Source organism: Streptomyces sp. NPDC047079, from assembly GCF_040643755.1.
Lineage (GTDB): Bacteria > Actinomycetota > Actinomycetes > Streptomycetales > Streptomycetaceae > Streptomyces.
In genome coordinates this window covers 297182-354852 of record NZ_JBEYUZ010000002.1, presented here as the reverse complement: position 1 = coordinate 354852, position 57671 = coordinate 297182, and the positions used below count along the sequence as shown (strand labels likewise).

46 protein-coding genes and 1 riboswitch (2 of these 47 running past the window's edge) are annotated in these 57671 nt (G+C 71.9%); of the genes, 28 read left to right on the top strand and 18 right to left on the bottom strand.

From position 1 onward, the window contains the following. The 3 genes in view from rimI to ABZ823_RS04080 are tightly spaced (each overlapping or abutting the next) and all read left to right on the top strand, a layout consistent with a single transcriptional unit that may run on beyond the window. A protein-coding gene (gene rimI / locus ABZ823_RS04090; protein WP_361653419.1) for a ribosomal protein S18-alanine N-acetyltransferase crosses the window boundary here: on the top strand, positions 1-45 show its 3' portion. Its footprint begins 486 nt before the window's first position; only the last 45 of its 531 coding nucleotides appear in the window; its start codon lies beyond the left edge, outside the window; the stop codon is at positions 43-45. Further along, a complete protein-coding gene (tsaD, locus tag ABZ823_RS04085) occupies positions 38-1135 on the top strand; it encodes a tRNA (adenosine(37)-N6)-threonylcarbamoyltransferase complex transferase subunit TsaD (protein WP_361653417.1) in 1098 nt (365 codons plus the stop codon). Before rimI ends, tsaD begins: the two co-directional genes overlap by 8 nt. Next, positions 1132-1389 (top strand): hypothetical protein, encoded by a 258-nt coding sequence (locus tag ABZ823_RS04080; RefSeq protein WP_361653415.1) that lies wholly within the window; start codon positions 1132-1134, stop codon positions 1387-1389. Before tsaD ends, ABZ823_RS04080 begins: the two co-directional genes overlap by 4 nt. An 18-nt stretch (positions 1390-1407) precedes the next feature. On the opposite strand, the gene ABZ823_RS04075 is transcribed toward ABZ823_RS04080, so the two are convergent. After that, complete coding sequence (locus tag ABZ823_RS04075; RefSeq protein ID WP_361653413.1) at positions 1408-2580, bottom strand: methyltransferase domain-containing protein; 1173 nt, start codon at positions 2578-2580, stop codon at positions 1408-1410. A 144-nt stretch (positions 2581-2724) separates the two neighbouring features. On the opposite strand from ABZ823_RS04075, the gene ABZ823_RS04070 reads away from it, so the two are divergent. The 4 genes from ABZ823_RS04070 (at position 2725) to groL (ending at position 5968) form a co-directional block, all read left to right on the top strand. Continuing rightward, on the top strand, positions 2725-2856 hold the full coding sequence (locus ABZ823_RS04070; protein WP_361653411.1) for a hypothetical protein: 132 nt from the start codon (positions 2725-2727) through the stop codon (positions 2854-2856). Positions 2857-2891: 35 nt separating this feature from the next. Then, the gene (locus ABZ823_RS04065; protein WP_361653681.1) at positions 2892-3671 is read left to right on the top strand and encodes a polysaccharide deacetylase family protein; all 780 of its coding nucleotides are present in this window, start codon (positions 2892-2894) and stop codon (positions 3669-3671) included. A gap of 215 nt (positions 3672-3886) precedes the next feature. Beyond that, positions 3887-4195, top strand: coding sequence for a co-chaperone GroES (gene groES, locus ABZ823_RS04060; RefSeq protein WP_071364926.1), 309 nt, complete (start codon positions 3887-3889; stop codon positions 4193-4195). A 147-nt stretch (positions 4196-4342) separates the two neighbouring features. Then, positions 4343-5968 (top strand): chaperonin GroEL, encoded by a 1626-nt coding sequence (gene groL, locus ABZ823_RS04055; protein WP_361653408.1) that lies wholly within the window; start codon positions 4343-4345, stop codon positions 5966-5968. A gap of 167 nt (positions 5969-6135) precedes the next feature. Here groL and ABZ823_RS04050 read toward each other — a convergent pair whose 3' ends face one another. From ABZ823_RS04050 to ABZ823_RS04040, 3 genes are all read right to left on the bottom strand, one after another. Next, positions 6136-6843, bottom strand: coding sequence for an ester cyclase (locus ABZ823_RS04050; protein WP_361653406.1), 708 nt, complete (start codon positions 6841-6843; stop codon positions 6136-6138). Positions 6844-6918: 75 nt separating this feature from the next. Then, the gene (locus tag ABZ823_RS04045; RefSeq protein ID WP_361653404.1) at positions 6919-7692 is read right to left on the bottom strand and encodes an SDR family oxidoreductase; all 774 of its coding nucleotides are present in this window, start codon (positions 7690-7692) and stop codon (positions 6919-6921) included. 88 nt (positions 7693-7780) lie between these two features. Continuing rightward, positions 7781-8455 (bottom strand): MOSC domain-containing protein, encoded by a 675-nt coding sequence (locus tag ABZ823_RS04040; RefSeq protein ID WP_361653402.1) that lies wholly within the window; start codon positions 8453-8455, stop codon positions 7781-7783. An 80-nt stretch (positions 8456-8535) separates the two neighbouring features. On the opposite strand from ABZ823_RS04040, the gene ABZ823_RS04035 reads away from it, so the two are divergent. Next, positions 8536-9432, top strand: coding sequence for a LysR family transcriptional regulator (locus tag ABZ823_RS04035; protein WP_361653400.1), 897 nt, complete (start codon positions 8536-8538; stop codon positions 9430-9432). A gap of 113 nt (positions 9433-9545) precedes the next feature. Here the strand turns inward: ABZ823_RS04035 and ABZ823_RS04030 are convergent, their stop codons facing one another. After that, a complete protein-coding gene (locus tag ABZ823_RS04030) occupies positions 9546-9878 on the bottom strand; it encodes a WhiB family transcriptional regulator (RefSeq protein ID WP_361653398.1) in 333 nt (110 codons plus the stop codon). Positions 9879-10257: 379 nt separating this feature from the next. Here ABZ823_RS04030 and ABZ823_RS04025 point away from each other — a divergent pair, with 379 nt between their 5' ends. The 4 genes from ABZ823_RS04025 (at position 10258) to ABZ823_RS04010 (ending at position 14772) form a co-directional block, all read left to right on the top strand. Further along, the gene (locus ABZ823_RS04025; RefSeq protein ID WP_003948568.1) at positions 10258-10869 is read left to right on the top strand and encodes a response regulator transcription factor; all 612 of its coding nucleotides are present in this window, start codon (positions 10258-10260) and stop codon (positions 10867-10869) included. 304 nt (positions 10870-11173) lie between these two features. Then, positions 11174-11749 carry a sigma-70 family RNA polymerase sigma factor gene (locus ABZ823_RS04020; protein ID WP_030571403.1) on the top strand — a complete coding sequence of 192 codons (576 nt, stop codon included), beginning with the start codon at positions 11174-11176 and terminating at the stop codon, positions 11747-11749. 275 nt (positions 11750-12024) lie between these two features. Beyond that, positions 12025-13530: an IMP dehydrogenase gene (gene guaB / locus ABZ823_RS04015; RefSeq protein ID WP_361653395.1), complete on the top strand. Its 1506-nt coding sequence runs from the start codon at positions 12025-12027 to the stop codon at positions 13528-13530. Between the two features lie 117 nt (positions 13531-13647). Next, positions 13648-14772 carry a GuaB3 family IMP dehydrogenase-related protein gene (locus ABZ823_RS04010; protein ID WP_361653393.1) on the top strand — a complete coding sequence of 375 codons (1125 nt, stop codon included), beginning with the start codon at positions 13648-13650 and terminating at the stop codon, positions 14770-14772. Between the two features lie 331 nt (positions 14773-15103). Here ABZ823_RS04010 and ABZ823_RS04005 read toward each other — a convergent pair whose 3' ends face one another. Then, positions 15104-16312 carry a nucleotide sugar dehydrogenase gene (locus ABZ823_RS04005; RefSeq protein ID WP_361653391.1) on the bottom strand — a complete coding sequence of 403 codons (1209 nt, stop codon included), beginning with the start codon at positions 16310-16312 and terminating at the stop codon, positions 15104-15106. A gap of 267 nt (positions 16313-16579) precedes the next feature. Between ABZ823_RS04005 and ABZ823_RS04000 the strand changes: the two genes are divergently transcribed. From ABZ823_RS04000 to ABZ823_RS03970, 7 genes are all read left to right on the top strand, one after another. Then, complete coding sequence (locus ABZ823_RS04000) at positions 16580-18286, top strand: glycerol-3-phosphate dehydrogenase/oxidase (protein ID WP_361653389.1); 1707 nt, start codon at positions 16580-16582, stop codon at positions 18284-18286. 537 nt (positions 18287-18823) lie between these two features. Continuing rightward, complete coding sequence (locus ABZ823_RS03995; RefSeq protein ID WP_361653387.1) at positions 18824-20920, top strand: serine/threonine-protein kinase; 2097 nt, start codon at positions 18824-18826, stop codon at positions 20918-20920. A 171-nt stretch (positions 20921-21091) separates the two neighbouring features. Next, positions 21092-23731, top strand: a complete 2640-nt coding sequence (locus tag ABZ823_RS03990) for a protein kinase (protein ID WP_361653385.1) — start codon at positions 21092-21094, stop codon at positions 23729-23731. Positions 23732-23942: 211 nt separating this feature from the next. Then, the gene (locus ABZ823_RS03985) at positions 23943-25556 is read left to right on the top strand and encodes a serine/threonine-protein kinase (protein WP_361653679.1); all 1614 of its coding nucleotides are present in this window, start codon (positions 23943-23945) and stop codon (positions 25554-25556) included. Between the two features lie 325 nt (positions 25557-25881). Beyond that, positions 25882-27552 (top strand): serine/threonine-protein kinase, encoded by a 1671-nt coding sequence (locus ABZ823_RS03980; RefSeq protein ID WP_361653383.1) that lies wholly within the window; start codon positions 25882-25884, stop codon positions 27550-27552. A 405-nt stretch (positions 27553-27957) separates the two neighbouring features. Then, positions 27958-29598 carry a succinic semialdehyde dehydrogenase gene (locus ABZ823_RS03975; protein WP_361653381.1) on the top strand — a complete coding sequence of 547 codons (1641 nt, stop codon included), beginning with the start codon at positions 27958-27960 and terminating at the stop codon, positions 29596-29598. A 127-nt stretch (positions 29599-29725) separates the two neighbouring features. After that, entirely contained in the window at positions 29726-31567 is a 1842-nt protein-coding gene (locus tag ABZ823_RS03970) for a GMC family oxidoreductase (protein WP_361653379.1), read from the top strand. A gap of 110 nt (positions 31568-31677) precedes the next feature. Here the strand turns inward: ABZ823_RS03970 and ABZ823_RS03965 are convergent, their stop codons facing one another. Both ABZ823_RS03965 and ABZ823_RS03960 read right to left on the bottom strand, forming a co-directional pair. Continuing rightward, a complete protein-coding gene (locus tag ABZ823_RS03965; protein ID WP_361653377.1) occupies positions 31678-32715 on the bottom strand; it encodes an LPXTG cell wall anchor domain-containing protein in 1038 nt (345 codons plus the stop codon). 1013 nt (positions 32716-33728) lie between these two features. Beyond that, positions 33729-33962, bottom strand: a complete 234-nt coding sequence (locus tag ABZ823_RS03960) for a chorismate mutase (protein WP_361653677.1) — start codon at positions 33960-33962, stop codon at positions 33729-33731. Positions 33963-34455: 493 nt separating this feature from the next. On the opposite strand from ABZ823_RS03960, the gene guaA reads away from it, so the two are divergent. Next, positions 34456-36045 carry a glutamine-hydrolyzing GMP synthase gene (gene guaA, locus ABZ823_RS03955; protein ID WP_361653375.1) on the top strand — a complete coding sequence of 530 codons (1590 nt, stop codon included), beginning with the start codon at positions 34456-34458 and terminating at the stop codon, positions 36043-36045. A 114-nt stretch (positions 36046-36159) separates the two neighbouring features. Here guaA and ABZ823_RS03950 read toward each other — a convergent pair whose 3' ends face one another. Then, entirely contained in the window at positions 36160-36633 is a 474-nt protein-coding gene (locus ABZ823_RS03950) for a pyridoxamine 5'-phosphate oxidase family protein (protein ID WP_361653373.1), read from the bottom strand. A 138-nt stretch (positions 36634-36771) separates the two neighbouring features. Here ABZ823_RS03950 and ABZ823_RS03945 point away from each other — a divergent pair, with 138 nt between their 5' ends. The 3 genes from ABZ823_RS03945 (at position 36772) to ABZ823_RS03935 (ending at position 39858) form a co-directional block, all read left to right on the top strand. Next, positions 36772-37566, top strand: a complete 795-nt coding sequence (locus ABZ823_RS03945; RefSeq protein WP_361653371.1) for a class II aldolase/adducin family protein — start codon at positions 36772-36774, stop codon at positions 37564-37566. A gap of 222 nt (positions 37567-37788) precedes the next feature. After that, complete coding sequence (locus ABZ823_RS03940) at positions 37789-39078, top strand: hypothetical protein (protein ID WP_361653675.1); 1290 nt, start codon at positions 37789-37791, stop codon at positions 39076-39078. Positions 39079-39333: 255 nt separating this feature from the next. Next, positions 39334-39858: a DoxX family protein gene (locus ABZ823_RS03935; protein ID WP_361653369.1), complete on the top strand. Its 525-nt coding sequence runs from the start codon at positions 39334-39336 to the stop codon at positions 39856-39858. Positions 39859-40044: 186 nt separating this feature from the next. On the opposite strand, the gene ABZ823_RS03930 is transcribed toward ABZ823_RS03935, so the two are convergent. Continuing rightward, on the bottom strand, positions 40045-40287 hold the full coding sequence (locus ABZ823_RS03930) for a hypothetical protein (protein ID WP_361653367.1): 243 nt from the start codon (positions 40285-40287) through the stop codon (positions 40045-40047). Then, the gene (locus tag ABZ823_RS03925) at positions 40274-41875 is read right to left on the bottom strand and encodes a PspC domain-containing protein (RefSeq protein WP_361653365.1); all 1602 of its coding nucleotides are present in this window, start codon (positions 41873-41875) and stop codon (positions 40274-40276) included. The genes ABZ823_RS03930 and ABZ823_RS03925 overlap by 14 nt, the downstream gene beginning before the upstream one ends. A gap of 177 nt (positions 41876-42052) precedes the next feature. Here ABZ823_RS03925 and ABZ823_RS03920 point away from each other — a divergent pair, with 177 nt between their 5' ends. Next, the gene (locus ABZ823_RS03920) at positions 42053-43345 is read left to right on the top strand and encodes a PspC domain-containing protein (protein ID WP_361653363.1); all 1293 of its coding nucleotides are present in this window, start codon (positions 42053-42055) and stop codon (positions 43343-43345) included. After that, the gene (locus tag ABZ823_RS03915; RefSeq protein ID WP_361653361.1) at positions 43342-44067 is read left to right on the top strand and encodes a response regulator transcription factor; all 726 of its coding nucleotides are present in this window, start codon (positions 43342-43344) and stop codon (positions 44065-44067) included. The genes ABZ823_RS03920 and ABZ823_RS03915 overlap by 4 nt, the downstream gene beginning before the upstream one ends. Positions 44068-44102: 35 nt before the next feature. Here the strand turns inward: ABZ823_RS03915 and ABZ823_RS03910 are convergent, their stop codons facing one another. Beyond that, positions 44103-45170, bottom strand: coding sequence for an NlpC/P60 family protein (locus ABZ823_RS03910; protein ID WP_361653359.1), 1068 nt, complete (start codon positions 45168-45170; stop codon positions 44103-44105). Positions 45171-45599: 429 nt separating this feature from the next. On the opposite strand from ABZ823_RS03910, the gene ABZ823_RS03905 reads away from it, so the two are divergent. Then, the gene (locus ABZ823_RS03905) at positions 45600-45953 is read left to right on the top strand and encodes a hypothetical protein (RefSeq protein ID WP_361653357.1); all 354 of its coding nucleotides are present in this window, start codon (positions 45600-45602) and stop codon (positions 45951-45953) included. On the opposite strand, the gene ABZ823_RS03900 is transcribed toward ABZ823_RS03905, so the two are convergent. Together ABZ823_RS03900 and ABZ823_RS03895 are read right to left on the bottom strand one after the other, a co-directional pair. Continuing rightward, positions 45931-46899: a hypothetical protein gene (locus ABZ823_RS03900; RefSeq protein ID WP_361653355.1), complete on the bottom strand. Its 969-nt coding sequence runs from the start codon at positions 46897-46899 to the stop codon at positions 45931-45933. The genes ABZ823_RS03905 and ABZ823_RS03900 overlap by 23 nt on opposite strands. Before the next feature lie 104 nt (positions 46900-47003). Continuing rightward, entirely contained in the window at positions 47004-48209 is a 1206-nt protein-coding gene (locus ABZ823_RS03895; protein WP_361653353.1) for an NlpC/P60 family protein, read from the bottom strand. A gap of 8 nt (positions 48210-48217) precedes the next feature. After that, a riboswitch (cyclic di-AMP (ydaO/yuaA leader) is annotated at positions 48218-48385 on the bottom strand. A 247-nt stretch (positions 48386-48632) separates the two neighbouring features. Here ABZ823_RS03895 and pcrA point away from each other — a divergent pair. Continuing rightward, complete coding sequence (pcrA, locus tag ABZ823_RS03890) at positions 48633-51149, top strand: DNA helicase PcrA (RefSeq protein WP_361653351.1); 2517 nt, start codon at positions 48633-48635, stop codon at positions 51147-51149. 97 nt (positions 51150-51246) lie between these two features. On the opposite strand, the gene ABZ823_RS03885 is transcribed toward pcrA, so the two are convergent. After that, positions 51247-52851 carry a M23 family metallopeptidase gene (locus ABZ823_RS03885; protein ID WP_361653349.1) on the bottom strand — a complete coding sequence of 535 codons (1605 nt, stop codon included), beginning with the start codon at positions 52849-52851 and terminating at the stop codon, positions 51247-51249. 210 nt (positions 52852-53061) lie between these two features. Beyond that, complete coding sequence (locus tag ABZ823_RS03880; protein WP_361653347.1) at positions 53062-53922, bottom strand: alpha/beta fold hydrolase; 861 nt, start codon at positions 53920-53922, stop codon at positions 53062-53064. Between the two features lie 611 nt (positions 53923-54533). Between ABZ823_RS03880 and ABZ823_RS03875 the strand changes: the two genes are divergently transcribed. Next, positions 54534-54950 (top strand): cobalamin B12-binding domain-containing protein, encoded by a 417-nt coding sequence (locus ABZ823_RS03875; protein ID WP_234513354.1) that lies wholly within the window; start codon positions 54534-54536, stop codon positions 54948-54950. Positions 54951-55118: 168 nt separating this feature from the next. Here ABZ823_RS03875 and ABZ823_RS03870 read toward each other — a convergent pair whose 3' ends face one another. Next, positions 55119-56735: a DUF5691 domain-containing protein gene (locus ABZ823_RS03870; RefSeq protein WP_361653344.1), complete on the bottom strand. Its 1617-nt coding sequence runs from the start codon at positions 56733-56735 to the stop codon at positions 55119-55121. Positions 56736-56776: 41 nt separating this feature from the next. Further along, a protein-coding gene (locus tag ABZ823_RS03865; RefSeq protein WP_361653342.1) for an SWIM zinc finger family protein crosses the window boundary here: on the bottom strand, positions 56777-57671 show its 3' portion. Its footprint extends 464 nt past the window's final position; the window shows 895 of its 1359 coding nt (coding positions 465-1359); the start codon falls outside the window, past its right edge — the gene reads right to left on this strand; the stop codon is at positions 56777-56779.

The window sequence follows — 57671 nt, the reverse complement described above, 5'->3', positions numbered from 1 at the left end:
GCCGCGGGCCTCCCATCAGTACGAGGAACCGAGAACAATGGCTGACGAACCCCTGGTCCTGGGGATCGAGACTTCCTGCGACGAGACCGGAGTCGGCATCGTCCGCGGTACCACCCTCCTCGCCGACGCCATCGCCTCCAGCGTCGACGAGCACGCGCGCTTCGGCGGCGTGGTCCCGGAGGTCGCCTCCCGCGCACACCTGGAGGCGATGGTGCCGACCATCGACCGGGCGCTGAAGGAGGCGGGGGTGAGCGCCAGGGACCTGGACGGCATCGCCGTCACCGCCGGGCCCGGACTCGCCGGCGCGCTGCTGGTCGGCGTGTCGGCGGCGAAGGCCTACGCGTATGCCCTGGGCAAGCCGCTGTACGGGGTGAACCACCTCGCCTCCCACATCTGCGTGGACCAGCTGGAGCACGGCGCGCTGCCGGAGCCGACGATGGCGCTGCTGGTGAGCGGCGGGCACTCCTCGCTGCTGCTCTCCACCGACATCACCTCCGACGTGCGGCCCATGGGCGCGACCATCGACGACGCGGCGGGCGAGGCCTTCGACAAGATCGCCCGGGTGCTGGACCTCGGCTTCCCCGGCGGCCCGGTCATCGACCGGTACGCCACGGAGGGCGACCCGGAGGCGATCGCGTTCCCGCGCGGGCTCACCGGGCCGCGCGACGCCGCGTACGACTTCTCCTTCTCCGGTCTGAAGACGGCCGTGGCCCGCTGGATCGAGGCCAAGCGCGCGGCGGGCGAGGAGGTGCCGGTGCGTGACGTGGCGGCGTCCTTCCAGGAAGCGGTGGTGGACGTGCTGACCCGCAAGGCGGTGCGGGCCTGCAAGGACGAGGGTGTCGACCATCTGATGATCGGCGGCGGTGTGGCGGCCAACTCCCGGCTGCGCGCCCTGGCCCGGGAGCGCTGCGAGGCGGCCGGGATCCGGCTGCGAGTGCCCCGGCCCAAGCTGTGCACCGACAACGGCGCGATGGTCGCGGCACTGGGCGCGGAGATGGTCTCCCGCGGGCGGGCCGCCTCGGACTGGGACCTGTCGGCGGACTCGTCGCTGCCGGTGACGGACCCCCATGTGCCCGGCCAGGGCCACGGCCACGACCATGTCCACGAGATCAGCAAGGAGAACCTGTACTCGTGACGGTCGCGCTGATGTGGGAGGCCCGGGCGGTGGCCGGGCGGGGCGAGGACCTGCTGGCCTGGGCGCGGGCTCAGGAGCTGACGCCCCCTCCGCTGCGGCGCGAGACCTTCCGGGCGCCCCAGGACCGGGTCCTCGTCATCACCTGGTGGGACGCGGACCTTTCCGCGGATCTTCCCGAACTCCCCGAGCCGGACGGTGAGTCGGTGACCCGGGCGGTGCACCGCTGGCGTTTCGAGGCGGTGGACGGCGGCTGAACCGGGCGCCGGCGTCCCTCAGACCGGGTGGCCCAGCAGCATCGTCGGTGCTCCCGCCACCCGGGTCAGGAACACGGTCACCGCGTAGGGTCCGTGCGGTTTGGGCAGGACCTTGCGGCGCAGTTCCTCCGGCTCGACCGCCGAGCCGCGCTTCTTCACGGTGAGTACCCCGACCTCCCGCTCGCGCAGCAGGGCCTTCAGCTTCTTCACGTTGAAGGGGAGGTGGTCGGTGATCTCGTAGGCGGTGGCGTAGGGGGAGTCGCGGCGCTCGTCCGAGGTCACGTACGCGATCGTCCCGTCGATCAGCCCGCCGTCCAGTTCCTCGGCCACCTCCGCCACCAGATGGGCGCGGATCGCGGCGCCGTCGGGTTCGTAGAGGTAGCGGCCGAGCGGACGCACCGCGGGATCGGGCAGGCCGCGGCCGAGCAGTTCCCGCGGACCGGGCAGCAGCGTGGCCCGGACGAGCCCGGGCCGGGTGCCGAACCACAGCACCGCCTCCTTCACGTCCCCGCCGTCCGAGATCCACTCGGCCTCCGCCTCGGCGGGCACCGCCTCGTGCGGGATGCCGGGCGCGACCTTGAGCGCGGCGTGCGGCGCCTTGAGCGCCGTGGCCACGGCCCAGGACAGCGGGGGTGAGTAGGCCTCCGGGTCGAAGATGCGGCCGCGCCCGCCGCGCCGTGCCGGATCCACGAACACCGCGTCGTACGCCGAGACGTCGACGCGTGTGACATCGGCCTCGCGCACCTCGATCAGCGCGGACAGGCCGAGCGCCTCGGCGTTCTCCCGCGCCACCGCCGCGGTCAACGGGTCGCGGTCCACGGCCAGCACCCGGATGCCGGCCCGCGCGAGTGCGATCGCGTCGCCGCCGATGCCACAGCACAGATCGGCGACGGAGGTCACGCCGAGCGCCCGCAGCCGCTCCGCCCGGTGGGCGGCGACCGTCGTCCTGGTCGACTGCTCGACGCCGTTCGGCGTGAAGAACATCCGCCGCGCGTCCTCGGCCCCGAACTTCGCCGCCGCCCGCTCGCGCAGCCGCGCCTGGGTGAGGGCCGCCGAGACCAGTTCGGCGGGGTGCTCGCGGCGCAGCCGGGTGGCGACGGCCAGTTCCTCGGCCGGGGCGGTGCCGTGCACCTCGTCGAGAAGGGCGCGGCCCTCGGGGCTGAGCAGGGAGTCGAGGGAGAGGTCGTTCACGGGGCCATTGTCGGCCAGTCGGTGGATGGCGTGCGTCCGGCCGCGGTGTCGGCCCGCCGGGGCAGTCGGCGGCTGCAAGGATCCGACAGCATGCAGCTCGTACGACAAAATGACCGAAAGTGTGCGAACGGTTTCAAGAGGCGCGTGAGGTGCCCCGGTGCACGGTACGCGCGGCGCACGGCGGCCACCCCCGCGGCCCGCACGGTCCTCGCCGTCACCGCTCTCGCGTCCGGCTGCGGGGGCTGCGCCGTGGCGCGCCTGGAGGACCACCTGTGAGGGGACGGCCGTGGGGAGGGCGTCGCGTGCGGGCGATGCTCGCCGGAGCACTCGTCGCCGCGTTGCTGTCCGGCTGCGCGCAGTCCGTCGACCCCATCGAACGGCTCGGCAAGAAGGCGGCGCAGCGGGTCCACCGCGCGCACGCACCCCATGAACGTGCCTACCGGCGCTGGGGCCTCGCCGCCCCGCTCGCGCCCGCACCCCGCCCGACCCGCCCCCCGGGCCGGGGGGACGAGGGCCTGCCGCTGGTGCTCGACCGTGTCCCCACCCACGACAAGGTCGTCTTCCTGACCTACGACGAGGGCGCCGAGAACGACCCCCGGTTTGTCGACATGGTCCGTGAACTGCGGCTTCCGGTCAGTGTGTTCCTCACTGACACCGCCGTGGGGCCGGGCTACGCGCGCGTCGCGCGGCTGCGGGCCGCCGGTGCGGTCATCCAGAACCACACCCTGGACCGCGCCACGCTGCGCGGCCGCCCGTACGCGGAGCAGCGTGCCGAGATCTGCGGCCAGCGCGACCGGCTGAAAGCACGGCTGGGCGTGCTGCCCTGGCTGCTGCGGCCCCCGTACGGCAGATACGACCGGACGACGCTGCGGGCCGCGGCCGACTGCGGCATCAAGGCGCTGATCCTGTGGCGCCCCGGCTCGAGCCCCGACAGCCGCCACGGCTGGGGCGCGGCACCCCACGCGGGGGACATCGTGCGGCCCCACGAAGCGAGCCGGCCCCTTGCCTCCCTGACCGCCGAGACGACCCGTCTCCTGCGCCGTATCCAGGCGAGGGGATTCACGGTGGGGCGCCTGGAGGACTACCTGTAGGCCGGAGCCGGGCACCCCGCTTTCGCGCCGCGCCGCCACGCGTTGGCACTCCGCTTGACCGAGTGCTAATCGCGGTCATAGTCTCGGCTCTGGCACTCGCCACCGGAGAGTGCCAAAGAAGCGACGGGCAGGTCCGGCACCCGCGACGACGGATCGACCTGGTCGCCACCTCAGACAGTTAACCCCGCGAGATCTCCGAAGGGGGAGGTCGGATCGTGACGACCGCCAGCTCCAAGGTTGCCATCAAGCCGCTCGAGGACCGCATCGTGGTCCAGCCGCTGGACGCCGAGCAGACCACGGCCTCTGGCCTGGTCATTCCGGACACCGCGAAGGAGAAGCCCCAGGAGGGCGTCGTCCTCGCCGTGGGCCCGGGCCGCATCGAGGACGGCAAGCGCGTCGAGCTTGACGTCAAGGTCGGCGACGTCGTGCTGTACAGCAAGTACGGCGGCACCGAGGTGAAGTACAACAACGAGGAATACCTCGTTCTCTCGGCTCGCGACGTGCTCGCGATCATCGAGAAGTAATTCACCGAAGCAGACTGCTTTGAGCTGCGCCCCTGGCCCCGCGAGCATTGATCAGCCGGGCGCCGGGGGCGCGGTTCGTTCTTCACCGCGGTGGCGGCCGCTCCGGGAGGGCGGCCGAGCATTGCAACGAGAGGACTGAAACGCTCCATGGCGAAGATCCTGAAATTCGACGAGGACGCCCGTCGCGCCCTCGAGCGCGGCGTCAACAAGCTTGCCGACACGGTCAAGGTGACGATCGGCCCCAAGGGCCGCAACGTCGTCATCGACAAGAAGTTCGGCGCCCCGACCATCACCAACGACGGCGTCACCATCGCCCGTGAGGTGGAGGTCGAGGACCCGTACGAGAACCTCGGCGCCCAGCTGGTGAAGGAGGTGGCGACCAAGACCAACGACGTCGCGGGTGACGGCACCACCACCGCCACCGTGCTTGCCCAGGCGCTGGTGCGCGAGGGTCTGAAGAACGTCGCCGCGGGTGCCTCCCCGGCCGCCCTGAAGAAGGGCATCGACGCGGCCGTCGCCGCGGTCTCCGAGGACCTGCTGGCCACCGCCCGCCCGATCGACGAGAAGTCCGACATCGCCGCCGTCGCCGCGCTGTCCGCCCAGGACCAGCAGGTCGGCGAGCTCATCGCCGAGGCGATGGACAAGGTCGGCAAGGACGGTGTCATCACCGTCGAGGAGTCCAACACCTTCGGTCTGGAGCTCGACTTCACCGAGGGCATGGCCTTCGACAAGGGCTACCTGTCGCCGTACTTCGTGACGGACCAGGAGCGCATGGAGGCCGTTCTCGACGAGCCGTACATCCTCATCAACCAGGGCAAGATCTCCGCGATCGCGGACCTGCTGCCGCTGCTGGAGAAGATCATCCAGTCGGGCTCCTCCAAGCCGCTGCTGATCATCGCCGAGGACGTCGAGGGCGAGGCCCTGTCCACCCTCGTCGTGAACAAGATCCGCGGCACCTTCAACGCCGTCGCCGTCAAGGCCCCCGGCTTCGGTGACCGCCGCAAGGCGATGCTCCAGGACATCGCGGTCCTCACCGGCGCCACGGTCGTCTCCGAGGAGGTCGGCCTCAAGCTCGACCAGGTCGGCCTGGACGTGCTGGGCACCGCCCGCCGCGTGACCGTCACCAAGGACGACACGACCATCGTCGACGGCGGCGGCAAGTCCGAGGACGTCGCGGCCCGCATCGCCCAGATCAAGGCCGAGATCGAGACCACGGACTCCGACTGGGACCGCGAGAAGCTCCAGGAGCGCCTCGCGAAGCTGGCCGGCGGCGTGTGCGTGATCAAGGTCGGTGCCGCCACCGAGGTGGAGCTGAAGGAGAAGAAGCACCGCCTGGAGGACGCCATCTCCGCGACCCGCGCCGCGGTCGAGGAGGGCATCGTCTCCGGTGGTGGCTCCGCGCTGGTGCACGCCGCCAAGGTGCTCGAGGGCGGCCTCGGCAAGCAGGGCGACGAGGCCACCGGTGTGGCCATCGTCCGCCGCGCGGTCGTCGAGCCGCTGCGCTGGATCGCCGAGAACGCGGGCCTGGAGGGCTACGTCATCGCCTCCAAGGTCGCCGAGCTGGAGAAGGGCCAGGGCTACAACGCCGCCACCGGCGAGTACGGCGACCTGATCAAGGCCGGCGTCATCGACCCGGTCAAGGTCACCCGCTCCGCCCTGGAGAACGCCGCCTCCATCGCCTCCCTGCTGCTGACGACCGAGACCCTGGTCGTCGAGAAGAAGGAAGAGGAGGAGCCGGCCGCCGCGGGTCACGGCCACGGCCACGCCCACTGACGGCCGGTCCTGCCGAGCCGACCGAGGCCCGGCGCCCCCGGAGACGGGGCGCCGGGCCTCGGCGCGTTCCGCCGGCCGCCACTCGACGGCCGGGAGGTTCAGCGCTCCAACCCGCCACTCGACGGCCGGGAGTCTCAGCGCTCCAGCGCGCCGCTCCACCGGGAGCCTCAGCGCTCCAGCGCGTCGAGTGCGCCGAGCTGCTCCATCAGCCCCAGCTGGTCGTACTGCTGCCAGATCTCGGCGATCTTCGTGTCCGGCCCGAACCGGAACAGGGTCATCCCGGTCATGGTGACCTGCCGTCCGGTGGGGGCGATCCCGAGGAACTCGCCCTTGTGGGCGGCGGTCCAGGTCCACCGTGCGCAGACCCGCTCGCCCTGCGCGATCAGGTCCTCGAGTGTGAAGGCCGAGTCGAAGGCGTCCCGCCACATCCGGTACTCGCGCCGGATCGCGTCCAGGCCGATGGTGTCCTGCGGGTTGACGGGATCGTGGCTGTGGCAGTCCTCCGTCATCAGGTCGTTGAGCGGCGGCAGTTCGCCCGGGGCGGAGAGCGTGTCGAAGAAGCGCCGCACGGCATCCGTGCACAGCCGCTCGTCCCGCACCACGTCGAGATCGATGAAGACGGGCATCTCGTCGCAGAGGGCGACCATGTCCCGGAGGATCCTGCCGGTCTCGGGCAGGTTCGAGTTCCGCATCGCCTCCTCGTACGACGGGAACTCCACGAGCTCGACGAAGTGCGACCCGTCGGACCGGTCCCTGCCGACCAGGCTGTGCGTGGCCGTCCGTTTCCCCTTGGTCTGCTCGACCCACGCGTCGAACAGTCGGTTCATCTCCTCGAACCGGTCGGTCCTGCACTCGATGAGCTGTACGAAGGTCATGACGTCGCCTCCGGCCCTCTGTGTCCGGTTTGTCCAGTCATTTTCGCACTGGAGCTGCGACGCCACCTCCGCCCGTCACTGCGGGCCGTACTTGCGCCCCGTCCTGGAGCTGATCCCACCGAGCAGTGCGCGCGGCGTCACCTTCACCACACCCATCAGCGCCTTGTACCGCAGGTCCGGAATGGACAGCGTCTTGCCCCGCGTCAGGTCCGCGAGCGCCGAGGCGACCAGTTTGTCGGCGTCCAGCCACATCCAGCCCGGGATGTTGTCCGTGCCCATCCCGGCCCGCTGGTGGAACTCCGTGCGCACAAAGCCCGGAGCCAGCGCCATCAGCCGTACGCCCGACCCCGCCAGGTCCCGCGCCGCGCCCTGCGTGAACTGCACGACCCACGCCTTGGACGCGCCGTAGGTGCCACGTGGCACGAACGCGGCGACCGAGGCCACGTTCACGATCCCGCCGCGACCGCGGGTGCGCATCGCCTCCGCCGCCGAACTCGTCAGCCGCAGCACGGCCTCGCAGTGCACCTTCAGCATCCGCAGCTCGTCGGCCATCGGCACGTCGAGATAACGGCCCTTGTTCCCGAAGCCCGCGTTGTTGACCAGCAGGTCGACCGGGTTCTTCAGGTCGGACAGACGCGCGGCCACCGCCTCGATGCCCTCGTCGGTGGCCAGGTCCGCGGTCAGCACCTCCGCCTCGATGCCGTGGCGGTCGTGCAACTCCGTCGCCTGCTCGCGCAGCCGCTTGGGGTCGCGTGCCACCAGGACGAGGTCATGGCCGTCGGCGGCGAGCCGCCGTGCGAACGCGGCGCCGATGCCCGCGGTCGATCCCGTAATCAGAGCCGTTGTCATGTGCCAACGATAGTGACCCGCACTGACCGAGTCCGCCCGTCGGACCGGGTATTTCACCGGCTCCGCCGCCAACGTCCGAACCAGCGTGTCAGTTCTCCGCCGCGTACTTCCGCGCGTACTCCCGCGCCGTCCGTGCGATCTCCGCATGGAGGGCGTCGCCCGCCGCCAACAGACCGGGCAGCAGGTGCCGTTCCGTCGTCGACGCACGGAACTGGAGGGCGACCGTGATCTCGTGGACGGGCCGGTGCACGATCTCCACGGTGTCGCCGACCCCTATCTCACCCGGTGCGATCACCCGCAGATACGCGCCGGGGGCGCCCTGCCGCGTGAACCGCCTGACCCAGCCGCGCTCGCCCAGGTGCTCCTGGAAGGTGCGGCACGGAATCCGCCCCGAGGTGACCTCCAGCACCACCTCGGGCCCGATGCGCCAGCGCTCGCCGATCCGCGCGCCGGACACGTCGAGCCCCTCCGTGGTGAGGTTCTCGCCGAACGAGCCGTTCGGCAGCCGACGGCCCAGCTCCCGCTCCCAGGCGTCCAGATCCTCCCGGGCGAACGCATACACCGCCTGGTCGTCACCGCCGTGGTGCCGCAGGTCGCACACCGTGTCCCCGGCCACTCCGCTCGCGCCGACGCCCTTGGGACCGGGGGCCGCCACCCGGACGGGCCCGTCCACGGGCCGCTTGTCGATGCCGGTCAGACCCTCGGGCTGGTCGGTGTAGTCGACGGCCTTGGGCCGGCCGAGGTTGACAGAGAGAACCTTCATGCCCGCACGGTAGGGGACGGGTGGTCAAAGCGTCGACACAGTATGTGCTGCCGTACCCAAGATGCGCTTATGCTCACAACGTGATCGAGGCCCGTCATCTCCGAGTGCTGCGCGCCGTCGCCGCCACCGGATCCTTCTCGGCGGCCGGGCGCGAACTGGGCTGCACCCAGCCCGCCGTGAGCCAGCAGATGAAGGCGCTGGAGGCTTCCGTCGGCACTCCCCTGCTGATCCGCACCGGCCGTGAGATGCGCCTGACGCAGGCCGGCGAGGCGCTGGTGCGGCATGCGTCGGGCATCCTCGCCGGGCTGACCGCCGCCGAGGAGGAGGTCGCCGCCATCTCGGGGCTGAGGGCCGGCCGGGTCCGTCTCGTCTCCTTCCCGAGCGGCAGCTCCACGCTCGTCCCCACCGCGCTCGCCGCCCTGCGGGCCGCACACCCCGGGACCCGGGTCTCGCTGGAGGAGGCCGAGCCGCCCGAGTCCGTGGAGAAACTGCGCGCGGGCGACTGCGATGTCGCTCTCGCCTTCCGCTACGAGGGCGCGGCGGGCGCGGAGGAGTGGGACGACCTGTTCGTACGGCCCCTGCTCACCGACCGGCTGGTGGCCCTCGTCCCGGACAGGCACCGGCTGGTCCGCGCGGAGACCGTCGCCATCGGCGAACTGGCCGGCGATCCGTGGATCGCGGGCTGTCCGCGCTGCCGGGGGCAACTCGTAGAGGTGTGCGAGAGCGCCGGTTTCACGCCGCGTATCGACTTCGCGACGGACGACTATCCGGCGGTGGTCGGTCTGGTGGGCGCCGGGCTCGGCGTGGCCGTGCTGCCGCAGCTCGCGATCGAGTCCGTACGCCCGAGGGGCGCGCGCCCGGTGGCGCTGGAACCCGCGGTGCGGCGGGAGATCGTCGCCCTGACCCTGCCGGATCTGGCGCAGGTGCCGGCGGTGGCGGCGACGCTGGAAGAACTGGGGCGGGCGGCCGTGCGCTAGCCCGCTGCGCGACGGGAGCCGCACGGGGTGCGGCCCGGCGGTACCCCGAGAAGACCCGGCAGTACCCCAAAAATGGGCACGCGCGTGCGTGCCCGTCGTGCAAAAACGTTCCTTCAGTTGTTCGAGGCGGTGGAGCCCCCGCTGGAGGTGGATGCCGGCACCAGCCGGTTCCGCGCCCGTCCCATGAGCTCTTCGCGCTCGTCCTCGGTCAGTCCGCCCCATACGCCGTACGGCTCGCGCACCGCCAGCGCGTGGGCCGCACACTCGGCGCGTACGGGGCACCTCATGCAGACCTCTTTGGCCGAGTTCTCACGAGCGCTCCGGGCCGCTCCGCGTTCTCCTTCCGGATGGAAGAAGAGCGAGCTGTCGACCCCACGGCAGGCCGCATGGAGCTGCCAGTCCCACAGGTCCGCGTTCGGACCGGGAAGGCGGGAGAAATCTGCCATTGCGTGTCCCCTTGTTGCCGTTCTGGGCGGATACCTGCCCCCGACCGTACATCGACGATCTAAGGATATGAAAATATGACTCATTGCGAATCTAGCCCCAGACACCAGCGAACAGGAAGAAAAGCGGCTAAATGGGGCATAGGTTGTGATGAAAGTTCGAGGGTCCGCCGCGCGTGTATGCACCGTGTCCGCGCCCTCACGTACAGTGCCGAAGACGACTTGCTGCACCGTAACTCTTTCGAGTGACCATCGTTGAGAGTGCGGAGGCGGTTGAAACAACAAGCGCTCGGGCAGGCGTCCGAGGGCGTCGACCGCTCAGGTGACGATTCGTACCAGCCTGGAGGCTCAAGGTGACGCGCATCAGCTGCGGAGGGCGGTCATGACATCCGTCCTCGTCTGCGACGACTCCCCGCTTGCCCGAGAGGCGCTCCGCCGCGCGGTCGCGACCGTGCCCGGTGTCGAGCGCGTGACGACGGCGGCCAACGGCGAGGAAGTCCTCCGCCGCTGGGGGGCCGACCGTTCGGACCTGATTCTGATGGACGTACGCATGCCCGGTCTGGGCGGCGTCGAGACCGTGCGGCGGCTGCTGTCCGCCGACCCCGGTGCGCGCATCATCATGCTCACCGTCGCGGAGGACCTGGACGGGGTGGCGCTCGCGGTCGCCGCCGGCGCGCGCGGCTATCTGCACAAGGACGCCTCGCGCGCGGAACTGCGGGCGACCGTCACGCAGGCCCTCGCGGACCCGACCTGGCGGCTCGCCCCGCGGCGGCTGCGCTCGGCCGAGATGGGCGCCGCGCCCACGCTCACCGCGCGTGAGATCCAGGTCCTGGAGGGCATGAGCCACGGCCGCTCGAACGCGGAGATCGGCCGTGAGCTGTTCCTCTCCGAGGACACGGTCAAGACGCACGCCCGCCGGCTGTTCAAGAAGCTCGGCGCTTCCGACCGTGCGCACGCCGTGGCGCTCGGCTTCCGATGGGGCCTGGTCCGCTAAGTGGACCATCGCGGGGGTGCGCAGATCCCCGCCTGCCGCATGGCGGGCGGGGCGCGGCGACCCCAGGGAAGTCCGGGCACCCGCGCTCCCCTGGAGCCGCCCGGCGACGGGGTCCGCCGGATGCCCGCTGCTCGTTTCGCCGCGGATGCCGCATCCTTGAGGTGTGGAGTTCCTCGGGGACGAGTCGGTCGAGCGGAAGGGGAGGGCGCAGGTAATGGGTTCCGGCGCACCTGCTCATAACGCTTCGGTGCACAACTACGGACGCGGTGCCACGGATCGGACGACGCCAAGGCACCATGGACCGATGCGCGACGACGAGACAACGGTGATCGGTGCGCTCGTCCATCGTGCCGTCGACGGCGACGAGCAGGCGACCCATGACCTGCTCGCCCGCGTTCACCCGCTGGCCCTGCGCTACTGCCGTACGCGGCTGTCCCGGCTGCCGGGCGACGCGCGGCACTTCGTCGAGGACCTGGCGCAGGAGGTCTGCGTGGCCGTGCTGCTCGCGCTGCCGCGCTACAAGGACACCGGACGCCCCTTCGAGGCGTTCGTCTTCGCGATCGCCGCGCACAAGGTCGCGGACCTGCAGCGCGCGGCGATGCGGCACCCCGGCTCGACTGCGGTCCCGTCGGACGAGATGCCCGAACGCCCGGACGACTCCCTGGGACCCGAAGAGCGGGCGCTGCTGAGCAGCGACGCCGAGTGGGCCAAGAAGCTGCTGGCCAACCTCCCCGAGAACCAGCGCGAACTGCTCCTGTTGCGGATCGCCGTGGGCTTGACCGCGGAGGAAACAGGTCAGATGTTGGGAATGTCACCGGGAGCGGTGAGGGTGGCGCAACACAGGGCGCTGAGCAGGCTGCGCGCGCTCGCCGAGCAGTAGCGGTCCTGCCGCCGGCCCCGCGCCGCGTCGTCGTGCCTCGGCCGCGTTTTCTTCACGGTCGCAACGCCGACCGGCCAAGACGGCGGAGTCGGGCGCTGCCGAGTCCGGTCGACCGGGTGCGCCGCACGGCCCGGCGGCCCGCGCCTGAACCGGCAGGCCGCCGATTCCGTACAAACCTACGAAGCCGAGCGTCGCTCCACACCGTGGAATGAGCGACCCGCGCTTCCCGTTAGCATGGACATCCGCACCGATCAAGGCCATTTGGGGAAGGTGTCATGACTGCCAACGTCGACGGAGTGCCCGAGAAATTCGCGACACTCGGGCTGACCTACGACGACGTGCTGCTGCTGCCGGGCGCATCCGAGGTGCTCCCCAACGCGGTCGACACCTCGTCCCGCATCTCCCGCAATGTCCGGGTCAACATCCCGCTGCTGTCGGCGGCGATGGACAAGGTGACCGAGTCCCGCATGGCGATCGCGATGGCGCGACTGGGCGGCGTCGGCGTGCTCCACCGCAACCTCTCCGTCGAGGACCAGGTCAACCAGGTCGACCTGGTGAAGCGGTCCGAGTCCGGCATGGTCACCGACCCGATCACGGTGCACCCCGAGGCCACGCTCGCCGAGGCGGACGCCCTGTGCGCCAAGTTCCGCATCAGCGGCGTCCCGGTCACTGACCCGGCCGGCAGGCTGCTGGGCATCGTCACCAACCGTGACATGGCCTTCGAGAGCGACCGTACGCGCCAGGTGCGCGAGGTCATGACCCCGATGCCGCTGGTCACCGGCAAGGTCGGCATCTCCGGGCCCGAGGCCATGGAGCTGCTGCGCAAGCACAAGATCGAGAAGCTGCCGTTGGTCGACGACGCGGGCGTCCTCAAGGGCCTGATCACGGTCAAGGACTTCGTCAAGGCCGAGAAGTACCCCAACGCCGCCAAGGACGCCGAGGGCCGCCTGCTCGTCGGTGCCGCCGTCGGTGCCAGCCCCGAGGCGCTGGAGCGCGCCCAGGCGCTCGCCGAGGCCGGCGTGGACTTCCTGGTCGTCGACACCTCGCACGGCCACAACAGCAACGCCCTCAGCTGGATGTCGAAGATCAAGTCCAGCGTGAACGTCGACGTGATCGGCGGCAACGTCGCCACCCGCGACGGCGCCCAGGCGCTCATCGACGCCGGTGTCGACGGCATCAAGGTGGGTGTCGGCCCGGGCTCGATCTGCACCACCCGCGTGGTCGCCGGCATCGGCGTCCCGCAGGTCACCGCCATCTACGAGGCCTCCCTCGCCGCCCGTCCGGCGGGCATCCCGCTGATCGGCGACGGCGGTCTGCAGTACTCCGGTGACATCGGCAAGGCGCTCGCCGCCGGTGCGGACACGGTCATGCTCGGCAGCCTGCTCGCAGGCTGCGAGGAGTCGCCGGGAGAGCTGCTCTTCATCAACGGCAAGCAGTTCAAGTCGTACCGCGGCATGGGCTCGCTGGGTGCCATGCAGTCCCGCGGTCAGGGCCGGTCGTACTCGAAGGACCGCTACTTCCAGGCCGAGGTCACCTCCGACGAGAAGCTCGTGCCCGAGGGCGTCGAGGGCCAGGTGCCCTACCGCGGCCCGCTGTCCAACGTGCTGCACCAGCTCGTCGGCGGCCTGCGCCAGACCATGGGCTATGTGGGCGCCGCCACCATCGAGGAGATGGAGTCCAAGGGCCGCTTCGTGCGGATCACCTCCGCGGGCCTCAAGGAGAGCCACCCGCACGACATCCAGATGACGGTCGAGGCGCCGAACTACAGCAGCAAGAAGTGACGCCCACGCCCGCGTGAAGGTCGTCGCAGGGCGGTCCCGGATGCTCCGGGACCGCCCTTGCCATGGGTGTCGGCGATACTGGAAGACGCTGAAACGCATCAGGGAAAGGCCACAGACGTGACTGAGATCGAGATCGGGCGCGGCAAGCGCGGCCGCCGGGCGTACGCCTTCGACGACATCGCCGTCGTCCCCAGCCGCCGTACGCGGGACCCGAAGGAGGTCTCGATCGCCTGGCAGATCGACGCCTACCGCTTCGAGCTGCCCTTCCTGGCCGCCCCCATGGACTCGGTCGTCTCCCCGGCCACCGCGATCCGCATCGGCGAGCTGGGCGGCCTGGGCGTGCTGAACCTCGAGGGCCTGTGGACGCGGCACGAGGACCCGCAGCCGCTCCTCGACGAGATCGCCGCCCTGCCGGCCGAGTCCGCCACCCGCCGCCTCCAGGAGATCTACGCGGCTCCCATCAAGGAGGAGCTGATCGGCCGGCGCATCAAGGAGGTGCGCGACTCGGGCGTGGTCACCGCGGCCGCGCTCTCCCCGCAGCGCACGGCCCAGTTCTCCAAGGCCGTGGTGGACGCGGGCGTGGACATCTTCGTCATCCGCGGTACGACGGTCTCGGCGGAGCACGTCTCCCACTCGCACGAGCCGCTGAACCTGAAGCAGTTCATCTACGAGCTCGACGTCCCCGTGATCGTCGGCGGCTGCGCCACCTACACCGCCGCCCTGCACCTGATGCGCACCGGCGCGGCCGGTGTCCTGGTCGGCTTCGGCGGTGGCGCCGCGCACACCACGCGCAATGTGCTCGGCATCCAGGTCCCGATGGCCACGGCGGTCGCGGACGTGGCGGCGGCCCGCCGCGACTACATGGACGAGTCGGGTGGCCGGTATGTGCATGTGATCGCGGACGGCGGGGTCGGCTGGTCCGGCGACCTCCCCAAGGCGATCGCCTGTGGCGCCGACGCTGTGATGATGGGCTCTCCGCTGGCCCGCGCCACGGACGCGCCCGGCAAGGGCCACCACTGGGGCATGGAGGCCGTCAACGAGGAACTGCCGCGCGGCCAGAAGGTGGACCTGGGCACGGTCGGCACGATCGAGGAGGTCCTCACCGGCCCGTCGCACACCCCGGACGGCTCGATGAACTTCTTCGGCGCCCTGCGCCGCGCCATGGCCACCACCGGCTACAGCGAGCTGAAGGAGTTCCAACGGGTCGAGGTGACGGTGGCGGACTCGCAGCACCGGCGGTGAGGTGGGGCCGCGTATTGCTGCGGAGGGGCGCACGGTTGCCTTCGGGGCGAAAGCGTGAGGGGCGGCCGTGTCGAGCCGATGGTGTCCGTGTTCGGCGACCCCGTTCTCCGGGGCGCCCCCTTCCAAGGACAAGATTCCGGACCCCGGCCGGTCGGGGCCCGGCCCGAGTTCGAGCGGCCACCCCTATGAGACGTAGGGGGGACACTCTGTTCACCATTCAGGAGCCTGCCGCAACGCCCATTGCGGTGCGCTCCGCCTGTCCGTACCGTGGCGGTGCGGCCGCCCCCGGTGCCACCGTCCCCGGAGGCTCGGGCAGCGCACGCGTCCCCTTTCACAACCGATGCGCCGCCCCCGTGGGCGTGGCCCCCCGCGTGTCCAGCAGAAGCTGCGCCTTCACCGACAAGCCTTGCAGGTCGTAGGTGCGGTGCTGCTGGAGCAGGATCGTCAGGTCCGCGCCGGCCGCCGACTCGTAGAGGGAGTCCGCGCGCGGGATCGGGCGGTCCAGGACGCTCCAGGCGGGGACGAGCGGGTCGTGGTAGCTGACGGAGGCACCCAGCTCCATCAGACGCAGGGCGATCTCGTGCGCGGGGGAGCCCTGGAGGTCGGCGAGGTCCGGCTTGTAGGTGACACCGAGCAGCAGGACCCGGGCGCCGCGGGCCGACTTGCCGTGTTCGTTCAGGAGGGCGGCGGCGCGCTGCACGACGTACTGGGGCATGCGGCTGTTGACCTGCTGTGCCAGTTCGACCATGCGCAGGCTGCTTCCGGTCCGGCCCGCGAGGTCCTGGGGGACGGCGTGGCCGCCGACGCCGGGCCCGGGGCGGAAGGCCTGGAACCCGAAGGGCTTGGTCTCCGCGCAGCGGATGACGTCCCACAGGTCGACTCCCAAGTCGTGGCAGAGAACCGCCATTTCGTTGACCAGGGCGATGTTTACCAGTCGGTAGTTCGTCTCCAGCAGCTGCACGGTCTCCGCCTCGCGCGGTCCACGCGCGCGTACCACCTTGTCCGTCAGGCGCCCGTAGAACGTGGCGGCGGACTCCGTGCAGGCGGGGGTGAGGCCACCGATGACCTTGGGCGTGTTGGCGGCGCCGAAGTCCCGGTTGCCGGGGTCGACGCGGCTCGGCGAGCAGGCGAGGTGGAAGTCGCGGCCCGCCCGCAGCCCGGAGCCCGCTTCGAGGAGCGGGCGCAGGAACTCCTCGGTGGTGCCGGGCGGAACCGGTGACTCCAGGATGACGGTGGTGTGCGGGCGCAGCCGCCCGGCGAGGGTGCGGGCGGCGGCCTTCACCTGGGCGAGGTCGGGTGCGCCATCCGCCCCGCGCGGGACGGGCGCGCAGATGACGGCGGTGCGGACACGGCCGAGTTCGGCGGGGTTGGTGGTGGGCCGGAAGCCCCGCGCGAGCATCCGGCGCAGTTCCGCCGCGGAGAGGGAGCCGGCCTCGGGCCCTGTCCGGTACCCGAGCGTTGGAATGCCGGCCGCGACGGCGGCCTGGGCCAGGGGCAGGCCGATATGACCGAGTCCGATGACGGCGAGATCTGCGGGCATGGTGTGGGCCGTCCTTCCCAGTAGCCGAAGCGGGAGAGGTGCGCAACCGCTGTGGACAGAATGAGCGAGCGACGAGCGCAATGTCAGACTAGGAGTAAATATGCCGATTTGCGCGATTGACTGGGCGCGTTTCCTCGGCTGTTTGTCCACAGGCCGCCGGTGCGTGGTGGCCGAAGCCGGGCATCCCGGTCAGACTTTGGGCATGAGGAGAGGTGAGCCGGGTTTCGCTTGACGGGTGTGACCGGCGCGAGATGGCGGGAGGCAGCGGTGAGGACAGCGACACTGGGGCCGGCGCAGCGTGCCGAGTCACTGGCGGGCATGGCCGAGCATGAGCTGGACGTGCTGGTCGTGGGCGGAGGCGTGGTCGGAGCAGGCACGGCGCTGGACGCAGCCACCCGCGGCCTGTCCACGGGCCTGGTCGAGGCCCGTGACTGGGCGTCGGGCACCTCCAGCAGGTCCAGCAAACTGATACACGGCGGCCTGCGCTATCTGGAGATGCTGGACTTCGCGCTCGTGCGCGAGGCGCTGAAGGAGCGCGGCCTGCTGCTGGAGCGCCTGGCGCCCCACCTCGTGAAGCCGGTCCCTTTTCTGTACCCCCTTCAGCACAAGGGCTGGGAGCGTCTCTACGCGGGCACGGGCGTCGCGCTGTACGACGCGATGTCGATGGCACGCGGTCACGGCCGGGGACTGCCGCTGCACCGCCACCTGACCCGTCGTCACGCCCTCCGCATCGCCCCCTGTTTGAAGAAGGACGCCCTGGTCGGCGCGTTGCAGTACTACGACGCGCAGGTGGACGACGCCCGCCTGGTGGCGAATTTGGTGCGCACCGCCGCGTGGTACGGCGCGAAGGTCGCCAACCGCGCCCGCGTGACGGGCTTCCTGCGTGAGGGCGAGCGGGTCGTCGGCGCCAAGGTGCAGGACATGGAGGGCGGCGGGGAGTACGAGGTCCGCGCCCAACAGATCGTCAACGCGACGGGCGTGTGGACCGACGACACCCAGGCGATGGTGGGCGAGCGGGGCCAGTTCCACGTCCGGGCGTCCAAGGGCATCCACCTGGTCGTCCCGAAGGACCGGGTGCACTCGTCGACGGGTCTGATCCTGCGGACCGAGAAGTCCGTCCTCTTCGTCATCCCCTGGGGCCGGCACTGGATCATCGGCACGACCGACACCGAATGGAACCTCGACAAGGCCCACCCCGCGGCCTCCAGCGCCGACATCGACTACCTGCTGGAGCATGTGAACTCGGTCCTCGCGGTGCCGCTCACGCGCGACGACGTCGAGGGCGTGTACGCGGGCCTCAGACCCCTCCTCGCCGGGGAGTCCGACGCCACCAGCAAGCTGTCCCGCGAACACATCGTGGCGCACCCGACGCCCGGTCTCGTGGTCGTCGCGGGCGGCAAGTACACGACCTACCGGGTGATGGCCAAGGACGCCGTCGACGAGGCCGTGCACGGCCTCGACCGCCGGGTGGCCGAATGCGTCACCGAGGACATCCCCCTGCTGGGCGCCGAGGGCTACCGGGCGATGTGGAACGCACGGGCGCAGACCGCCGCGCGCACCGGACTGCACGTCGTCCGGATCGAGCACCTGCTGAACCGCTACGGCACGATGGCGGAGGAGGTGTTCGACCTGATCGCGGCCGATCCCTCACTGGGCGAACCGCTCCACGCGGCCGACGACTATCTGCGCGCCGAGGTCGTGTACGCCGCCTCGCACGAGGGCGCCCGGCATCTGGACGACGTGCTGACCCGGCGGACGCGCATCTCGATCGAGACGTTCGACCGCGGGACGCGCAGCGCCCGGGAGGCGGCCGAGCTGATGGCCCCCGTGCTCGGCTGGGACGCGGACCAGATAGAGCGCGAGGTCGAGCACTACGAGAAACGTGTGGAGGCGGAGCGGGAGTCGCAGCGTCAGCCCGACGACCTGACGGCGGACGCGGCGCGGCTGGGGGCGCCGGACATCGTGCAGCTGTAGTCACCGGGGACCCGCCGGCCGTTGTCGCCGGACATCGTGCCGGACCCGCGGACTCGGCGCCGCGGATCGGTCCGTACGCCGTCCGGCCGCCCGGTGCCGCCGTCGGGCGGCAGCCGGGGCCTCCCCGCCCTCACCGGACAGCCGGTCGTCGGCCGGTTGGAGGACGGCCGTCGCGATGAAACTCGGGGCGAGCCCGAGCAGTGCCAGGCACAAGGGCACGGCCGGGAGGGTCCTCCAGGGTGTCCGGCGCGGCGGCGTCGCGTTCGGCCCTGGTCGCGGCCCATCATGGGAGATCTACCTGTGACGGGGACGGGCGGGTTCGTACGCGACCGGCTCCGGTAACGGGACAGGAGCGCGCAAGGGGCGCACACCGGGCGCCCAGGGCGCTCGCGCGGGCCCGTGCGCGCTCCCGCGGCCGTGTCAAGGCGCCCTTCGGTGCGGGGTTACCCGCATGACCAAGGGGCACCCGGGGCGTTGGGCGGTCCCTGCGTGAGGGACAATGGAGGCTCTGTCAGGGCGGGTTGCATGAGGGGACGCATGTCGGAGGCGGAGCGGGCGGGGACATCCCGTCAGGACAAGAGCGAACGTCTCCTCGCCGGGCGGTACCGGCTGGGAGACGTACTCGGCCGCGGCGGCATGGGGACGGTGTGGCGAGCCGAGGACGAGACCCTCGGCCGTACGGTCGCCGTCAAGGAGCTGCGGTTCCCGTCGAGCATCGACGAGGACGAGAAGCGCCGGCTGATCACGCGCACGTTGCGGGAGGCCAAGGCGATCGCCCGGATCCGCAACAACGGCGCCGTGACGGTCTTCGACGTGGTCCACGAGGACGACCGGCCCTGGATCGTCATGGAGCTGATCGAGGGCAAGTCGCTCGCCGAGGTCATCCGCGAGGACGGACTGCTGGAGCCGAGGCGTGCCGCCGAGGTCGGACTCGTGGTCCTCGATGTGCTGCGCGCCGCGCACCGTGAGGGCATCCTGCACCGGGACGTGAAGCCGTCGAACGTGCTCATCGCCGAGGACGGCCGGGTCGTGCTCACGGACTTCGGTATCGCGCAGGTCGAGGGCGACCCCTCCATCACCTCCACCGGCATGCTGGTCGGCGCCCCCTCGTACATCTCGCCGGAGCGGGCGCGCGGGCACAAGCCCGGCCCGGCGGCTGACCTGTGGTCGCTCGGCGGACTGCTGTACGCGGCGGTCGAGGGCGTCCCGCCGTACGACAAGGGGTCGGCGATCGCCACGCTGACCGCCGTGATGACCGAGCCCCTGGAGGAGCCGAAGAACGCGGGCCCGCTGAAGAGCGTCATCTACGGCCTGCTCGCCAAGGACCCCCAGCAGCGGCTGGACGACGCGGGTGCCCGGGCGATGCTCAACGAGGTCATCCACGCGTCCGACCCCAAGCAGGAGGTGCCGGCGGACGCGACGCGGGTCGTGGCGCTGCCACCGGTGCCCCGGAAGGGGACGGATGAAGGGGTTTCGGCCTCCGGGGGCAAGCGGGGCGAGGAGGCCGCCGAGCGGTTGCGCGGGGCGCTGCGGTCCGTGCGCAAGTCCGCGGCCTCGTTGGGCGCGGCCACGGCCGCGGCCACGACGGTCGCGCGGACCAAGTCCTCGGAGACCGGGACCAAGGAGGCGTCCGAGGACGCGGGCGCCCCGAGCGGGAACACACCTGCCACCGGGACGGCGGGCCGGGCCGCAGTAGCCGGTGCGGCTGGTGCAGCCGGTTCAGCCGGTTCACGCGGTTCGGGAACGGTGTCTGCGGGCCTGCGGGGCGACGAGGCTGCCACCGAATCGAACTCCGGTTCAACGAAGCCCAGTTCGGGATGGCCCATACTGCCGGACCCGGACCGGCCCGCGCGTCCGGTGCCGCCGGCGCGGGCGCCGCTCACCGACGTGGTGCCGAAGCGGACGCTGGTGATCGTGGCAGTCGTCGTGGCGCTGGCCGTGCTGGGGACGGTGCTCGCGCTCACCCTCGGCGGCGGCGACAGCGGCACGCAGGACGGCAAGAAGGGCGGCACCAAGGCCACCGCGTCCAGCGGAGCGACGCCCCGGAGCGGGAGCGGCAGCGGCGGCACCACGCACACCGACAGCGGCAGCACCAGCAGTACCGCGACGAGCGGGTCTGATGCGCAGGAGACCGCGGACAGTTCGCCGAGCGCCGGGGGGAGCCACGACGACTCCTCTTCCGGTTCCCGGGGCGGCGACAACGGCTCGGCGAAGACGTACAAGGGCGGCCAGGGGTACTCCATCGGGCTGCCGAAGGGCTGGAAGTACCGGTCGTCCGACTCGGCGGGAGACCGTTTCACCGGTCCGGACGGGCAGCGGCTGCTCGTCGCCTGGACGTCCACGCCCAAGGACGACCCGGTCGCGGACTGGAAGAACCAGGAGCACTACATGACGCGCTCCCAGTACAAGCGGATCCGCATCGAGAAGGTGGACTACAAGGGCTGGAACACGGCCGACTGGGAGTTCACCTACGCGGACGGCGGCACCACGTACCGGGTGATCGACCGCGGACTCGTCGTGAACTCGCATCAGGGCTACGGGCTGATGTACACGGCGAAGTCCGACGGCTGGGACGGTGAGCTGCGCACCGGAACCTGGAGGACGCTGACCCAGACCTTCCGGCCGAAGTCGTGACGTACCACGCGCCGAGACCGACGTTCCGTACGGTCGTGTAGCGGGGAGATCTGGCATCCCCGGGTTGCGGGTTGCCTCCGGCACGTATCGTGAGGAATTGCGGACCGTACGCATACGGAACGGGGCGCGAGGCGAACGGAATTGACCGACCGGGCGGCCGGGGGAGGCATCGTGGACGACTATGCGGGACGGGTACTCGCCGACCGCTACCGCCTGCCGCTGCCGCCTCCCGACGAGTACGAACTCGCCGAGACCCGGGCCTTCGACACCTACAGCGGACAGGAAGTCCTGGTGCGGCAGGTGCCGTTGCCCGAGGTGGTCGAGGCGGAGGTGCTCGACGCGGACGGGCTGCCCGAGGGTTTCGTGGCCCGGGACGGCCGGGCCGGAGGCGCCGCCGACCGTGCGAAGGCCACGCGGCGGCCCGCCGAACCGGCCGTACGGCGCGCCATCGAGGCCGCGCAGGCGGCAGCCCGGATACCCGACCACCCCCGGCTCGACCAGGTCTTCGACGTGTTCGCCGAGGGCGGTTCGCTGTGGATCGTCAGCGAGCTGGTGCCTGCGCGGCCGCTGGCGGCGCTGCTCGCGGAGAAGCCGCTGACGCCCTACCGCGCGGCGGAGGTCGCCTCCGACGTCCTCATGGCCCTGCGTGTACTGCACGGCCACGGCTGGGTGCACCGGAACATCACAGCACGCACGGTACTCATCTGCGACGACGGCCGTGTGATGCTGACCGGACTCGCGGCCGGGGCGGCGGAGGAGGCGCTGTGCGGGTACGACCCGGTACCGGCACAAGAAGGGGAGACAGAGGCAGAGACAGAGGCGGAGAAGGGCGCCGGGCCGTCCGGCCGGGGCGGGGCCACGCCGGGGATTCCTGCCGGGGGTTTTGGGGGCCCCATGGGGAGCGGTGTCCCCGCGGGTGGACCCGCGCCGGGCACGGATCCCGAGGCCGCGCGACGGGCGGCGATCGAGGCACGGGCGAACGGCCCGGCTCCGGGCGTGGGCGGACCCGGCGGCGGTGTACCCGCGCCCCGGGCGCTCGAGTCGGCCGAGGACGTACGGGCGGCGCGGGCCGGGGCGATCGCGGCGTACCGCGCCGGAGCACGGGCCGCGGCCCGTGTGCAGGAAGAACGGCGGGGCGCAGGCACCGCGTTGCCCGCTCCCCGTCCGGCCGACACCGGCGCCGGCACCGCGCCCCCGCCCCCGGGCACCGAGCCGGAGGCCGGCCGCCGCCCAGGCACCCCGCCGGGACAGATCGCCGACCCGTACGGGTCGGGCCGCACGACGTCCTGGCACGGAGCGGTACCACGCCCCGCGGCACCGGTCGCCGACGACGGCCCCCGCGTCGCACTGCCCGGCGGCACATCCGCGACCCGGGACCACGGCACGGGCCCGTTCGCGAACGGTACACAGGCCCCCGGCCCGGGGACGCCCGCGTACGGAAGCGGCCCGGTACTCCCCGGCGCGGACGCCGACCCGTACGCGCGGGTGGCCCACGACACGCGCCGCACCGAACACCGCACCGAACACGGCGCCGCCGGTACCACCTGGAACCACCGTGGCCCCACCACCGCCCTCGCCGCCGAGCGGGCGCGGCAGGCGCGGATGGCCGTCGTCGGGCCGGTCACCGAACGGTGGGCGCCCGAGCAGGCCGGTCCCGTGCACGAGAACTGGCAGCTGGCCCCGCCGATCGGTCCCGCCACCGACCTCTGGGCGCTGGGGGCGCTTCTGTTCCGGGCCGTGCAGGGGCACGCGCCGTATCCCGAGGAGAACACCGCCGAGCTGGTCCAGCTCGTCTGCTCCGAACCGCCCGCCTTCGCCGAGGAGTGCGGCCCGCTGCGCCCGGTCGTGGAGTCGCTGCTGCGTCAGGATCCCACGGACCGGATCGACTTCGAGGAGCTGCGCGGCTGGCTGCGCTCCCTCGTCCGGTCCGCGCCCGAGCCCGACGCGGGAGCGCACGTCATCGCGGCACCGCCCGCGGACCCCCGTCGGCTGCCGATCGTACGGCGCCGCGGCGAACTGGTCCGCAGGCGCCGCGCCGGGCTGCCCGCGACCACCCGTGCCCGCCACAAGCGCGCCAGGGACGAGCGCGTCGGACCTCGCAGGCTCGGCCGTACCCTGCTTCTGCTGGTCCTGCTCGCGCTGGCCGCGGCGATCGCGTACGCCATGGCCTTCATGCCGAAGGCCGGTAACAGCGCCGGCGGCGGCACCGTGGGCGAGCGCACCGGCACGGCCGAGGACGCCGGACCGGCGCCGCGGCAGTCCGCGACGAGCGGGGTGCGGCAGCCGGGCCCCGGGGACACCAAGAGCCCCTTCCCGTCGGCCGGTTCCCCGCAGACACAGACCAGCGAGACCCAGGCCGCCCAGGGCTTCACCCTGCGCACGGACCCCGAGGGCTTCCGTGTCGCCGTGGCGAACGGCTGGAACCGTGCGCCGAAGAACACAAGGGGTCAGATCGTCTACTCCCAGGGTGACTTCGACCTGATCGTCGTCCCCGGACGCGACACCACGAGTAGATACGGCGGCGATCCGCTGACGTACCAGCGGGAGTCGGAGCCCGAACTCCAGCCGTTCCGCGACTCGTCCTGGGCCACCTCCAGCGGGATGCGGCGCATCGAGGTCGGTGGACGGACCATGGCCGAAGGGCAGTTCACCTGGACGGACGGCGACGGGCGTGAGCTGTTCGTACGCAATCTCGCACTAGTCGTCGGCGGCCGCTACCACGTGGTGCAGGTCCGCGGCCCGAAGGCCGAAGTGGACGAGGTGACCTGGCTGTTCGAGCAGGCGGAGCAGACGTACCAGGCGACCGGCTGAGCGCACCGCCGAAGGGAGCGGCCGGGGCCGGCTCCGCCGGACAGGGGCGAGGACCAGGTCCGATTGCGCTGAGTGTGCGGTGGTTCCGTCCCGTACGGGGAAGGGAGAACCGTCACAGTGCGGTCTCCGTTGCGACCCCGCCGGTTCCCTGTGTGGGGGGCGCTCTTTAGTCTGACCCTCGTCAAGACCATTGCGGGGAAACGTGAATCAGATGCAGGGCCTGCTCCTCGCGGGCCGCTACCGGCTTGTCGACTCCATCGGCAGCGGCGGCATGGGCCGGGTGTGGCGCGCTCACGACGAGGTGCTGCACCGGGCGGTCGCCATCAAGGAACTGACGGCCGCACTGTACGTCACGGACAGTGATCGTGCGGTCCTTCTCGCTCGTACCCACGCCGAGGCACGGGCCGCCGCGCGCATCAACCACTCCGCTGTCGTCACCGTCCACGACGTTCTGGAGCACGACAACCGGCCCTGGATCGTCATGGAGTTGGTGGAGGGCGGCTCGCTGGCCGACGCCGTCAAGGAGCGCGGCCGCGTGGAGACCACCGAGGCCGCGCGCATAGGGCTGTGGGTGCTGCGGGCACTGCGCGCGGCGCACTCGGCGGGCGTACTGCACCGCGACGTGAAACCCGGAAACGTCCTGCTCGCCGCCGACGGACGCGTGCTGCTCACCGACTTCGGGATCGCCCAGGTCGAGGGCGACACCACCATCACGCGCACGGGAGAGATCGTCGGCTCCGTGGACTACCTGGCGCCCGAGCGCGTCCGCGGCCACGATCCGGGCCCCTCCTCCGACCTGTGGGCGCTCGGCGCCACCCTGTACACGGCGGTGGAGGGCAGGTCGCCGTTCCGGCGGACGTCGCCGCTGACCACCATGCAGGCCGTCGTCGACGAGGAGCCCGCTCCGCCGCAGTTCGCGGACGCCCTCGGACCGGTGATCGCGGCGCTGCTGCGCAAGGACCCGGCCGAGCGGCCCGGCGCGGGGGAGCTCGAGCAGATGCTGGCCGAGGCCGTGGAGGGACGGCGTCCGAAGGCCGCGCAGGAGTACGTGGCCACGCAGCACATGGACGTGAGCGGAGCCGGGGATACGACCGCCACCGTGGCGCGCCGCCGTCAGGCCCGCGACGCACAGACCGCCGGCAACACCCTTCACCAGCCCGCCGCGGCGGGCTCCGTGCCCGCTCCCCGCGGGCGCCGCCGCGGCCGTACGGTCGCCCTGGTCCTCGCGGTGGCCGCGATCATCGGCGCGGCGGGCGCGGTGGCGGTGGACTTCCTCGGCGGACGCGGAAGCGACACCACCGCGGACGCCGCCACCCCGACCCCGACGCCCTCCAAGGGCACGCAGCAGCAGGGGGGCACCGTCCCGGACGGCTGGGTTCGCAAGAAGGACCCCGCGGGCTTCAGTCTCGCCCTGCCCGGCAACCGGTGGAAGCGGAAGGCGTACGACGCCTTGCAGACGGACTACACGCCCGACGGCGGCAAGCACTTCATCCGCATCGCCGTGGACAGCTCACCGGACTTCGACGACGCGAACCAGCACCAGCTGGACCTGGAGCAGCAGCTCCAGCGCCTCGTCCACTACAAGCGGGTGACCCTGCGCAAGAACATCTACCGTGACCGCCCCGGGTCCCTCTGGGAGTACACGTGGACCGCGCTGGCGAAGGACACGCCGTTCCCCGGACCGCGGCACGCCGTCGAGGAGACGTACTTCTCCCGCAACGGCGTGGAGTACGCCATCTATATGTCCGGTCCGGCGGCTGACTGGGAGACGACGAGCAAGCAGTTCGATGTCGTGCTGCGGGGGTGGCGTCCGCCGGAGGGCTGACGGGCGCGGGAAGCGGGGGGCGCGCGAAAGGGCGCGCGGTGTGCGCGGGCGGTGCGTGTGCGCGCGGGTGGCGTTGTGTGCGCGGGGGTGCGGTGGGCGTGCGTGCGGGCCTGCGCAGGGGCGCGGGACGTGAGGCGCTCTCGCTTCCACCCGCTCGCCCCTTACGGCGCGTCACTTCACGGCGTGCGCGCCCCGGCAGGAGCGCCCCGGCCACGTCCTCCGTACGCCGCGCCCGCCCCGACCGCACGCCCCTGTACGTCGCTTGTCGGCCACCGTCGCGACGGCGTCCCGGAGGGTCCGTGTCCCGTGCGGCATGATGGGCCGCATGGGGACCGAGGGGGAGAACGTCCGTGTGGTAGCGGGGCGCTACCGGCTTCAGGAGCGGATCGGCCGCGGCGGCATGGGTGTCGTCTGGCGGGCGTCGGACGAACTGCTCGGCCGCCAGGTGGCGGTCAAGGAACTCACCCTGGATCCCTCGCTCTCCGCCGACGAGGCCCGGCTCCGGCGTGAGCGCACCCTGCGCGAGGCGCGCGCGGTGGCGCAGTTGCACCACCCGCACATCGTCGTCGTCCATGACGTCGTCGAGCACGACGAGCGCCCGTACATCGTGATGGAGCTGATCGACGGCGGTTCGCTCGCCGAACGCGTCGCCGGGCGGGGCCCCGTCGACGCCCCTGAGGCCGCCCGCATCGGCATCGACCTGCTGGGCGCGCTGCGCCGCGCGCACGGCGCCGGCGTCCTGCACCGCGATCTGAAACCGGCGAACGTCCTGATCGAGGCGGGCACCGACCGGGTCGTCCTCACCGACTTCGGCATCGCTCAGGTCGCGGGCGCCACGACGCTCACCGAGACGGGCTCCTTCGTCGGCTCCCCCGAGTACACCGCACCCGAGCGGATGTCCGGCGAACGGACCGGACCCGAGTCCGACCTGTGGTCCCTGGGCGCGTTGCTGTGCGCGGTGCTGAGCGGCGAGTCGCCCTTCCGCCGCGATTCGCTTGGCGGGATCCTGCACGCGGTCGTCGTCGACGAGATCCGGCCGCCCGCGCAGGCCGAGCCGATCCTGCCCGTCGTACGGGGGCTGCTGGAGCGCGACCCGGAGCGGCGCCTGGACGCGGCCGAGGCGGAGCGGCTGCTGCGGGAGTTCCTGGAGACGGGCCGGACCCCCCGGGTGCCGGTGGCCTACACGCCCACCCAGCGGGACCTGCCCCGGCGCGTTCTGTCCGGGCCCCCGCGCCAGGGGACCGAGACCGCGGCGCACCGGGAACCCGCCGGGTCACGGCCCGCCCGGCCGTCCGCGCGGGGCGTGCTCGTCGCGGCCGCCCTGGTCGCGGCGATGGCCGGCGCGGGCGTCTCGGCGGCCGCGCTGCTGATGCGCCACGGCGACGGCGGGGTCGGGCCCGCGACCACGGCACCCCCGCACTCCTCGGCCGGTACCGGAGTGCCGAGCCCGTCGGCCGGCAGCGGCGCGCCCCGCCCGTCGTCCCCCGATTCCTCACCCGCGCCCACGGTGACGGTGACGCGCTCGCCGACCGGGGCCACGTCCGCGGGCCGCACGGCACCCTCGGGCTACCGGCTGGTGCGGGATGCGAACGGATTCTCGCTCGCCGTGCCGGAGGGGTTCACCCGCAGCCCGCAGGGGGAGCGGATCTTCTACGAGTCACCCGGGCGGACGTTCCGCCTCGGCATCAGGGTGACGGACCCCGACCCGGGCGGACCGCTCGCGGTGATGCGGCGCTCGGACGCCGACGGGCCGTCCACCAACCCGGGTTACCGCCAGGGCAGCGTCACCGGAACCTCGCACCGCGGAAACCCGGCCGCCTTCTGGGAGTTCAGCTGGAACGGCTTCACGGCCGCCGAGGGTCCCCGGCACACCAACGACCTGTGCTGGGAGGAGGGCGGCCGGATGTACGACGTGTGGGTGTCGGCGCCCGTCGGGAAGGTGAAGGAGGCGAGGGAGTACTTCGACATCGCGGTCGACACGTTCGTACCAGGCTGACGGAGTGAGGGGGTGACGGGGCGACGGGCTGACGGAGCGACGGGATGACGGGCTGACCCGGTGCGGCCCGCGGCGATCCGGGGGCTGTGCGTCACGGGTCTGTATCTGCGGGCATCGCACGCGACTTCGCCACGGACCGCACGGTCACCTGTGGCGACGACACCGTCCGACTCCGTCTGACCGTCAGGAGCCGGTCCCCACCCCCCTGACGGCACGGGCGCGGCAGGACAGCGCGCCCCGGCCGGGCGGCGACGCGCACACCCTCTACACTCCCACGAGCCTCCACGGTGAGTACGCCCTGATCAGCGCATTCGCTGCCAGCGGTCACTGGCACGGTGTGGACACCCCGTGAAAGCGCATTACCGACGGGTACCCAAACGCTTCACCCCCGCATACTCTGCGCCTATGACGGACTCGCAGGCCCCGGAGAAGGCCACCGACAAGACCCCTACGGGCTCGGCCGGCACCAACCCGCTCGCCCCTGCCCCCGAGGGCACCCGCACCGCCGTCGACGTGGTCACCCCCGAGTTGGTCGCCCAGCTCACCAAGGGTGTCGTCGGTTCCGGCCGCACCGCCAACCACACGCCGTTCACCGGCGAGAAGCTGGCCGACCTGCCCGAGTCCACCCCCGAGGACGTGGCGATCGCGTTCGAGCGCGCCCGCAGCGCACAGCCCGCCTGGGGCGCCACCCCCGTACGGCAGCGCGCCGCCGTCCTGCTCCGTTTCCACGACCTGGTGCTCGCCCGCCAGGCCGAGGTCCTCGACCTGATCCAGCTGGAGACCGGGAAGGCCCGCCTCCACGCCCACGAGGAGGTACAGGCCGTCGCCGTCGCGGCCCGGCACTACGGCCGCACGGCCCCCTCCTATCTGAAGCCCAAGCGGCACACCGGTGCCGTACCGACGCTGACGAAGGTCACCGAACTGCGCCACCCGCGCGGCGTCGTCGGGCAGATCGCCCCCTGGAACTACCCGCTCGAGCTGTCGGTCGGCGACGCGCTCCCCGCCTTCGTCGCGGGCAACGCCGTCGTGATGAAGCCCGACACCGAGACGTGCCTGACCGCGCTGTGGGCGCGCGACCTGCTCATCGAGGCCGGGCTGCCCGCCGAGGTCTTCCAGGTCGTCATCGGGCAGGGCCCGGTGGTCGGTCCGGAGGTCGTCCGGCACGCCGACTACGTCTCCTTCACCGGCTCCACCCGCACCGGCCGCGAGGTCGCCCAGAGCGCCGCCGCCCGCCTCGTCGGCGTCTCGCTCGAACTCGGCGGCAAGAACGCGATGCTGGTCCTACAGGACGCCGACATCGACAAGGCCGCCGCGGGTGCCGTCCGCGCCTGTTTCTCCTCCGCGGGCCAACTCTGCATCTCCATCGAGCGGTTGTACGTCCACGAGTCGATCGCGGACGCCTTCCTGGAGCGCTTCGTCGCCCGCACCAAGGGCATGCGGCTCGGCACCTCGCTCGCGTACGGGGCCGACATGGGTTCACTGGTCGGCGAGCGGCAGCTGGAGACGGTGACCCGGCACGTCGAGGAGGCCGTGGCCAAGGGCGCAAAGGTGCTGGCCGGCGGGGTCGCCCGTCCGGACGTCGGCCCGTACTTCTTCGAGCCCACCATTCTCGACGGTGTCGAGGCGCCGATGGCGGTGTGCGCGGAGGAGACCTTCGGGCCGGTGGTGTCGATCTACCGCTTCAGCTCGGAGGACGAGGCGATCGAACGCGCCAACTCCACGCCCTACGGCCTCAACTCCTCCGTCTGGACGAAGGACGGCCGACGCGGCCGAGAGGTCGCCGCCCGGCTGCGCACCGGCACGGTCAACGTCAACGAGGGCTATGCGCCGGCGTACGGCAGCGCGCAGTCGCCGATGGGCGGCATGAAGGACTCCGGCCTCGGCCGTCGCCACGGCTCCGAGGGCATCCTCAAGTACACCGAGGCCCAGACCGTCGCTCATCAGCGGCTGCTGCCGATGGCACCGTCTCTCGGCATGGACGACGAGAAGTACGCGGCGTTCATGAACCGCAGCCTCCGTCTGATGAAGGCGTTCCGCTTCCGCTAGCCGCCGCCCGTCTTCCGTCGCCCGCCCAGTCGTCCGCAGTCCACCCCGTCTTCCATCGCCCATCACCCGTTCCCCGTCGGCCACCCCGCTTTCCGTCGGCCGACACCGTTCTCAACGAGGAGAGCACGTGTCGCAGGAGAAGTCTGTCCACGCCCAGGACGAGGAAGGGCACGGCGAGGAAGGATACGACTACGACGTCATCGTCGTGGGATCGGGATTCGGCGGATCCGTCTCCGCGCTGCGCCTGACCGAGAAGGGCTACCGCGTGGGCGTCCTGGAGGCGGGCCGCCGCTTCACGCGGGCCTCGCTGCCGAAGAACTCCTGGGACCTGAAGAACTATCTGTGGGCGCCCGCCCTCGGCCTGTACGGCATCCAGCGCATCCATCTGCTCGGCAATGTGATGGTGCTCGCGGGCGCCGGCGTCGGCGGCGGCTCCCTCAACTACGCCAACACCCTCTACGTACCGCCGAAGCCGTTCTTCGACGACCCGCAGTGGAAGGACATCACCGACTGGCAGGAGGAGTTGACGCCGTACTACGACCAGGCGCGGCGCATGCTGGGCGCCCGGCTCAACCGGACCGTGACCCCCGCGGACGTCCATCTGAAGGCGGCCGCCGAGCGGATGGGCGTGGGAGACACCTTCCACATGGCGCCGGTAGGGGTCTTCTTCGGGGACGGCGACGACGCCGACGGAACGGCCAAGGCCAGGCCGGGCCAAGAGGTCCCCGACCCGTACTTCGGCGGCGCCGGGCCCGCCCGCCGGGCGTGCACCGAGTGCGGGGAGTGCATGACGGGCTGCCGCCACGGCGCGAAGAACACCCTCAACGAGAACTACCTCTATCTCGCGGAGAAAGCCGGCGCGGTCGTCCACCCCATGACCACGGCGGTCTCGGTCACGGACGACTCCCGGGGCGGCTACGCCGTCGCGACCCTGCCGACGGACGACAAGCGCAAGGGCAGGGGCCGGATCTTCACGGCACGCCAGGTCGTCCTCGCGGCGGGCACCTATGGGACGCAGACGCTGCTGCACCGTATGAAGGCGCACGGCCAACTGCCCTACGTGTCCGATCGGCTGGGCGAACTCACCCGCTCCAACTCGGAGGCGCTGGTGGGCGCGCGGACGGACGACCGCCGCTACCGCAAGGCGCACGGCGCGAAGCTCGACTTCACCCGCGGCGTGGCCATCACGTCCTCGATCCATCCGGACGAGAACACCCACATCGAGCCGGTCCGCTACGGCAAGGGATCGAACGCGATGGGCGGTCTGTCGACCCTTCAGGTGCCCTACGCGGAGGGCTCCTCCCGCGCCGTGGCCTGGCTGGCGAACGCTGCGCGGCACCCGTGGCTGCTGCTCCGCTCCCTCTCGTACCGCCGCTGGTCGGAGCGGACCATCATCGCCCTGGTGATGCAGACCCTGGACAACTCCCTGACGACGTATCTGAAGCCGAAGGGCCCGGGCAAGGGCCTGCTCACGGCCCGCCAGGGACACGGCGCGCCCAACCCCAAGCAGATCAAGTCGGGTACGGAGACGGCGGACGCGCTCGCCGTCGAGATCAACGGCTTCGCGGGCAGCAACGTCGGCGAACTGATGGGCACCCCGCTGACCGCACACTTCCTCGGTGGCTGCCCCATCGGGGCCTCGCGCGAGACGGGGGTGATCGACCCGTACCACCGGCTGTACGGTCACCCCGGGATCTCGGTGGTCGACGGAGCGGCGGTGTCGGCGAACCTGGGTGTCAACCCGTCTCTGACGATCACCGCTCAGGCCGAGCGGGCGATGTCGTACTGGCCGAACAAGGGCGAGGCGGACCCCCGCCCGGTGCAGGGGGCGGCCTACGAGCGTCTGAAGCCGGTGGAACCCCGGCGCCCGGCGGTGCCCGAAAAGGCGTTCGGAGCACTGCGGCTGCCGTTCCTGGGGATGCCGACGGTGCCTGAGAAGAGCCCGCCCGCCGGGCAGACGGACCTGTAGAACCGGCGCGGGAAAGGGAAAGGACCTGGGCCCCCCTCCGAGCTCAGGTCCTTCCTCCGTGGTGCTTCCGGGTGCGTGGCGCGCGAGCGCGCCACGCGGTCCCGAGGCCGTTACGCGGCCTGACCACCGCTCTTGCGGCGCCGCACGGCGAACACCGCACCCGCACCGGCGACGACGGCGACACCGCCGACGAGCGCGATGACCGGCAGCGTGGACGACGACCCGGTCGAGGCGAGGCTGCCGGTGACCGGGAGCTGCTCGGAGCCGCCCTGCGGCTTCATGTCGGTCGTGGGCTTGGTCGGCTTGTCGCCGTTGGGCTTGGCGTCACCGTTGTCGGTCGGCTTGGTGCCGGCCGCGAGCACGGTGAAGTCGTAGGAGTCCCCGTTGCCGTTGCACGCCGTGCCCTTGCCCGCGTAGATGGCGCTGCTCAGGGCGAACGAGGACCCCGCCGGGGCCTTGGAGCTGATCCGCACCCGCAGGTCCATGTCGACGGTCGCGCCCTTGTCGATGGCGTCGATGACGCCGACGAAGGTGCCGGAGAGGACGGTGTCACCGTCCCCGTCCTGGTAGGCGTCGGTCCACTTGCCCGTCTCCGGGTCCTTGTACTGGAGCTGGGCGAGGTCGAACGCCAGGGAGGCGTCCACGTCGTCGGCGTACTCGGTGAACGTGCTGACCCAGACGTTCTTCAGGTCGGTGTCCGAGTTGTTGCGCACCGAGAAGGTGAAGCCGTGCCAGCCGGAACCCGCGACGATCTTGCTCGGCAGGCCCTTCACCGTGACCTTGAGGTTCTCGTCCAGGTTGAAGTCCTCGCACTGGTCCGGCGACCAGCCCCCGGACGGGTCGGTCGGCCCGCTGCTCGGCGTCTGGCTCTGGCTCCGGCTCGGCGTGACCGAGGCGGTCACCGAGGGGGCCGAGGACGCGGGGGCCGAGGACGCGGGGGCCGAGGACGCCGACGCCGAGGACCCCGAGTCGGCCGGGGGGGTCGTGGTGTCGGGCGCGGGGCTGGTCGGCGACTCGCTGGTCACGGTTTCGGTGGCGGAGGCGGAGGGCGAGGGGTCCTCGGCGAACGCGGCCGGAGCCGAGAGCAGGGCGAGCGGGGCCATGGCCGCCGAGGCAACCGCGGTGGCTATGGCATGACGAAGCTTCATGAAGACCTCGTAAATTCCGGTGGCCGCGAGGGCGCGGCACGTCTATGGGGGAGGCCTCCGCGTGTGGGGCGCGGGGCTGCGGCCCTTGATTCGTGGGGTGTGACCTGTGAACGCTGTGAATGGTTGCCCTCGCACTCACAGAATTCTTATGTGGGCTGCGGCACACGACTCACACACGACTCACACATGGAAGTCTGCGGGTCTCATCCCGGGCCAGCGGGCCTCATCCGGGTTCGCGGGTCTGATCCGTCCGCGGGCTACGCACGCGATTCTCCGGGGCGTTGCGGCATATGTCCGGCCTCTGCGGCCGGCATTTGGCGTCGGCCTCTGGGGGGCGGCGTCTGGGGGTCGGTCTCTGGGGGTCGGGCGTCTGCTCTTGGCCGCGCAGCGGTCCGGAAAGCAGGAGCCTGGGGCCGGGCCCGGTCAAGGGCCCCGCGGCGGGGGGAGGATCCCTCGCCGAGAGGTGAGCCGAGAGGGCGGGGGTCCGCGGGGCCCTTGTCCGCCGGCACCGACGTCAGGGCAGTGCCGGTGGCCGGACGGCGGCGCCGGGGGGTCGCGCCGCCTGTCTGTGAGCGGGAAGGTGCTGTCGCCCGTCTGTCCGGCCGCCGAGGGTGCCGGCCTTCTCGGGGCGGATTCCGCCGGCCGGTTCCAGGCGTCCCCGGAACCGGCCGTTTTACTGGTGACCGGGCTGCTGTCCCCTGCCGTCCGATCACGTCCTGGAGCGAGGTCCCACGACGCACGGCACGAGCCGTCCGTCTCATCGCTCCAGCGGAGCCACGCGTGGTTCTTTCGGGCCCGCCCCTGGCTGGCACGGACACCGGGACCAACGACGTCCTGGGCGTGCCGGTCACGCGCCGTACGGGTGAGGCGGCACGTGGACGTGTATCCGGTCGCACGGTCGTACGAGGATGCGCACTACGAGGATGCGCACTACGAGGATGCGCACTACGAGGATGCGCACTACGAGGATGCGCACTACGAGGATGCGTGCGTACGAAAATGCGCGCCGCGGGTCAGACGCGGCCCCGGCACAGCTCCAGCAGGGTCATCGCGAGGGCGGTGCCGGGCTTGCCGAGGGCCTCCCGGTAGCGGCCGAGGATCTCCATCTCGCGGGAGAGGTTGACCCGGCGGCCGCCGGAGCCGATGCGGGCCTCCTGGATGACGGCGGAAACCGCCACGCGCTCCTGGATGAGGCCGATGATGCGGTCGTCGAGCGCGTCGATGCGTACGCGCGCGCCCGTGATCACGTCCGCGGCCTCGGGCGTATGGGCGCCGGTCTTCTCGGCGGTGCTCTGCCCGTCGGGATTGTCTCCGGCGGTGGGGTTCTTCTCGGTGGCGTTCTTCTCGGCGGCGGTGCTCGTCTCGGCGACGGCGCTCTGCTCGGTGGTGACGGCGGTCATGCCCGGGGCTCCTCAAGGGTCGGTGGGCCCCGGATCGGCACGGTCCGCACACGCCAGGCGCCCCGGACCGTATCGGCCCGGGGCGCCTGGGAAGTCGCTTGTCAGTGGCTCAAGCAGCACGACCATGGCATCCGGCGGGCCCGGTGCCATAGGTAAAGACGAAGGTCGTGTGCGAGAACATGGCCCCAGTATGCCGTGGCGACGGACGGCGTCCAACCGGGTTCGGATGGTGAGACGGGGCGGTCCGCCGCCGAAGGCCCGGCGCGGGCGGAAGGGGTCCCACGGCCACCCCGTTAGAATCGTTAGCACAGATCCCCGCCCGACCGCCGGAAGGCACCCCGTGTCATCAGCGACCCACGCTGCCGCCGCCCCCGACACCGTTCTGGTCGTCGACTTCGGCGCGCAGTACGCCCAGCTCATCGCCCGTCGCGTCCGCGAGGCCCGGGTCTACAGCGAGATCGTGCCGAGCACCATGCCGGTCGAGGAGATGCTCGCCAAGAACCCGGCGGCGATCATCCTCTCCGGCGGCCCCTCGTCGGTCTACGAGGAGGACGCCCCGACCGTCGACCGTGCCCTCTTCGAGGCCGGCGTCCCCGTCTTCGGCATGTGCTACGGCTTCCAGCTCATGGCCCAGACCCTCGGCGGGACCGTCGACAACACCGGAGCCCGTGAGTACGGCCGCACGGCGCTGACCGTCTCCAAGCCGTCCTCCACCCTCTTCGAGGGCACCCCCACCGAGCAGTCCGTATGGATGTCCCACGGCGACGCCTGCTCCGCCGCCCCCGAGGGCTTCAGCGTCTCGGCGTCCACGGACGTCGTCCCGGTGGCCGCCTTCGAGAACGACGAGAAGAAGCTGTACGGCGTCCAGTACCACCCGGAGGTCATGCACTCCACGCACGGCCAGCAGGTGCTGGAGCACTTCCTGTTCCGCGGCGCGGGCCTGTCCCCGACCTGGACCACGGGCAACGTGATCGAGGAGCAGGTCGAGGCGATCCGCGAGCAGGTCGGCACCAGGCGAGCCATCTGCGGTCTGTCCGGCGGTGTGGACTCCGCCGTCGCCGCCGCCCTCGTGCAGAAGGCCATCGGCTCCCAGCTGACCTGCGTGTACGTCGACCACGGCCTGATGCGCAAGGGTGAGACCGAGCAGGTCGAAAAGGACTTCGTCGCGGCCACCGGTGTCCAGCTGAAGGTCGTCGACGCCCAGGAGCGCTTCCTCACCGCGCTCCAGGGCGTCTCCGACCCCGAGGAGAAGCGGAAGATCATCGGCCGCGAGTTCATCAGGGTCTTCGAGCAGGCCCAGGCGGAGATCGTCGCGGAGGCCGGCGAGAGCGGCGAACCGGTCGAGTTCCTTGTCCAGGGCACCCTCTACCCGGACGTCGTCGAGTCCGGCGGCGGCACCGGCGCGGCCAACATCAAGTCGCACCACAACGTGGGCGGCCTCCCCGAGGACCTCGAGTTCAAGCTGATCGAGCCGCTGCGCAAGCTGTTCAAGGACGAGGTCCGCATGGTCGGCCAGGAGCTCGGCCTGCCGGAGGAGATCGTCCAGCGCCAGCCCTTCCCGGGCCCGGGCCTCGGCATCCGTATCGTCGGCGAGGTCACCAAGGAGCGGCTCGACCTCCTCCGTGAGGCCGACGCCATCGCCCGCGAGGAGCTGACGGCGGCCCGCCTCGACCGCGACATCTGGCAGTGCCCGGTGGTCCTGCTCGCCGACGTCCGCAGCGTCGGTGTCCAGGGCGACGGACGCACCTACGGCCACCCGATCGTGCTGCGGCCGGTCTCGTCCGAGGACGCCATGACCGCCGACTGGTCGCGGCTGCCGTACGACGTGCTCGCTAAGATCTCCACCCGGATCACCAACGAGGTCCGCGACGTCAACCGGGTCGTCCTCGACGTGACCTCGAAGCCGCCGGGGACCATCGAGTGGGAGTGATCCGGGGGAGCTCCCGGATCGAGCGGGCGTGATCCCGGGGATCTTCCCTATCGAGCGGGCGTGATCCCAGGGATCTTCCGCATCGAGCGGGCGTGACCCCGCGGATCTCCCGGGTCACGTCCGCCGGAGAGCGCGCACCGGCTCTCCGGGCTTCCAGACCTCGACGACCAGATACGTGTCGTCCTCGACGTGGGTCCGTACGACCTCCGTCAGCTCGGTGCGGAAGAGGTGGAACGGCTGCGGCGGTTCCACCTCTTTCACATACGCGGCCTTCGTGGCCGGGTCGTCGACCTCCACCGCCCTCCCGGTGATCCGCACGTCCCCGCCGCCCATCCCGGTGCCCGGCCCCGGATTCGCCTGCAACGCGAAGCGCGGGTCGCGGCGCAGGTCGAGCGCCTTCAGGGAGCCGGGCATCATCCCGAACCACAGCTCCCCGTGCAGGAAGCGCACCTCGAGGCCGGTGGTGCGCGGCATGCCGTCCTTGCGGAGCGTGGCCAGGACATGGTGGGTGAACGCCTCGAAGCGTGCCTCGACGGTGGTGGCGAGCTCGGGTTCCGCCGCGGTGAAAGCCGCCCAGTTCGTTCTCATGGGGCAAGTCTGTCGCCGATACCGGACATCTTCTGTCCGGTATCCGATGTGAGCGTCATCTTTACAAACCTGCGCTGTCATCCGGGCCTGACCGACGGTAACTTCCGCCCCGACCGTCAACCCAGCGCCGGAGGACCCATGCACGGCCCCACTCCGCCCCCGCCCCTGCCCACCGACCGGCTGACATTCGCGATGCCGCCGATGCACGAGTCGGTCGAGGACGAACGGGCGCACCGCAAGGAGCGGCTCGCGGGCGCGCTGCGGATCTTCGGACGGCTCGGCTTCGAGGACGGCGTCTCCGGGCACATCACCGCCCGGGACCCGGAGTTCAGCGACTGCTTCTGGGTCAACCCGTTCGGGATGCCCTTCCGGCACGTCACCGTGAGCGACCTGGTGCTCGCCAACCAGGACGGGCAGGTGCTCCAGGGCCGTTACCACGTGAACCAGGCGGCGTTCACCGTGCACGCCCAGGTGCACGCCGCCCGCCCCGACGCCGTCGCCGTCGCCCACTGCCACTCGGTGCACGGGCGGGCCCTCGCGGCACTCGGTGATCTGCTCGACCCCATCACCCAGGAGTCCTGCGCCTTCTACGAGGACCACGCCGTCTACGACTCCTACACCGGCGTCGTCGTGGACACCGAGGAGGGTCGCCGGATCGCCGATGCGCTCGGCAGCCGCAAAGCGCTGGTGCTGCGCAACCACGGGCTGCTGACCGTCGGCGACTCGGTGGACGCTGCGGCCTGGTGGTTTCTGTCGATGGAACGCTCGTGCCAGGTGCAGCTGACCGCGAAGGCCGCGGGACGGCCCGTCCTGATAGACCACCGGAAGGCGGTGGAGACCCGCGAGCAGCTCGGCGGGGACCTGGTGGCCTGGATCAACTACCAGCCGCTGTGGCAGGACATCAGCCGCAGCGAGCCCGACCTCCTGACCTGACCGATCGCCGCCGGCTCGATCCGGGTGAGGGGCGGCCGGGGCAACAGGGATTTTTTCGATGGCGGTCAAGGGAGTGTCAATCGACAGTCCGTTCTTTCACCCGCTCTGACCGGACCTGGCGGACGCGGGGCGTGTTTCGTACGGCACAATTCGCTGTCGTCGCATGCCAGTTGCGGTGGTGGGTGCGGCTTGGGATCTGGTGTGTGGAAGGCGGCAGCGGTCGTGGCGGTGCAGGAGGCGAGGCAGGGCGCGGGGCGCGGAAGCGGTCCGGGTACGCACGAGGGTGGCTGCACCTGCGGGGACTGCCCCCACGGCGCGCGTGAGGGGCACCGGCGCGCGGTCGCCGAATTCCTTGCGAAACGGGACGAGTTCGCCTCCGGGCGGGGGCTGCCCCCGGCGGTCGCGCACTCGGCGTCCGCGTCCCGTCAGTGGGTGTCCGACGAACTGACCCAGTCCGCGGGCCTGGTCGCCGAGCGGAGCCGGGCCGACGGCGAGGTCTGGCTGGGTCGGCTGTGGCGGCTCACGGCGATCGTGGTGTGGGGCGGGATCGGCGTCCTGCTGCTGACGCAGGCACTGACGGCGATCGGGGCGGGCTGGACAGCGGCGCGGACGGCCGGACTGGTCGCGGCCGTGCTGGCGGGTGCCGCGCTCACCGCCGCCGGCCATCTGCACCGGGCGCGCGGCGGGGCGCTCGCGCCCGTCATCGGCGAGGACAACCGGCTGTCGACCTCGCGTGCGGTGGCGGCCGGCTGGGTGCTGTTCGTCGTGTACGCGCTGCTGGTGCTCATCGGTGAGCTGGCGGTGGCCTCGGCGCACGACAGGCGCGACGCGCTGATCGCCGGACTCGACCTCGCCCGCGGGGCGGGCGTGGTGACCGTGGTCGCCGTGGTGTCCGGGATCGCGGTCCTGGTACGGAGGGTGGTGGGGCTGCGCGTCCTCGGCCAGCGCCTGCAGAAGGTACGTGCCGACCGGCCCCGGGCGGCGGACCTGATGACGGACGACTCCGGACGCGGGAGCTTCGCGGACATCCAGTACGTGGTGATCAGCGGGGTCGCGCTGCTCTTCGCGGTGGTACGGCTGGCCCGCCGCCCCGACCGGTTTCCCGACCTGCCGTGGAGTCTCGCCCTGCTCGTACTGGTCTCCGCCGCCACCTACCTCGCCGGGAAGTACGCCGAGGGCGGTCGCCCGGTGATCCTGTCGGTGGTCCGGGCCCGGGAGGCGGGCGATCTGGACGCGTCGATCCGCACGGGCGACGACATCGAGATCCGGGGTGCCGGCTTCGTACCGTCCGGCGCCGAGACGGCGGACCGTCTGTCCCGGATGGCGGTCCGCATCGGCACGGTCCACGTCCATGTGCCCCTGGTCCCGGTCCCCGGCGGCTTCAGCAACCCCACGGACACGCTGCTGACCGTCCCGGTACCGGCCGATGTGGAACCCGGGAGGGTGGACGTCCAGGTGGTGACGGCGGCCGGGGTGGAAACCAACCGGGTCACCATCGACGTGACGGAGTGACAGCTATCCGCCTTCCACCGTTCGGCCCAGTGTGCCCCCGACCGGCCCATCCCGGCGCAAGGCGGAGGGAGACGGGGACGCAGGCGCGGAAGGCGGGGCCGGGTCCGGGTCGTTCGTGTCCACAAAGCCCCCGTCGGGGGCCGGAGGCCGCAAAGTCGGCGCACACCGGTGAGCGATTGCCCTCCTTCGTACGTATGGTCTGTTGAGGGGTCAACGGCACGCGGGTGAGAGGCGGCGGACACGATGGCTCAGGGCATGCGCACGGACACCCATACTTCGTACATCGAGGAGGACCGCTCCTGGCAGGACACCGCCACCCGGTACGCCCTGCTTCCTCTGCGCATCTTCCTCGGCGTCACTTTCATCTACGCGGGCTTCGACAAGCTCACCAGCAGCACCTTCCTGCACGACTCGGGCTCCGGCTCGATCGGCGACCTGATGCGCACCGTGCGTGGCTCCTCCGCGATCCCGGCCCTGGTCGACCTCGCGCTGAAGAATCCCTCCGGCTTCGGATACGCCATGGCCCTCGGTGAGCTGGCCGTCGGCATCGGCACACTCGTCGGTCTGCTGGCCCGCCTCGCCGCGCTCGGCGGTGCGCTCATCTCGCTGAGCCTGTGGCTGACCGTGAGCTGGGCCTCCACGCCCTACTACTACGGCAACGACCTCGCCTACCTGATGGCCTGGCTTCCGTTGGTCCTCGCCGGCGCCCCCGTCCTCTCCCTGGACGCCCCCCTCCGCTCCCGACGACGGCAGCGCCGACACATGGACGCCTACCGGTAAACCACCACGGGCCCCACGCCCATGAGCAGACCGGCGACGCCGGGTCCTTCCGGGCAGGTGAGTGGGCGTGGCCCGGGGGCCTGCCGGTCGCGGGCGATACCGGGTCCCAACCGGGCCGGTGGCGGGGATACGGCACGGGGGCCTGACGGTCGCGCGGCGCCCCCCGGGACCATCACGGCGGTCGGGCTAGCGAGCCGTCGCTCCGTCCCCTTCGGTGGGGGATTCCTCGGGGGTCGAGCGGCCCCTGCGTATCGCGCGGGTCAGCATGCCGGTCAGGGCCGCGAGGCAGATCCCGCCGCCGACGATCGGGACGATCGCGAACCACGGCGCTTCCCAGGCCCCACGCGCGTCGCCGATGAAGACGACCCCCGCGGCGGCCAGAAACGCACCGGCGACCAGCCGGCCGGGCTGGAACTCATGACGCAGCACGGGTCACCTCCACCTGGCCCATACCGACCTGCAAGCTGAGGTCGAGCGTGGCAACGCTCTTCGTCCCCGGCGGGGGAGAGAGCGTCACCTCCTTGTGCCTGCCGGTCTCGACGTCCACGTCCTTCGTGGACTCGCCCGGCAACCGGATGTCGCCGACACCGGCGTCGATCCTCAGCCTCACCGTCGAGTCCGCGGGCACCACCACCTTGAGCCGGCCCACGCCCACCTCCGCCCGGGTCGTCACCGTCCGGTCCCCGTCCGGCTTCAGACGGCTGAGATCCAGGGTGCCCACGCCGGTGCCGAGGTCGTACTTCCCCTGCACGGCGGCTGCCGACACAGGAGCCCACGTCGTGCGCGTCCAGTGCGTACTGATGTCCCTCGGTAGCGCCACCGACGCGGCGAGCAGGGCCGCCATGAGCAGCGCCAGGAAGAAGGAGCCCGCTCCCGTACGCCCCAGGAAGGAGCTGACCGCGATGCCCGTGCCGAACACGACGAGCGCGCACGCCAGGCCCGTCTGGAGGCTGGTGCCGAGGGCCTGGTCGCTCCACGTCAGGCGGGTGCCGAGGCCGCCCGCGAGCAGGGCGAACAGGAACACCCAGCCGCCGATCCAGCGCGGCCCCCGTGGCGCGGGGCGGGGCGCCGTCTGTATCCGCCGGCCGTAGGAGGTGCCGCGGGCGATGTTGACCGCCGCCGCGACATCCCGGCTCGGCGTGTCGCTCGGGCCCCACAGATAGCCCGTGCCGCCCACATGTGTGCCGTCCTTGATGATGGGGTCGCGCCACCAGGAGGGGTAGACGGCGGGGACGGGCGGTGCCGTTGCCTCCGGGGGCGCGTCGGCGACCGCCTGGGCGGCCAGCGGGTCCGGGTCGGGAGCGCCGCGCTGCCGCGACCAGTACCCCGCGCCGGCGAGGAGCAGCGACAGGACGGCGGCGAAGGTCAGTACTCCGCCGTTCCTGAGCATCGACAGGAAGACCCCGCAGCCCACCAGGGCGAAGAGGACCGCGGCCAGCCCCTGACCGTCGACGCGGCCCGTCAGCAGCTTGCGGGTCTCGTTCTCCTCCTCGTCCTCGTAGGGGACGAAGAGCCAGCAGAATCCGTAGAAGATGAGGCCGAGGCCGCCCGCCGCGGAGAGCACCGCAAGCCCGATCCGGAAGATCACCGGGTCCATGTCGCACTGCCGCCCGAGGCCGGCGCAGACGCCGGCCAGCATCTTGTGCCCCCGGTCGCGCCGGAAGTGGCCGGCGCCCTCGCCGGTCTCGGCCCCGCTCTCGGAGGGCGTGCCGTCGTGTCCGGGCGTCTTCCCCCGCGCGCCGACCCCGGCCGCGGAGAACTGCGCGCCTGTGTCGTCCCGCCCGGTCCCGCCTGGGGCTCGGCCCGGGGGCTGGTGCCTGCCCTCGCTCACGTCGTCGCCCGCGTTCCCGTACTCGTCCCCGTTGTCCCGCACGGCCGCATCCTGCCGTACGGTCCCGTCCTCGTGTGCGCGCGGCTCCTCTCCCGAGGCTCCAGGGGCAGCCGAGGCGTGCCGGGCGTCGGGGCCGTGCCCCGCGCCGGGGCGCCGCCCCGCTGCCGTGTGCCGCTGATCGGTCATGCGTCCATGGTCCCCGCCGGTGCCGCCCGGCGGCAGTCGGGACGGCCCTGGCCGAACCCTGAAATCTGCCCTGACAGTCGTCAAGGGAAGTGTTCGATCACCCGGATTCGAAGATCAGGGGAGTCTCCGGGGCCCACCCTGATGTCCGGGCAGGCGGCTCGTGTGACCATCGTTGGCATGCCGGACGCCGCAGGAGTGCCTCTCGCCGACCCACGGCCGCCGCGCAAGCTCTACCGCAGCAGCGACGGACGCTGGCTCGGGGGAGTGGCGCGGGGGCTCGCCGGGCATCTCGGGCTGCCCGTGATCTGGGTGCGCCTCGTGTTCGTGGGCCTGATGACGGCGGACGGCCTCGGCGCACTGCTGTACGCCGCGTTCTGGTTCTTCGTGCCGCTCGGTGTCGGCGGCGTCGACGACCGCCGCTCCCCCTCCCTGGTGGGCACCGGGACCTCGCCCGACGGCCGTCGCAGGCTGGTCGCCCGCAGACCCGACCGGGGTCAGATCGTCGCCCTGCTCCTCATGGTCGTCGTGGCGGTGACCTTCGTCGGCAGTGTCAATCTCGGCGGCGGTGCCAAGGCGTATCTCATCCCGGCCGTCCTCGTCGCGGCGGGCGTCGCCCTGGTCTGGCGCCAGGCGGACAACGCACGGCGGGCCCGCTGGATGGAGGTCGGCAGCCGCCGCCGCACCCTCACCCTGCTGCGTGCCGCTGCCGGGGTCCTGCTCGTCACCGCGGGCGTCTCCGGCATCTTCGTGCTCCAGGGCTCCGCCGCCCACCTGGGTTCCGTCCTTCAGGCCGCGCTCGCGGTCCTCGTCGGCATAGCGCTGCTCGCCGGACCGTACCTCGTGCGCATGTCCCAGGACCTGTCCGAGGAGCGCCTGATGCGCATCCGCGCCCAGGAGCGCGCGGAGGTCGCCGCGCACGTCCACGACTCGGTCCTGCACACCCTGACCCTGATCCAGCGCAACGCGGAGAACTCGGGCGAGGTGCGCCGCCTCGCCCGCGCCCAGGAGCGCGACCTGCGCGCGTGGCTGTACAAACCGGAGGGCACCGGCAAGGACGAGGACGAGGAGCCCCGCACCCTGGCGGAGGCGGTCCGGCGCAACGCGGCGGAGGTGGAGGACAAGCACGGCGTCCCCATCGAGGTGGTCGTCGTCGGTGACTGCCCCCTCGACGATCGGACGGCCGCGCAGATGCAGGCCGCGCGCGAAGCGATGGTGAACGCCGCCAAGTACGGTGGCGAGGGCGGCGCCGTCCAGGTCTATGCCGAGGTCGAGGGGGGGACCGTGTTCGTGTCCGTCCGCGACCGCGGCCCCGGCTTCGACCTCGACGCGATACCCGCGGACCGCATGGGTGTCAGAGAATCGATCATCGGCCGTATGGAGCGCAACGGCGGCAGGGCACGGCTGCGCGCGGTGCCGGGCGGCGGCACGGAGGTCGAGCTGGAGATGGAGAGGGCGGAGACTACGACATGAGCGACGCGAACGAGCCGGGCGGCCCGGCGGAGCCGGAGCGCGCGGACGGGGACACGGGGGAGCGGCGCGTGCGGGTCGTGCTCGTCGACGACCACCGCATGTTCCGCACGGGCGTCCGCGCGGAGATCGGACAGACCGAGCGGACCGGCGTCGAGGTCGTCGGGGAGGCCGCGGACGTCGACCAGGCCGTTTCGGTGATCACCGAGACGCGCCCCGAGGTGGTGCTTCTCGACGTCCATCTGCCGGGCGGCGGCGGGGTGGAGGTGCTGCGTCGCTGTGCCGCGTTCACCTCGGACGCCGAGCGGCCGGTCCGGTTCCTCGCACTGTCCGTGTCGGATGCGGCGGAGGACGTGATCGGGGTGATCCGCGGAGGCGCCCGGGGATATGTGACAAAGACGATCACCGGCTCGGATCTCATCGACTCGATCTTCCGCGTCCAGGAGGGCGACGCCGTCTTCTCCCCGCGCCTGGCCGGCTTCGTGCTCGACGCCTTCGCCTCGACCGACGCGCCGCCCGTCGACGAGGACCTCGACCGTCTCACCCAGCGCGAGCGCGAGGTCCTGCGCCTCATCGCCCGCGGCTACGCGTACAAGGAGATCGCCAAGCAGCTGTTCATCTCGGTGAAGACGGTCGAGTCCCATGTCTCGGCGGTCCTGCGCAAGCTCCAGCTGTCCAACCGCCATGAACTGACCCGCTGGGCGACGGCACGCCGGCTGGTCTGACGCCGCCCCGGTCGCCCCGGGGCGTGGGCACGGGCTCACACCACCCGCGTGGCCCCCGCGAACGGCATCTCGTCGATCGGCGCCAGCCGTACCGGTGCCGACGGGTTCGGCGCGTGGATCATCTGGCCGTGCCCCACATAGATCCCCACATGGCTGACCCCGGAGTAGAAGAACACGAGGTCGCCGGGCAGGAGCGCGGAGCGCGGGACGCGGCGGCCCGCGCCGATCTGGGCGTATGTCGTCCGGGGGAGCGAGACGCCCGCCGAGTGGTACGCGGCCTGCACCAGTCCCGAGCAGTCGAAGGCGTGGGGTCCGGTGGCACCCCAGACATAGGGGCTGCCGAGCTTGCCGTACGCGTACGCCACCGCTGCCCCCGCCCGTGCGTCGGGTGCCTCCGTGGCCGCCTGCGATGCCGAGACCGTCCCCGCCAGGCCTCGCCCCGCCGACCCTGACGTATCTCCCGCGCCCGTGGCCGCCGTGAGCTGTGCCCGCTGGGCCTCCGTCAGCCGGGACAGCAGCCGCCGCGCCTCACTCAGCTTCTCGGTGACCGTCCGCTTCTGCCGCCGGAGCTCCGCCTGACGCGAGGTCAGGGATGCCAGTTCCACGCGCGCGGCCCCGCGCAGCCGCTCGATCTCCCGCATCTGCGTGCGTACGCGTGTCACGGCCGCCGCCCGACGGCTGTCGACCCGCTCGGCGAACGCGGCGTCGTCGAGGTACCGTCCGGGATCCGACGAGAGCAGGAGCCGCACCGACGGGTCGACACCGCCCCCGCGGTACTGCGCCGTCGCGGCCGAACCCAGCGCCTCGCGCGCCGATCGGAGCCGGTCCGTGCGGCGCGCGGCCTCGTCCCGCAGAGCGTTGAGCCGTTGCGCGGCCCGTTCCGCCTGGTCTTTGGCCCCGTTGTACTTCTCGGTCGCGACCTCCGCCTCCCGGTACAGCCGGTCCACCTCGGCCTTGGCCTGGGCCGGGGAGAGCGGCGGTTCGGCGTGCCCGGTCCCGTCGAAGCCGGTCGCGGACGCCGCTCCCGCGAGGGCGATCGTGGCGGCGGTCCGGGCCGTGGTCCCGCCGAGCGAACGCTGTCTGGGCTTGCGGTGCGCTGCCACCTGACCGTCACGTCCTTTCCTCCGGCCGTCGGGGCGACGGGCGGTGTCACGCGTCCGGCGGCGGCCCGCACAGGGGGAGCAGGCCGCCGCCGGACTTTCTCGGCGGTGGTGTCCGGCGGCCGCCCCTGGCCCGGGCGGCGGTGGGGAGCCGGTCACCTGATGGAGGACGCTAAACCGGCCGTGACCGTCCTGTGACGCGATGTCCGGAAGTGGCACGACCGGACTGACGGTGACCGCATGCGACCGTGATCCCGCCTCGAGGCCGCCGACTTCACACTGTGCGATGACCGTTGCGGCGGTTTCCGGGCGCGGGGTCATGACGGAGTGCTATGGGACGCATATATGCGTGGGTCCGGAGGCCGTGCGACCCCCGCACACCGCGTGGGCCGGTGTCGAAGCCCGCCGCCCCCCTCACTAGGCTCCGGCCCCATGGACGTACTCATCCATCTCTTCGTCGCCCTGCACATCCTCGGCATCGCCGCGCTCCTCGGCGGCTTCCTCACCCAGATGAAGGCGATGGGCCGGGGCACGGCCCGTTTCGTGCCCGCGATGCTGCACGGCGCGCTGACCATGCTGGTCACGGGCGTGGCTCTGGTCGGCCTCGACCAGGCGGACCACCACCACGTCAACACCATCAAGATCGGCGTCAAGCTGGCCCTGCTGATCGTGATCCTCGGCCTGGTCTACGTGAAGCGCGACGAGGAGACGGTCGAGAAGCCCCTCTTCGCCCTGGTCGGTGCGCTGACCATGGCCAACGTCTTCATCGCCGTGCTGTGGACCTGACGCTCTCCACCACGGACCTGACGGCTACCGCCAGAACCGCGCACCAGGCGGCCACCGCGATCCACAGCAGCACCTGGCCGGGTCCACGCAGCCACGGCGCCCGGAGGGCGGCGGCGACGGACAGCGCCGCCACCGCCGTCATCGCCATCGAGAAGACGGTCGACCACCGCCGTACGTCGTAGCCGGTGCGCGGCCGGAGCAGTTCGGCCGCCGCCAGCACGCAGTACCAGACGAAGGCGAGGGCGAGGAGGGCGATGGTGACGCTCCGCAGGACCGTGTTGTCGTCCTTGTTCCAGAGGTAGAGGCCGCTGCCCGCGGCGGCGATCAGCCGCGATCCGGCCACCGCGGAGAGGGCGAGCGCACCGCTCGCCATCCAGTGGTCGCCCGCGCCGGCGGCCACCTGCCGCCGGTCGAAGCACCGCAGCCCGATCAGATAGAACGCCAGGCCGAGCCAGAAGAAAACCAGCCCCGCGTGGGCGAGCCAGGCCACCCGGACGGCCGCGGCCAGTACCGCCCCGAGCACTGCGATTCCCTCTGCCGCCACACATCCGAGGAACACGGCCCCGGACATACCGCGCTCCCAGTTCCGTACCACCAGGAGGACCAGGACCGCCCACAGCGCGAAGGCCAGCGCGAGGAGCGCCTCGGCGAGCTGCTGCCCGTACAGGCCGGAGATCCCGGTGCCCAGCAGGGCGGTGGCCGGAACCACGGTGAGCGCGGCCGGGGAGCCGACAGGCCACCCCGGGAGCCCTCGCGGCAGCCGTACGGCGATGTCGGCCACCAGGCCCAGCCAGGCGGCGCCCGCCAGCGCCAGGGCGATACGGGAGAGGAGCTCGTATCCGGCCTGTTGCAGCCCGACCGACAGGGCGCCGGTCGCCAACACGGCGGCCCCGGTGGCGGGCGGACGCTGTGCCCACCAGGTGCGGAGCGCGGAGGTGCCAGACATGCGCCCGATGCTAGGGACGCGCGCACGGCTTGCGTACGGGGCACGCGCGCGTGAAGCCAGAAAACAACCCCACGCGCGCGTACCGGAACCTTGAGCCGTCGGTGTCAGGCAGGCCGCACCACGCTGTGGATGATCGACGCGCCGCCGTAGTAGATCGACTCCTCGCGCACGTAGGCGCCCGGCTTCGGGGCGTGGATCATCATGCCGTTGCCGATGTAGACGCCGACGTGGCTGACGTCGTCGTAGAAGAAGACCAGGTCACCTGGCTGCGCCTCGGCGAGCGGCACCATCGCGCCGGCGTTCACCTGGTCGTATGTGGTGCGGGGGAGCGTCAGCCCGGCGGTCTTCCACGCGGCCTGGGTCAGGCCCGAGCAGTCGTAGGACCCGGGGCCCGTCGCGCCCCACACGTACGGCTTGCCGATCTGCGCGCGGGCGAAGGCGAGGGCCTTCGCGGCCTTCGTCGCGTACGAGGAGTCCACAACGGAGGACCCCGCGGCAGTGCCAGAGGAAGAGCCCGTTGCGGAGGATCCCGAGGAGGAGTGCGTTGCGGACGCCCCTGAGGAGCCGGTCGTCGTGCTCGACGACGACTGTTCCCGCTGCCGGTCCGCCTGCTGCCGTGCCAGCGCCTCCGCCTGGCGCCGGGCCTCCTCCTGCTTCCGCTTCTCGAGCGCGGCGAGCCGTGCCTTCTCCTGGGCGGTCAGCTCGGACAGCAACTGCCGTGCGGCGGCGAGCTTCTTCTGGACGTCCGTCTTGGCCGACCTCAGTGTCGCCTGCGACTCGGTGAGCGTCCGGAGGCTGTCGGTGGCCTCCTGCCGCTTCTTCATCGTCGCGGCCTGGTCGGTCACGTACTGGTCGACCGCTTCCTTCTGACGGCCGGTGAGCCGGCTCATCAGCTGCGTCTGGTCGAAGTAGTCCTGGGGGTTGTCGGCCAGCAGGAAGGTGGCCGTGTCGGGGGCCTCGGTCCCGGTCCGGTACTGCGCGGCGGCGAACGAACCCAGCTTGTCGCGCGCCTCGTTGAGCTCCTGGGTGCGCCGGGCGACGCCGTCGAGGAGCGTGTCGACGGTCCTGCGCTGCCTGGCCGTCCTCTCCTTGGCCGCGTTGTACCTGTCGGTGGCCGACTCCGCCTGGCGGTAGAGGTCGTCGACCTTCTTCTCGACCTCCTCGACGCTGGGTCTGTCGTCGGCGGAGGGCGCGGCGTGGGCCGTCTGGGAGAGCAGTGCCACGGACGTGAGGGCCGCCGTCGCGAGAGCGGGGGTCCGTATGCCCGCGAAGCGTGGGCCCGAGGGGCGGGACTTTCGGTGCGCCGCCATGAAAGGCGTCTCCTTCCGTACTCCGCCTACCGGGTTAGCTGTCGGGTTCGGGCGGGTGGTTCCGGAAGGTGTGCCCTACGGCCGCGCCCACAGGGCGGTCGGCCGATTCACCCCAGGTCGGGTGGGTCCCCGGCTCCGGCTGCCACGGGGCGCACCGGACTCGGCGGAGGCCGCGCGGCCCGGCGACCTTCGCCGGTGAGGGTCGTACGGCCCGCCCGGCACGGTAGCCAACTCATGTGGCGCCTGTGAAGGTTGAGGCGAGATTTGTCCGATACGTTTTTGTGACCTTGGTTTTCCGGACCGTCGTCGAGCGCGGACCGTGAACCGACGGGTCCGGACGGTGACGCCTGCTGTCCACGTCCGGGGGTCGAGTTTTCGGGACGGCGGCCGGTTGTCGGCGGGGCGCCCTAGACTCGGAGAGCGATGAGCAGCCTCTTTGACGACAGTTTCCTGGCGGACCTCAAGGCCACCCCGGCCCATGAGGAGGCGCCCCCACCGCCCGAGGACGATCACGCTCCGGAGCCCGTTCCGGACGATCTGTTCGGCGGGCGGTTCGACCTGCCTCCGGCCCGGGACGCGTACTACCGCGACGGCGCGCCCCGCCCCGCCCTCGACCCGAGGGCACTGCTCGAGGGGTTGAACGAGAACCAGCGCGCGGCGGTCGTGCACGCCGGCTCCCCCCTGCTCATCGTCGCCGGTGCCGGATCCGGCAAGACCCGTGTGCTCACTCACCGCATCGCCTATCTGCTGGCCGAGCGGGGCGTGCATCCCGGGCAGATCCTCGCGATCACCTTCACCAACAAGGCCGCGGGCGAGATGAAGGAGCGCGTCGAGCAGCTCGTCGGCCCGCGCGCGAACGCGATGTGGGTGATGACCTTCCACAGCGCGTGCGTCCGCATCCTGCGCCGTGAGAGCAAGAAGCTCGGCTTCACCTCGTCCTTCTCGATCTACGACGCCGCCGACAGCAAGCGTCTGATGGCGCTCGTCTGCCGCGACCTGGACCTCGATCCCAAGCGGTTCCCGCCCAAGTCGTTCAGCGCCAAGATCTCCAACCTGAAGAACGAGCTGATCGACGAGGAGGACTTCGCCGCCCAGGCCGCCGACGGCTTCGAGAAGACCCTCGCCCAGGCGTACGCGCTCTACCAGTCGAGGCTCCGCGAGGCGAACGCGCTCGACTTCGACGACCTGATCATGACGACGGTCAACCTGCTGCGCGCCTTCCCGGACGTCGCCGAGCACTACCGCCGCCGTTTCCGCCACGTCCTCGTCGACGAGTACCAGGACACCAACCACGCCCAGTACGCGCTGGTCCGCGAGCTGGTCGGCACCTCCGAGCACCCCGTGGACGTGCCGCCCGGCGAGGACGACCTCCAGCCCGCCGAGCTGTGCGTCGTCGGTGACGCCGATCAGTCGATCTACGCCTTCCGCGGTGCCACCATCCGCAACATCCTCCAGTTCGAGGAGGACTACCCGGACGCCACCACGATCCTCCTGGAGCAGAACTACCGCTCCACGCAGACGATCCTGAGCGCCGCGAACGCGGTCATCGAGCGCAACGAGTCGCGCCGCCCCAAGAACCTGTGGACCAACGCGGGCGCGGGCGCGCGGATCACCGGCTACGTCGCCGACACCGAGCACGACGAGGCGCAGTTCGTCGCCGAGGAGATAGACCGCCTCACCGACCGGGGCGAGGCCAAGACGGGAGACGTCGCCGTCTTCTACCGCACCAACGCCCAGTCCCGTGTCTTCGAAGAGGTCTTCATCCGCGTCGGCCTGCCCTACAAGGTCGTCGGCGGTGTCCGCTTCTACGAGCGCAAGGAGGTCCGGGACGTCCTGGCGTACCTGCGGGTGCTGGCGAACCCGGAGGACTCTGTTCCGCTTCGGCGCATCCTGAATGTGCCGAAACGGGGCATCGGTGAGCGCGCCGAGGCGATGATCGACGCCTTGGCGCAGCGGGAGAAGATCAGCTTCCCGCAGGCACTGAGCCGCGTGGACGAGGCGTACGGCATGGCGGCTCGCTCGACGAACGCGGTCAAGCGGTTCAACGCGCTGATGGAGGATCTGCGGACCGTCGTGGAGTCGGGCGCGGGTCCGGCCACGGTCCTGGAAGCCGTCCTGGAACGCACCGGCTATCTGGCCGAACTCCAGGCCTCGACCGACCCCCAGGACGAGACCCGCATCGAGAACCTCCAGGAACTCGCCGCCGTCGCCCTGGAGTTCGAGCAGGAGCGCGGCGAAGCGACCTCGGGGGCCGCCGGCCCGGGAGGCACGCTGGCCGACTTCCTGGAGCAGGTCGCCCTGGTCGCGGACTCCGACCAGATCCCCGACGAGGACGAGGGCGACGGCGTCATCACGCTGATGACCCTCCACACCGCGAAGGGCCTGGAGTTCCCGGTGGTCTTCCTGACCGGCATGGAGGACGGCGTCTTCCCGCACATGCGCGCGCTCGGCCAGACCAAGGAACTGGAGGAGGAGCGCCGCCTGGCGTACGTCGGCATCACCCGCGCCCGGGAGCGGCTCTACCTCACCCGGTCCGCCATGCGCAGCGCCTGGGGCCAGCCCTCCTACAACCCGCCCTCCCGCTTCCTGGAGGAGATCCCGGACCAGCATGTGGAGTGGAAGCGGACGGGCTCGTCCTCCGCTCCCGTCTCCTCGGGGCCGGTCTCGGGAGTGGCGGCCTCCCTGTCGTCGTCGCTGTCGTCGTCCCGGTCGCGGTCCTCGGCCGCGGGCGCGTCCGGTTTCGCCACGCGCCGGGGCGGTGCGGCGGAGAGGCCGGTGGTCTCCCTTGCGGTCGGCGACCGCGTCACGCACGACCAGTTCGGACTGGGCACGGTGGTCGGTGTGAAGGGCACGGGCGCGAACGCGGAGGCGACGATCGACTTCGGCGACACGAAGCCGAAGCGGCTGCTGCTGCGGTACGCGCCGGTGGAGAAGCTGTAGAGCCGGCGGCCAAGCCGTAGAGCGAAACGGCCGAGCCCCCGTCGAAGGGCGGGGGCTTACCGGCGGGCCGATCATGTGGGTCGATCAGGCGGGACGATCAGGTGGGGTCCAGTCCGTGGCTGCGCAGCCAGGGCAGCGGGTCTATCGCGGCGCCCCCGCTCGGCCGCACCTCGAAGTGCAGGTGAGGGCCGGTGGAGTTGCCCGAGTTGCCGGAGTACGCGATCGGCTGGCCGGCCTTCACGATCGTCCCGGACGGGACCCGGTAGCTGGAGAGGTGGCAGTACCACGTCTCCGTGCCGTCCTTGGCGGTCACGATCATCATGTTGCCGTAGGCGCTGTTCCACTGGGTGCGGACCGTGCCGTCGGTCGCGGCCATGACCGTGGTGCCGTAGGAGACGGGGAAGTCGATTCCGGTGTGCACCGACATCCAGTTGACCCCGGCCTGGCCGAAGTAGGCGCTGAGCCCCCTCTGCAGGACCGGGAGCACGAACTTCGGGCGCAGCCGCTCCTTGAGGGCCGCCTCCGCCGCCGCCTTCTTCTTCTCGGCCACCTGCTGGGCCTTGAGGTCGATACGTTCCTGCGTACGGCTCGCCCGGTCGGCGAAGTCGTTCGCGCCCGCGGAGAGGCTCTCGAGCTGGGAGTCCAGCTTGTTGTTCGCGGCGGACGGCTTCACCGGCGTCGCCTCGGACGCACTCGCCGTCGTCTCCTTGCCCTCGCCGCTGCCCGCGCCGACCGTCGCGGCGGCGATCCCGGCGACCCCCATCACGCATGCCGACGGCACGGCCACCGTCAGGAGCGCGGAGCGCTTCGCCGGGGAACGGCGCCGGGACCGGCCGGCCGCGCGGGACGCGGCGCGCGGGGCCGGTACAGGAGCGATCTCCTCCTGGTCGTCGAGCAGGGGCGCGTCGCCGGACGGCTCAGCCGGTGGAAATTCGCCGACGTCCAGGTCGTGGTGCTCGTACGGGAGTTGTTCGAAAGCGGCGGTGGCCTGCTGGTCGAGGCCCTCAGCGGTGTCGAAGACGTGCGTCCCCGACGGGTCGAAGGACTCGGCTCCGCTGAAGGACTCGGCTCCCCCGAAGGGTTCCGTCGCCGTGGTCGCTGTCTGCGGGTCGTGCGCCTCGTGCTCGGCGGTGCCGCCCGAGTTCCACTGGGTGGCGTCGTACGTTCCCGTGTCGAAACCCTGGGTGCCCCAGTGCCACTGCTGGGTCCGGTCGGTGGCCTGGCCCGCCTCGAGCCAGGCGTGTGCGTCCCGCTGGCCCGTGGCATCGGGGGGTCCGGCCTGCGTGGGGATGCCGGCGAGCTGCTGGTAGCCCGCGGCCCAGGCGGTCGTGTCATGGCTGCCGGTGTCGAACGCGGCGTGTTGCTGGGCGGCGTATGCGTCGTAGTGGAGCGTCTCGTGAGTGCCGGTGCCGAACGTCTGGTGACCGTCCGCGCCGGGAGCGGTGTGGCTGCTGGTCGGCCACTGGTAGGCGTCGTGCGAGCCGGTCACCGCGTCGCCCGGGAGGTCGCCGAAGAGGGGGTCGGACGAGAAGGCCGTGCCCGTGTGGCCACCGGCGCCGAACGCGGTCGCCGCCGGGTCGGGGTACGAGGTGAACTCACCGTAGTGGCCGCCGTGCCCGCCGTACGACGCGTAGTGCGCCGAGGCGGCATCGGGGGCCGGAGCCGGGGGAGTTGCGGTCCCCGACGGGTGACGGTCGTTCACCAACTTCTCTTTCGCCTCGACAGCAGGGGCTGGCAGAGCAGTGCGGCGACTGTACCCGGCGGTACGCGGGCGCGACAATCTTCCGCAGGTTTCGCTCCGGCAGGAAACGGGCAATCGGCCGTGTTTCGGCGGTCCCCGGGCAAGGCTTTGGCTTTGCGTTCGATGAACGTTCGAGGGTAAGGGGGTGACTGGGAGGTGTCTGAGCGGCTGTCACGCCACCGTCAGGCCGCCGGTGGAAGCGCCCGCCGGTGCCGTCGGCCGTACGAGATCCAGTGCCTGCCGTATCCCCGTCGCGACCGCGGGGTGGACCGGCAGGGCCAGATGGCCGATGCCGCTCACCCGAATGTTGTGCGCCAGCAGGTCAGGGTGGTCGACGCACGCCGTCTCCAGGGGATCCATCAGCGGGTCCAGATCGCTCCAGAAGCTCACGAAGTGCGTACGGCAGCCGGGGGCCGGCTCGCGCAGCTCCTTGATCAGCTCGGAGCCCGGACGCATCTGGCGGACGATGGGGTGCGCGTTCGCGAGCGGCGCCACCCGGGTGCCCGAGTGGGGCGTGCCCAGCGTGACGAGCGTACGGACGTGGAGGTCACCGCCGAGGCGCTGCACGTAGTACCGGGCGATCAGTCCGCCCAGACTGTGGCCGACGACGTCCACCTGGGGCTGCCCTGTGCGCTCGCACAGTTCTTCGATGTGTCGGCCGAGCAGCTTCGCCGCGGTGCGGATGTCGCAGGTCAACGGCGAGTAATTGAGTGACTCTATGTGTTGCCGACCGTGCTGGGCGAGATTGCGGCGCAGCAGGACGAAGACCGAGCGGTTGTCGATGAACCCGTGGAGCAGGATGACCGGGGGCTTGGCCTCGGTCGGCAGTGTCGCGGCGTCCGGCGGGGGCGGGAGCGCGTGGGAGTGGCGCTCCTGGATGATCCCGGAGGGGTAGAGGAGCAGATGTCCGGCGAGGATCGCGAGCTCCAGGGCGGTCGCCTTCAGCAGGGCCATGGAGAGACCGGCCAGCCTGCTCGGGAACATGCGCTGGCACATCGGTAGGAAGGGCTGCACTGCCCGCGTGACCATCATGGCCGACCTCCCGTCGGCGCACGCGAGGACGCCTCTGTCCCCCGTGTGCCCTTGTGGAAAGCCGTGTGGCGGTGGGCCTGCGGGGCAGGTGCCGTGGAAACGGCCGTACCGCGGATGCGGCGCATGAGCCGATGGCGCGGCGGACGCTTCTCGTCGAGATGACGAATGACGCTTTCCGCCGTCCGCGTGATGCGGTTCCCGTCCTCCTCGTACGGGTGCGGCTCCCGCTGTCGTGCCCTTGCATTCCTTTCGCCGGCGGGCCTGCCACCCGGCGCCCGGCCGGCGGTGGCGTGACCGCCTTGATGCGGCTCTCCGTGCGCACGATCCCCTCGGACCACGGCGCGCGAGCCGCTGATGCTGCGGCGCGTGTGCCGCGGGGAGGGGGGACCCTGCGCGGCGAACGTGTCCCATTGTGTGATTTCCCCCTCGGTCACCACCGCGAAACTGCCGGTTGCGGGATGCTGGCGATAACGTTCGTTCACTTACCGGGTCGGTGCGGCGCGGGACGCCTGCGCCGTGGGGCTCGTGGCCCGTGTGTCCGCCGGTGCGGTGGTGTGGCGGCAGGGCGGTACATCGGTACAGGGTGGAGTAGTCGCTTCATGGAGGCAGTGATGGGTGTGGCAGCCGGTCCGATCCGCGTGGTGGTGGCCAAGCCGGGGCTCGACGGCCACGATCGCGGGGCCAAGGTGATCGCGCGGGCGCTGCGTGACGCGGGTATGGAGGTCATCTACACCGGCCTCCATCAGACGCCCGAGCAGATCGTCGACACGGCGATCCAGGAGGACGCCGACGCCATCGGGCTGTCGATTCTGTCCGGCGCGCACAACACGCTGTTCGCCGCGGTGATCGAGCTGCTGAAGCAGCGCGACGCGGAGGACATCCTGGTCTTCGGCGGAGGGATCATCCCGGAGGCGGACATCCCCCTGCTCAAGGAGAAGGGCGTCGCGGAGATCTTCACGCCGGGGGCGACGACCGCGTCGATCGTGGACTGGGTACGGGCAAACGTGCGCCAGCCGGCCGGGGCGTGACGCCTTCGGCGTAGGGGCGTCGGCTTTCCGGCTCGGAGGTGCCTCTGTGGGCGGGGGCGCCGAGCCGGTCCCAGACCCCCGCTCGGGCGTGACCGAGAGCGGGGGCGCCTGTGCGACCCGGCCCGCCGCGCGTGGCCCCGCCCGGGCGCGGGGGCACCGCGGGTCGGCTCACGGTTCTCCCAGTTCCTCCCGCATCGCCGCGCGCAGGCGCAGCGTCGTGGTCAGGCGCTGGAAGGCCTCGGCCCAATAGCCGCCCGCCCCCGGCGACGCGTCCTCCGGCTCGTCGGGTATCGCCGTCAGCGCGGCGAGGCGGTCCGCCTCCGCCGGGTCCAGGCAGCGCTCCGACAGGCCCATCACCCCGCTGAAGCTCCACGGATAACTTCCCGCGTCCCGCGCGATGTTGAGCGCGTCCACCACCGCGCTGCCCAGCGGGGCGGCCCACGGGACCGCGCACACCCCGAGCAACTGGAACGCCTCCGACAGTCCGTGCGTGGCGATGAACCCGGCGACCCACTCGCTCCGTTCGGCGGCACCGAGCGTCGACAGCAGTTTCGCCCGCTCGGCCAGGGACACCGCACCCGGGCCTGCGGCCTCCGGCGCCGAGGGCGGGCCGAGCAGCGCCCGGGACCAGCCGGGGTCCCGCTGCCGGACCGCCGCCCGGCACCAGGCCGCGTGCAGTTCGTCCCGCCAGTCGTCCGCCACCGGAAGCGCGACGATCTCCGTCGGAGTGCGTCCCCCAAGACGTACCGTCCACGTACCGAGCGGTGCCGCCTCCACCAACTGGCCCAGCCACCAGGAACGTGCGCCCCGGCCGGCCGGCGGTGTCGGCACCACTCCGTCGCGCTCCATGCCCGGATCGCACTCGTGCGGCGCCTCGACCACGAGCGTCGGCTCCCCGGCCGTGCGGTCCACCGCCACACAGGCCGCCGCTCGCGCCGCCATTCGCGCGGCCAGGGCCGAACCCGGCAGCGCCGACAGCAACTCCGCCGCCGTGGCCCGCACATTCCGGCTCCGGTCGGAGAGCGCCTGCTCCAGGAACGGCTCGTCCGCCGGCTCCAGGCCCGTGCGGAGCGAGTCGAGGAACATCAGGCGGTCCTCGGCCCGCTCGGTCGTCCAGGTGCCGGCCAGCAGTTCACGCGCGGCGGCCGGGTGCTGGGCGCGAAGGGCGCCGAGGAGGGCCACCCGTTCGGCGAACAGCCCCTGCCGCCAGAGGTCTTGGACGCGCTCGGGCTCCTCCGGCGGCAGTCGGGCCCCGCCACCGGGCGCGGAGCGCAGCGCGAACCGCCAGTCCGGGTTGAGCCGGGCCAGCCACAGGGCGCGCGGGCCGGCGAAGGCCAGCACCGCGGGCCGCAGGTCGGTACGCCCGCGGGCCGCGTCCAGGAGCGCGGGCAGCGCCTGTGGGGGTGGCGCGAAACCGCGTGCGTTGGCCAGCGCCAGCCACTGGGGCAGCAGCTCCATGAGGTCGGGGGCCGTCCCCCGGCGGCCGCCGGGGCCCGTGCCGGGGCGGTCGGACAGCAGCAGGGCCAGTCTGCGGGCCGCCGCGGGCGGAAGCGGCGGGCGGGGGTCCGGCGCCGACGGTTCCGGCCTGGGGCCGGCCGGTGCCGGGCGCAGCCCGGCCCTGCGGCGCACGGTCTCCACGGCGGCCAGGTCCAGCAGCGCCGTCGGCGCCTCCCGGCCGGACGCCCAGGGCGGCGTACGCCGGTCGGTGCCCAGCAGGGCCATGGTCACGAGTTCCTCCCACGGCACGGCCGAGGGCGTGTCCGGGCTGGTGGGGGTGGCACGCATATCGATCCCTTCCCGGTAGGTGGTGCGTGGTTTCGGTGTCGTCAGCACAGCGGGACCGCCTCTCCGGTGCCCTCCGGCCAGGCGGTGAGCGGAGTGAAGCCGCGGTGGCCGCACTCGCCGAAGACCGTGACGGGGACTCCGCCCGACAGGGCGACCAGGCGCCACAGACCCGGGCGGGCGCCCGCCGACGGTGTCAGGGGCAGGGCCGTGGCTCCGTCCGCGTCCGCGAGCTGCCAGGAGTCCCCGACCGGCGTCGGTATGACCCGGCCCAGCGTCACCGGGAAGGAGTCCAGCCACGGGTCGTCCCGCAGCGCCTGCACGTACCGCGCCAACGCCTCGGGCGTGGTCATCCCCGGCGGCCGTGTCCCCGTCGGTGCCGCGGGCGCGAACTGCTCGCCCAGCGCCACCCGCAGCTGCCCGGCACCCGGATACGAGGACACCTCCGCCTCCAGCGCCAAGCCCACCGGAAGCACCAGCTCCGGTGCGCGGCCGGCCGCCCCGTAGGAGAGGAGCAGCACCGTACGGCCGCAGTCCGCGCCGTGCAGCCAGATGCGGCGTGTCGTGAGCCGACTGTCCGAGGTGTCGTACTGCGCCAGCACCAGCCAGCGGTCACGGACGGGCGGGCCGCCGGGCGAGCCCGGGAGGCCCACGCGGGAACGGACCGTCGCCGCCAGGCCGTCCGGCAGCCGCTCGCGACGCAGCCAGCCCTGGTCCAGCAGGTGCAGCAGCGCGCACTCCTCCACAAGACGCACCGGCCAGCCCGGCCCCGACGCCGGGATCGCCCCCAACTCCCGTACGCGGGCGGCCAGGCCCGGGGCCTGTGCGTCGACCATGCGGGCGGCCGTCTCCTCCCACATGTCGTACCCGGCGTGCTCGGCCGTGGCGAGGCCACCGCGCAGCAGGTCCGCCAGCCGCTGCTCCAGCTCCGTGGCCCCC

What these genes read in the sequence shown, in the direction of transcription:
- ABZ823_RS03965 (WP_361653377.1), bottom strand. Translation starts at nt 32,715, where the DNA reads ATGAAGCTTCGTCATGCCATAGCCACCGCGGTTGCCTCGGCGGCCATG.
- ABZ823_RS04005 (WP_361653391.1), bottom strand. Translation starts at nt 16,312, where the DNA reads ATGCCCGCAGATCTCGCCGTCATCGGACTCGGTCATATCGGCCTGCCC.
- tsaD (WP_361653417.1), top strand. Translation starts at nt 38, where the DNA reads ATGGCTGACGAACCCCTGGTCCTGGGGATCGAGACTTCCTGCGACGAG.
- ABZ823_RS03950 (WP_361653373.1), bottom strand. Translation starts at nt 36,633, where the DNA reads ATGAGAACGAACTGGGCGGCTTTCACCGCGGCGGAACCCGAGCTCGCC.
- ABZ823_RS03935 (WP_361653369.1), top strand. Translation starts at nt 39,334, where the DNA reads ATGCGCACGGACACCCATACTTCGTACATCGAGGAGGACCGCTCCTGG.
- ABZ823_RS04065 (WP_361653681.1), top strand. Translation starts at nt 2,892, where the DNA reads ATGCTCGCCGGAGCACTCGTCGCCGCGTTGCTGTCCGGCTGCGCGCAG.
- ABZ823_RS04045 (WP_361653404.1), bottom strand. Translation starts at nt 7,692, where the DNA reads ATGACAACGGCTCTGATTACGGGATCGACCGCGGGCATCGGCGCCGCG.
- ABZ823_RS03925 (WP_361653365.1), bottom strand. Translation starts at nt 41,875, where the DNA reads ATGACCGATCAGCGGCACACGGCAGCGGGGCGGCGCCCCGGCGCGGGG.
- ABZ823_RS03900 (WP_361653355.1), bottom strand. Translation starts at nt 46,899, where the DNA reads ATGTCTGGCACCTCCGCGCTCCGCACCTGGTGGGCACAGCGTCCGCCC.
- ABZ823_RS04030 (WP_361653398.1), bottom strand. Translation starts at nt 9,878, where the DNA reads ATGGCAGATTTCTCCCGCCTTCCCGGTCCGAACGCGGACCTGTGGGAC.
- ABZ823_RS03870 (WP_361653344.1), bottom strand. Translation starts at nt 56,735, where the DNA reads ATGCGTGCCACCCCCACCAGCCCGGACACGCCCTCGGCCGTGCCGTGG.
- ABZ823_RS03905 (WP_361653357.1), top strand. Translation starts at nt 45,600, where the DNA reads ATGGACGTACTCATCCATCTCTTCGTCGCCCTGCACATCCTCGGCATC.
- ABZ823_RS04050 (WP_361653406.1), bottom strand. Translation starts at nt 6,843, where the DNA reads ATGACCTTCGTACAGCTCATCGAGTGCAGGACCGACCGGTTCGAGGAG.
- ABZ823_RS03880 (WP_361653347.1), bottom strand. Translation starts at nt 53,922, where the DNA reads ATGATGGTCACGCGGGCAGTGCAGCCCTTCCTACCGATGTGCCAGCGC.
- ABZ823_RS03980 (WP_361653383.1), top strand. Translation starts at nt 25,882, where the DNA reads ATGGGGACCGAGGGGGAGAACGTCCGTGTGGTAGCGGGGCGCTACCGG.
- guaB (WP_361653395.1), top strand. Translation starts at nt 12,025, where the DNA reads ATGACTGCCAACGTCGACGGAGTGCCCGAGAAATTCGCGACACTCGGG.
- ABZ823_RS03975 (WP_361653381.1), top strand. Translation starts at nt 27,958, where the DNA reads ATGACGGACTCGCAGGCCCCGGAGAAGGCCACCGACAAGACCCCTACG.
- ABZ823_RS03985 (WP_361653679.1), top strand. Translation starts at nt 23,943, where the DNA reads ATGCAGGGCCTGCTCCTCGCGGGCCGCTACCGGCTTGTCGACTCCATC.
- ABZ823_RS03945 (WP_361653371.1), top strand. Translation starts at nt 36,772, where the DNA reads ATGCACGGCCCCACTCCGCCCCCGCCCCTGCCCACCGACCGGCTGACA.
- ABZ823_RS04025 (WP_003948568.1), top strand. Translation starts at nt 10,258, where the DNA reads ATGACATCCGTCCTCGTCTGCGACGACTCCCCGCTTGCCCGAGAGGCG.
- ABZ823_RS03920 (WP_361653363.1), top strand. Translation starts at nt 42,053, where the DNA reads ATGCCGGACGCCGCAGGAGTGCCTCTCGCCGACCCACGGCCGCCGCGC.
- ABZ823_RS04020 (WP_030571403.1), top strand. Translation starts at nt 11,174, where the DNA reads ATGCGCGACGACGAGACAACGGTGATCGGTGCGCTCGTCCATCGTGCC.
- ABZ823_RS04040 (WP_361653402.1), bottom strand. Translation starts at nt 8,455, where the DNA reads ATGAAGGTTCTCTCTGTCAACCTCGGCCGGCCCAAGGCCGTCGACTAC.
- ABZ823_RS03915 (WP_361653361.1), top strand. Translation starts at nt 43,342, where the DNA reads ATGAGCGACGCGAACGAGCCGGGCGGCCCGGCGGAGCCGGAGCGCGCG.
- ABZ823_RS03875 (WP_234513354.1), top strand. Translation starts at nt 54,534, where the DNA reads ATGGGTGTGGCAGCCGGTCCGATCCGCGTGGTGGTGGCCAAGCCGGGG.
- ABZ823_RS03995 (WP_361653387.1), top strand. Translation starts at nt 18,824, where the DNA reads ATGTCGGAGGCGGAGCGGGCGGGGACATCCCGTCAGGACAAGAGCGAA.
- groL (WP_361653408.1), top strand. Translation starts at nt 4,343, where the DNA reads ATGGCGAAGATCCTGAAATTCGACGAGGACGCCCGTCGCGCCCTCGAG.
- ABZ823_RS03895 (WP_361653353.1), bottom strand. Translation starts at nt 48,209, where the DNA reads ATGGCGGCGCACCGAAAGTCCCGCCCCTCGGGCCCACGCTTCGCGGGC.
- pcrA (WP_361653351.1), top strand. Translation starts at nt 48,633, where the DNA reads ATGAGCAGCCTCTTTGACGACAGTTTCCTGGCGGACCTCAAGGCCACC.